General features: G+C 33.2%; 56 protein-coding genes (2 of these 56 running past the window's edge). 25 read left to right on the plus strand and 31 right to left on the minus strand.

All coding sequences use genetic code 11. The annotated features are described in order from the left end of the window. The 3 genes in view from ABD077_RS07320 to ABD077_RS07330 are tightly spaced (at most 25 nt apart) and all read right to left on the minus strand, a layout consistent with a single transcriptional unit that may run on beyond the window. Positions 1–1,992 carry the 5' portion of a xanthine dehydrogenase family protein molybdopterin-binding subunit gene (locus ABD077_RS07320; protein ID WP_343911681.1) on the minus strand. The gene continues 177 nt to the left of window position 1, outside the view, so the window shows 1,992 of its 2,169 coding nt (coding positions 1–1,992); its start codon is at positions 1,990–1,992; the stop codon falls past the left edge of the window. 10 nt (positions 1,993–2,002) lie between these two features. After that, the gene (locus ABD077_RS07325) at positions 2,003–2,476 is read right to left on the minus strand and encodes a (2Fe-2S)-binding protein (protein ID WP_299603350.1); all 474 of its coding nucleotides are present in this window, start codon (positions 2,474–2,476) and stop codon (positions 2,003–2,005) included. Positions 2,477–2,501: 25 nt separating this feature from the next. After that, positions 2,502–3,116, minus strand: a complete 615-nt coding sequence (locus ABD077_RS07330; RefSeq protein ID WP_343911682.1) for a hypothetical protein — start codon at positions 3,114–3,116, stop codon at positions 2,502–2,504. 279 nt (positions 3,117–3,395) lie between these two features. Between ABD077_RS07330 and ABD077_RS07335 the strand changes: the two genes are divergently transcribed. From ABD077_RS07335 to ABD077_RS07345, 3 genes are all read left to right on the plus strand, one after another. Beyond that, positions 3,396–4,886: a xylulokinase gene (locus tag ABD077_RS07335; protein WP_343911683.1), complete on the plus strand. Its 1,491-nt coding sequence runs from the start codon at positions 3,396–3,398 to the stop codon at positions 4,884–4,886. Positions 4,887–5,362: 476 nt separating this feature from the next. Continuing rightward, entirely contained in the window at positions 5,363–5,605 is a 243-nt protein-coding gene (locus ABD077_RS07340) for a hypothetical protein (RefSeq protein ID WP_343911684.1), read from the plus strand. Between the two features lie 137 nt (positions 5,606–5,742). Then, positions 5,743–6,864 (plus strand): pentapeptide repeat-containing protein, encoded by a 1,122-nt coding sequence (locus tag ABD077_RS07345; RefSeq protein WP_343911685.1) that lies wholly within the window; start codon positions 5,743–5,745, stop codon positions 6,862–6,864. Positions 6,865–6,872: 8 nt separating this feature from the next. Here the strand turns inward: ABD077_RS07345 and ABD077_RS07350 are convergent, their stop codons facing one another. Further along, complete coding sequence (locus ABD077_RS07350; protein WP_343911686.1) at positions 6,873–7,301, minus strand: hypothetical protein; 429 nt, start codon at positions 7,299–7,301, stop codon at positions 6,873–6,875. Next, positions 7,301–8,008: a methyltransferase domain-containing protein gene (locus ABD077_RS07355; protein ID WP_343911687.1), complete on the minus strand. Its 708-nt coding sequence runs from the start codon at positions 8,006–8,008 to the stop codon at positions 7,301–7,303. Before ABD077_RS07355 ends, ABD077_RS07350 begins: the two co-directional genes overlap by 1 nt. A gap of 54 nt (positions 8,009–8,062) precedes the next feature. On the opposite strand from ABD077_RS07355, the gene ABD077_RS07360 reads away from it, so the two are divergent. Beyond that, positions 8,063–8,659, plus strand: a complete 597-nt coding sequence (locus ABD077_RS07360) for a nitroreductase family protein (RefSeq protein ID WP_343911688.1) — start codon at positions 8,063–8,065, stop codon at positions 8,657–8,659. Positions 8,660–8,785: 126 nt separating this feature from the next. On the opposite strand, the gene ABD077_RS07365 is transcribed toward ABD077_RS07360, so the two are convergent. Genes ABD077_RS07365 through ABD077_RS07380 form a run of 4 tightly spaced genes read right to left on the minus strand, consistent with a single transcriptional unit; the run spans position 8,786 to position 11,617 of the window. Next, a complete protein-coding gene (locus tag ABD077_RS07365) occupies positions 8,786–9,151 on the minus strand; it encodes a hypothetical protein (protein ID WP_299603331.1) in 366 nt (121 codons plus the stop codon). A gap of 53 nt (positions 9,152–9,204) precedes the next feature. Continuing rightward, positions 9,205–9,978 (minus strand): TIGR03915 family putative DNA repair protein, encoded by a 774-nt coding sequence (locus ABD077_RS07370; protein WP_343911689.1) that lies wholly within the window; start codon positions 9,976–9,978, stop codon positions 9,205–9,207. A 6-nt stretch (positions 9,979–9,984) separates the two neighbouring features. Continuing rightward, on the minus strand, positions 9,985–11,247 hold the full coding sequence (locus ABD077_RS07375; RefSeq protein WP_343911690.1) for a putative DNA modification/repair radical SAM protein: 1,263 nt from the start codon (positions 11,245–11,247) through the stop codon (positions 9,985–9,987). Next, positions 11,237–11,617 carry a DUF559 domain-containing protein gene (locus ABD077_RS07380; protein WP_343911691.1) on the minus strand — a complete coding sequence of 127 codons (381 nt, stop codon included), beginning with the start codon at positions 11,615–11,617 and terminating at the stop codon, positions 11,237–11,239. The genes ABD077_RS07375 and ABD077_RS07380 overlap by 11 nt, the downstream gene beginning before the upstream one ends. A 165-nt stretch (positions 11,618–11,782) precedes the next feature. On the opposite strand from ABD077_RS07380, the gene ABD077_RS07385 reads away from it, so the two are divergent. Further along, positions 11,783–12,550 carry an XRE family transcriptional regulator gene (locus ABD077_RS07385; protein WP_343911692.1) on the plus strand — a complete coding sequence of 256 codons (768 nt, stop codon included), beginning with the start codon at positions 11,783–11,785 and terminating at the stop codon, positions 12,548–12,550. On the opposite strand, the gene ABD077_RS07390 is transcribed toward ABD077_RS07385, so the two are convergent. The 5 genes from ABD077_RS07390 to ABD077_RS07410 all read right to left on the minus strand — a co-directional run bounded on the left by ABD077_RS07390 (position 12,547) and on the right by ABD077_RS07410 (position 20,746). Beyond that, entirely contained in the window at positions 12,547–13,542 is a 996-nt protein-coding gene (locus tag ABD077_RS07390) for an App1 family protein phosphatidate phosphatase (protein ID WP_343911693.1), read from the minus strand. The genes ABD077_RS07385 and ABD077_RS07390 overlap by 4 nt on opposite strands. Positions 13,543–13,615: 73 nt before the next feature. Then, positions 13,616–16,033: a sodium-translocating pyrophosphatase gene (locus tag ABD077_RS07395; RefSeq protein WP_343911694.1), complete on the minus strand. Its 2,418-nt coding sequence runs from the start codon at positions 16,031–16,033 to the stop codon at positions 13,616–13,618. Positions 16,034–16,144: 111 nt separating this feature from the next. Then, positions 16,145–16,675 (minus strand): inorganic diphosphatase, encoded by a 531-nt coding sequence (locus tag ABD077_RS07400; protein WP_343911695.1) that lies wholly within the window; start codon positions 16,673–16,675, stop codon positions 16,145–16,147. 205 nt (positions 16,676–16,880) lie between these two features. Then, on the minus strand, positions 16,881–19,379 hold the full coding sequence (locus ABD077_RS07405; protein ID WP_343911696.1) for a DUF5686 and carboxypeptidase-like regulatory domain-containing protein: 2,499 nt from the start codon (positions 19,377–19,379) through the stop codon (positions 16,881–16,883). A 389-nt stretch (positions 19,380–19,768) separates the two neighbouring features. After that, positions 19,769–20,746, minus strand: a complete 978-nt coding sequence (locus ABD077_RS07410) for a pyruvate dehydrogenase complex E1 component subunit beta (RefSeq protein ID WP_343911697.1) — start codon at positions 20,744–20,746, stop codon at positions 19,769–19,771. Positions 20,747–20,909: 163 nt separating this feature from the next. Here ABD077_RS07410 and ABD077_RS07415 point away from each other — a divergent pair, with 163 nt between their 5' ends. The 9 genes from ABD077_RS07415 to ABD077_RS07455 all read left to right on the plus strand — a co-directional run bounded on the left by ABD077_RS07415 (position 20,910) and on the right by ABD077_RS07455 (position 29,137). Further along, complete coding sequence (locus ABD077_RS07415) at positions 20,910–21,656, plus strand: electron transfer flavoprotein subunit beta/FixA family protein (RefSeq protein ID WP_343911698.1); 747 nt, start codon at positions 20,910–20,912, stop codon at positions 21,654–21,656. A gap of 58 nt (positions 21,657–21,714) precedes the next feature. Next, positions 21,715–22,683, plus strand: a complete 969-nt coding sequence (locus ABD077_RS07420; protein ID WP_343911699.1) for an electron transfer flavoprotein subunit alpha/FixB family protein — start codon at positions 21,715–21,717, stop codon at positions 22,681–22,683. Between the two features lie 88 nt (positions 22,684–22,771). Further along, positions 22,772–23,389: a bifunctional nuclease family protein gene (locus ABD077_RS07425; RefSeq protein ID WP_299603300.1), complete on the plus strand. Its 618-nt coding sequence runs from the start codon at positions 22,772–22,774 to the stop codon at positions 23,387–23,389. A gap of 49 nt (positions 23,390–23,438) precedes the next feature. After that, the gene (locus ABD077_RS07430) at positions 23,439–25,145 is read left to right on the plus strand and encodes a NupC/NupG family nucleoside CNT transporter (RefSeq protein WP_343911700.1); all 1,707 of its coding nucleotides are present in this window, start codon (positions 23,439–23,441) and stop codon (positions 25,143–25,145) included. 157 nt (positions 25,146–25,302) lie between these two features. Continuing rightward, positions 25,303–26,127 (plus strand): thymidylate synthase, encoded by an 825-nt coding sequence (locus ABD077_RS07435; RefSeq protein WP_343911701.1) that lies wholly within the window; start codon positions 25,303–25,305, stop codon positions 26,125–26,127. A gap of 24 nt (positions 26,128–26,151) precedes the next feature. Beyond that, positions 26,152–26,580, plus strand: a complete 429-nt coding sequence (locus ABD077_RS07440) for an energy transducer TonB (protein WP_343911702.1) — start codon at positions 26,152–26,154, stop codon at positions 26,578–26,580. Positions 26,581–26,680: 100 nt separating this feature from the next. Next, the gene (egtB, locus tag ABD077_RS07445) at positions 26,681–27,847 is read left to right on the plus strand and encodes an ergothioneine biosynthesis protein EgtB (protein ID WP_343911703.1); all 1,167 of its coding nucleotides are present in this window, start codon (positions 26,681–26,683) and stop codon (positions 27,845–27,847) included. Between the two features lie 12 nt (positions 27,848–27,859). Beyond that, positions 27,860–28,834, plus strand: a complete 975-nt coding sequence (locus ABD077_RS07450) for an L-histidine N(alpha)-methyltransferase (protein ID WP_343911704.1) — start codon at positions 27,860–27,862, stop codon at positions 28,832–28,834. Between the two features lie 21 nt (positions 28,835–28,855). Further along, positions 28,856–29,137 carry a DUF427 domain-containing protein gene (locus tag ABD077_RS07455; RefSeq protein ID WP_343911705.1) on the plus strand — a complete coding sequence of 94 codons (282 nt, stop codon included), beginning with the start codon at positions 28,856–28,858 and terminating at the stop codon, positions 29,135–29,137. A 27-nt stretch (positions 29,138–29,164) separates the two neighbouring features. On the opposite strand, the gene ABD077_RS07460 is transcribed toward ABD077_RS07455, so the two are convergent. Both ABD077_RS07460 and ABD077_RS07465 read right to left on the minus strand, forming a co-directional pair. Continuing rightward, positions 29,165–29,461, minus strand: coding sequence for an isoamylase early set domain-containing protein (locus tag ABD077_RS07460; RefSeq protein ID WP_343911706.1), 297 nt, complete (start codon positions 29,459–29,461; stop codon positions 29,165–29,167). Positions 29,462–29,585: 124 nt separating this feature from the next. Continuing rightward, a complete protein-coding gene (locus ABD077_RS07465; RefSeq protein WP_343911707.1) occupies positions 29,586–30,668 on the minus strand; it encodes an aminotransferase class V-fold PLP-dependent enzyme in 1,083 nt (360 codons plus the stop codon). Between the two features lie 77 nt (positions 30,669–30,745). Between ABD077_RS07465 and ABD077_RS07470 the strand changes: the two genes are divergently transcribed. The 3 genes from ABD077_RS07470 to fabD all read left to right on the plus strand — a co-directional run bounded on the left by ABD077_RS07470 (position 30,746) and on the right by fabD (position 33,551). Next, positions 30,746–31,693 (plus strand): dihydrofolate reductase, encoded by a 948-nt coding sequence (locus ABD077_RS07470; protein WP_343911708.1) that lies wholly within the window; start codon positions 30,746–30,748, stop codon positions 31,691–31,693. A 7-nt stretch (positions 31,694–31,700) separates the two neighbouring features. Beyond that, entirely contained in the window at positions 31,701–32,552 is an 852-nt protein-coding gene (locus tag ABD077_RS07475) for a fructosamine kinase family protein (protein ID WP_343911709.1), read from the plus strand. A gap of 117 nt (positions 32,553–32,669) precedes the next feature. Next, complete coding sequence (gene fabD, locus ABD077_RS07480; RefSeq protein WP_343911710.1) at positions 32,670–33,551, plus strand: ACP S-malonyltransferase; 882 nt, start codon at positions 32,670–32,672, stop codon at positions 33,549–33,551. Between the two features lie 74 nt (positions 33,552–33,625). On the opposite strand, the gene ABD077_RS07485 is transcribed toward fabD, so the two are convergent. Continuing rightward, the gene (locus tag ABD077_RS07485) at positions 33,626–34,132 is read right to left on the minus strand and encodes a hypothetical protein (RefSeq protein ID WP_343911711.1); all 507 of its coding nucleotides are present in this window, start codon (positions 34,130–34,132) and stop codon (positions 33,626–33,628) included. Positions 34,133–34,432: 300 nt separating this feature from the next. Between ABD077_RS07485 and ABD077_RS07490 the strand changes: the two genes are divergently transcribed. Beyond that, positions 34,433–35,590, plus strand: coding sequence for a T9SS type B sorting domain-containing protein (locus ABD077_RS07490; RefSeq protein ID WP_343911712.1), 1,158 nt, complete (start codon positions 34,433–34,435; stop codon positions 35,588–35,590). Positions 35,591–35,604: 14 nt separating this feature from the next. Here the strand turns inward: ABD077_RS07490 and ABD077_RS07495 are convergent, their stop codons facing one another. The 8 genes from ABD077_RS07495 to ABD077_RS07530 form a co-directional block, all read right to left on the minus strand. Then, positions 35,605–36,105 (minus strand): peroxiredoxin family protein, encoded by a 501-nt coding sequence (locus ABD077_RS07495; RefSeq protein WP_343911713.1) that lies wholly within the window; start codon positions 36,103–36,105, stop codon positions 35,605–35,607. A gap of 158 nt (positions 36,106–36,263) precedes the next feature. Continuing rightward, positions 36,264–36,530: a hypothetical protein gene (locus ABD077_RS07500; protein WP_299603261.1), complete on the minus strand. Its 267-nt coding sequence runs from the start codon at positions 36,528–36,530 to the stop codon at positions 36,264–36,266. 56 nt (positions 36,531–36,586) lie between these two features. Continuing rightward, on the minus strand, positions 36,587–37,861 hold the full coding sequence (locus ABD077_RS07505; RefSeq protein WP_299895194.1) for a metal-dependent hydrolase family protein: 1,275 nt from the start codon (positions 37,859–37,861) through the stop codon (positions 36,587–36,589). Positions 37,862–37,977: 116 nt separating this feature from the next. Continuing rightward, positions 37,978–38,967 (minus strand): alpha/beta hydrolase family protein, encoded by a 990-nt coding sequence (locus ABD077_RS07510; RefSeq protein ID WP_343911714.1) that lies wholly within the window; start codon positions 38,965–38,967, stop codon positions 37,978–37,980. A 102-nt stretch (positions 38,968–39,069) separates the two neighbouring features. Next, positions 39,070–40,674, minus strand: coding sequence for a DEAD/DEAH box helicase (locus ABD077_RS07515; protein WP_343911715.1), 1,605 nt, complete (start codon positions 40,672–40,674; stop codon positions 39,070–39,072). A 116-nt stretch (positions 40,675–40,790) separates the two neighbouring features. Continuing rightward, complete coding sequence (locus ABD077_RS07520; RefSeq protein ID WP_343911716.1) at positions 40,791–41,975, minus strand: SNF2 helicase associated domain-containing protein; 1,185 nt, start codon at positions 41,973–41,975, stop codon at positions 40,791–40,793. Positions 41,976–42,080: 105 nt separating this feature from the next. Further along, positions 42,081–43,250 carry a DegT/DnrJ/EryC1/StrS family aminotransferase gene (locus ABD077_RS07525; RefSeq protein WP_343911717.1) on the minus strand — a complete coding sequence of 390 codons (1,170 nt, stop codon included), beginning with the start codon at positions 43,248–43,250 and terminating at the stop codon, positions 42,081–42,083. A 144-nt stretch (positions 43,251–43,394) separates the two neighbouring features. Further along, entirely contained in the window at positions 43,395–45,203 is a 1,809-nt protein-coding gene (locus ABD077_RS07530; RefSeq protein ID WP_343911718.1) for a T9SS type A sorting domain-containing protein, read from the minus strand. A gap of 204 nt (positions 45,204–45,407) precedes the next feature. Between ABD077_RS07530 and ABD077_RS07535 the strand changes: the two genes are divergently transcribed. Further along, a complete protein-coding gene (locus ABD077_RS07535) occupies positions 45,408–46,649 on the plus strand; it encodes a 3-deoxy-D-manno-octulosonic acid transferase (protein ID WP_343911719.1) in 1,242 nt (413 codons plus the stop codon). A 2-nt stretch (positions 46,650–46,651) separates the two neighbouring features. On the opposite strand, the gene ABD077_RS07540 is transcribed toward ABD077_RS07535, so the two are convergent. After that, positions 46,652–47,308: a DUF2461 domain-containing protein gene (locus ABD077_RS07540; RefSeq protein ID WP_343911720.1), complete on the minus strand. Its 657-nt coding sequence runs from the start codon at positions 47,306–47,308 to the stop codon at positions 46,652–46,654. Positions 47,309–47,415: 107 nt separating this feature from the next. On the opposite strand from ABD077_RS07540, the gene ABD077_RS07545 reads away from it, so the two are divergent. Continuing rightward, a complete protein-coding gene (locus ABD077_RS07545) occupies positions 47,416–47,706 on the plus strand; it encodes a hypothetical protein (RefSeq protein ID WP_343911721.1) in 291 nt (96 codons plus the stop codon). 78 nt (positions 47,707–47,784) lie between these two features. Here the strand turns inward: ABD077_RS07545 and ABD077_RS07550 are convergent, their stop codons facing one another. Genes ABD077_RS07550 through ABD077_RS07570 form a run of 5 tightly spaced genes read right to left on the minus strand, consistent with a single transcriptional unit; the run spans position 47,785 to position 52,323 of the window. Beyond that, positions 47,785–48,399, minus strand: a complete 615-nt coding sequence (locus ABD077_RS07550) for a deoxynucleoside kinase (protein ID WP_219006751.1) — start codon at positions 48,397–48,399, stop codon at positions 47,785–47,787. A 6-nt stretch (positions 48,400–48,405) separates the two neighbouring features. Beyond that, positions 48,406–49,191, minus strand: coding sequence for a hypothetical protein (locus tag ABD077_RS07555; protein WP_343911722.1), 786 nt, complete (start codon positions 49,189–49,191; stop codon positions 48,406–48,408). Positions 49,192–49,235: 44 nt separating this feature from the next. Beyond that, positions 49,236–50,156: a CPBP family intramembrane glutamic endopeptidase gene (locus ABD077_RS07560; RefSeq protein ID WP_343911723.1), complete on the minus strand. Its 921-nt coding sequence runs from the start codon at positions 50,154–50,156 to the stop codon at positions 49,236–49,238. Between the two features lie 42 nt (positions 50,157–50,198). Then, the gene (locus tag ABD077_RS07565) at positions 50,199–50,879 is read right to left on the minus strand and encodes a response regulator transcription factor (protein WP_343911724.1); all 681 of its coding nucleotides are present in this window, start codon (positions 50,877–50,879) and stop codon (positions 50,199–50,201) included. Further along, positions 50,872–52,323, minus strand: coding sequence for a sensor histidine kinase (locus ABD077_RS07570; RefSeq protein ID WP_343911725.1), 1,452 nt, complete (start codon positions 52,321–52,323; stop codon positions 50,872–50,874). The genes ABD077_RS07565 and ABD077_RS07570 overlap by 8 nt, the downstream gene beginning before the upstream one ends. Before the next feature lie 185 nt (positions 52,324–52,508). Here ABD077_RS07570 and ABD077_RS07575 point away from each other — a divergent pair, with 185 nt between their 5' ends. From ABD077_RS07575 to ABD077_RS07595, 5 genes are all read left to right on the plus strand, one after another. Then, positions 52,509–53,231 (plus strand): TlpA family protein disulfide reductase, encoded by a 723-nt coding sequence (locus ABD077_RS07575; RefSeq protein WP_343911726.1) that lies wholly within the window; start codon positions 52,509–52,511, stop codon positions 53,229–53,231. Between the two features lie 6 nt (positions 53,232–53,237). Further along, positions 53,238–54,056, plus strand: a complete 819-nt coding sequence (locus ABD077_RS07580) for a GLPGLI family protein (RefSeq protein WP_343911727.1) — start codon at positions 53,238–53,240, stop codon at positions 54,054–54,056. A gap of 30 nt (positions 54,057–54,086) precedes the next feature. Next, positions 54,087–55,250 (plus strand): aspartyl protease family protein, encoded by a 1,164-nt coding sequence (locus ABD077_RS07585; RefSeq protein WP_343911728.1) that lies wholly within the window; start codon positions 54,087–54,089, stop codon positions 55,248–55,250. Positions 55,251–55,341: 91 nt separating this feature from the next. Further along, a complete protein-coding gene (locus ABD077_RS07590; RefSeq protein WP_343911729.1) occupies positions 55,342–56,223 on the plus strand; it encodes a GLPGLI family protein in 882 nt (293 codons plus the stop codon). A gap of 25 nt (positions 56,224–56,248) precedes the next feature. Further along, positions 56,249–57,671 carry the 5' portion of a carboxypeptidase regulatory-like domain-containing protein gene (locus ABD077_RS07595; protein ID WP_343911730.1) on the plus strand. 1,316 nt of this gene lie beyond the right edge of the window, so the window shows 1,423 of its 2,739 coding nt (coding positions 1–1,423); its start codon is at positions 56,249–56,251; its stop codon lies off the right edge, out of view.

Raw genomic sequence — 57,671 nt, forward strand, 5'->3', positions numbered from 1 at the left:
ATAAGGGCCATAAATTGTGGGAGTCAATTCTCCATCTTCCAAGGTCATTTTTTCAAACATAGCACCACTCATTCCCATAATGATAGAACCTTCGCACTGGGCTTTCACTTGATCTGGGTTTACAACTACTCCACAATCAAAAGCGCAAGTTACTTTATGAACTTTTATGCTGTTGTCTTCTATAGAGACTTCAACCACATGTGCGGCTGGTGAATTAGCATCAGTAGACGCAGCAAAACCCATGGCGCGACCATTAACCGGTTTGTCATTATACTTACCTTTTTCTGCTGCTAATTTTATAACATCGTATAATCGTTTTTTGTTACCTTCATTGGAGATACTTGCTAAGCGGAAATCAACTGGGTTTTTATCCGCACGAATAGCCATTTCATCTACAAAACTTTCAATCGCAAAAGTATTTGCTAATAGACCTAAACTTCTCCACCAACTAGTAGCGAAAGGCAAGGTAGTATGCCATTGTACTGCTCTATGATTAGGTACTTTATCATACATTATTTGTCCTCCTCTCATAGCTCCTACATCAGTACCAAGAACAGATGTTAGAATTCCCGGCATGATTAAGGCATTGACCGCTACATCACCACTTGCATAGTGATGTTCTAAAGCTTCTAAATAACCATCGTTATTTAGTTTTCCCTTCATTATATGATGTGTAGGTGGACGGAATAGATCGTGTTGAAACTCTTCTTTTCGTGTAAAAATATATTTTACTGGTTTGCCAACTTCCTTGGATAACTGAACAGCCTGTATTGCATGATTGGTGTTTAATCTTCTACCAAATCCTCCACCTAAATAGGTAGGAATAATATTTACTTTTTCGGTATCCACATCAAAAGCTTCGGCGACCACTTTTTGAGTAGCACCAGGCACTTGTGTAGAAAGTATAATTGTAATATCTCCATTATTATAATCAGCAACTGCTCCATTGGGTTCTATTTGAGCATGAGCACCGATAGGACTGGTGAATTCCATAGAGATAACATCACTATCATCTGAATTTAGTGCTGTTCCAGCTTTTTGGGTAATACTTTGATTTCCTCTACCTACTTGTAGCATGTTACGCAAATTTTCTTCTGTATAGCGTTTTTCTATAGTCCAATCTACATTGATTTTGTATTTAGCAGCTAATGCTTGGGCATAAGATTTTGCAATAACTCCTACCCAATCATCCATGAGGACAACCTTAACAACACCAGGCATTTTTTCGGCTTTGGTAGTATCAGCACTTTTAAATTTCGCTCCTACAACACTAGGTCTAATAATAGCTGCATGAAGCATGTCTGGCATTTCAGCATCCAAACCAAAAATAGGATCACCAAAAACTTTAGCATTCAAATCAATACGCTTTACCGGTTTTCCAATGAATTTATAATCTTTCATTGGTTTTAATTCTGGTGTGTCTGGAATATCCCATTCAGTAATATCGTTAGCAGCTTCCGCATAGGTCATTGTTTTTCCGCCTCCAGAAATAATACCTTCTTTAGTAGACAAGGAGGAAACGTCTATACCTAATTTCTTTGCAGCTTCTATTTTTAGCATTTCTCTCATAGTAGCGGATAACTCACGGAGTGGTTGCCATAATCCGCCAACCGATAAGCTCCCGCCAGTACTCATGGCGTCTACAACACCTGTTTTTGTAGCAGCACCAATAACCGTGATCTGGTCAATATTTAGATCCATTTCATCGGCTATCATTTGAGCAAAACTGGTAAAAGAACCTTGCCCCATTTCGACTTTGGGAGAATGAAAAATGACTTTGTTTTCTTTGGTTAGTTCAAACCAAAGATTGGGTTCTGTTCCACTTCCCATATAAGTTGGAGCCATTGTTTCTGCCATTTCTAACATCGAACGACGTAATGGATTTCTAAATACATAGGTGCCAATGGCTAATACACCAAGAGTTCCTAAACCTCCTCTGACTAAAAATTTTCGACGAGAGATTCCTTTCGATTTTTTTTCTTTGTTACTCATAATCGTAATTTTAGCTATTGGAATTGTTTTTTATTTCGGCAGCACGATGGATTGCTTTTCGCATTCTGTAATAAGTAGCGCAACGGCAAACATTTATAATATTTTGATCAATATCATCATCCGTTGGATTTGGTACTTTTTCTAATAATGCTGCGGTCGCCATCATAAATCCTGGTTGACAATAACCGCATTGCGGTACTACTTCTTCAATCCAAGCTTGTTGAACAGGATGTGGATTTTCTGGTGTACCCAGACCTTCTATAGTGGTGATTTTTTTCCCTTCTGCAAATTTAACAGCATATGAACACGAACGCACTTCTTCTCCTTCAACCATAATAGTACATGCTCCACAGGCTGCTTTACCACAACCAAATTTAGTACCTTTTAAATCTAAGATATCTCTTATTACCCATAATAAAGGAGTGTTACCATCTTCTATGTCAACGGTTTGTGAACTGCCGTTAATAGTAAATGCTATTTTCATAAGTATTAATTTTAGTTATTAGTAATTATTCGGCAGGGATTACAGCACCATCTTCAAACCATTTTTTTACCGCAGTAATATATTCATCCAAAGGTACTGGTGGTAGCTTCCTTGGTGTACCATCAGCTCTAACACCTGGTTCCCATGCCCAAAGTACAAGTTCATGCTCTGTTAAGTGATGCATTAACTCTTCGTGATTTCTGCCTCCATTACGTTCCGGATCAAGCATGGATTCTGCAATTTCTTTCCTACTTAAACCTTCCCACATCATACTAGCAGGCGCCAGACTCCATTCTGGTGCTCCAGGAACACCCGAATAATCATTATTTTCTGATTGATGACAGGTTGTACATTTAGTAGCTTGATATCCTAGATTGTTTTCACCTCTAGACATTCCAAAATAGTGTGGATGTCCATCGTCTCCTTGTTTTGGAATATTGTCGTTAGGATGGCAGTTGATACAACGTGGACTTACAAGAACGTCCATCATCTTGTTGTAATTTTCATCCGAAGAACCTTTTTTTACAGCATCATTTGAAGAAACAGGAATGTATGCTGTAGGTGGTTTCAAATTAGAAGTTAATAGAATACCCGTTATCAAAAGTATAGGTATAACATAAACAATTGAAGCTTTCTTCATTGTATTATTTGTTTAATGAGTTAAGAGTTTTAAAATGAATGATGTGTTAATTTACTTCTTTTTTATGATTACTAAAAGGATAAAGGTTTGTTGATAAAGCTTTTTTTTAAGAAGGTAACTTAATTATTGAGGCAAGAAATGAAAATGTTGGTGGAGCACGGTATACTTCGTATAGTAAAAATTACGAAAACTATTATACCCAATTTTCGGTGATACTTTAGAAATAAGTTTTGTTTCGCCTAAAGAAATGGAACTTTTGTATCCGAAATAAAATAACACATGTATTATATAGGATTTGACATAGGAAGTTCATCAGTAAAGGCAGCTCTAGTAGATGCTGAAACAGGGAAGTCTGTAGCATCTCTAAGTGAACCCGAAGAAGAAATGAATATCATCGCTATCGAAAAAGATTGGGCAGAACAAGATCCAGAATTATGGTGGCAATATGTATGTAAAGCCTCTAAGAGATTACTAAAAGAAAATTCAATTACTCCTAATAGGATTAAGGGCATTGGAATTGCATACCAGATGCATGGATTAGTGCTAGTAGATCATAATCATAATTTAATTCGAAATTCTATTATTTGGTGTGATAGCCGAGCAGTAAATATTGGAGAAGATGCTTTTGAAAAATTAGGAGAAGATACGTGTCTAAATAATTTGCTGAATTCACCAGCTAATTTTACAGCATCTAAATTGAAATGGGTACGAGATAATGAACCCGAGAATTATGCTAAAATTCATAAGTTTTTGTTACCTGGAGATTATGTTGCTTTTAAGTTTTCAGGGGTTGTAAATACTACCATTCCTGGTCTATCAGAAGGGACATTATGGGATTTTAAAAAGAAGAAATCGGCAAATTGGTTATTAGAACATTTCGAAATAGATACTAACATTGTTCCTGATATTGTTCCTACGTTTTCGGAGCAAAGTGTACTTTCTGAAGATGGTGCCAAAGAAAGTGGTTTAGAAGCTGGAATACCTATTTTGTATAGAGCGGGAGACCAACCAAATAATGCTTTATCACTAAATGTTTTTAATCCAGGAGAAGTGGCTGCTACCGGCGGTACTTCTGGAGTTTTGTATGCTATTACTGATAATTTAGAGGTAAAGGAGGGAGTAAAAGTTAACAATTTTGCACATGTAAACCACACAGAAGAACATACTAGTATTGGTAAATTGTTATGCATTAATGGAGCAGGGATTCAGTATCGTTGGTTGAAAAACAACCTGAATTTAGAAACCAACTCATACCAAACCATGAATTCTCATGCATCCAAGGTTTCGGTAGGTTCTAATGATTTACAGCTCATACCTTTCGGTAATGGAGCAGAAAGAATGTTTGATAATAAAACTTTAGGAACACATATTTGTAATTTAAATCTAAACAAACACACACGTTCACATATTTTTAGAGCAGCGCTAGAAGGCATTGCATTTTCATTTATTTATGGCTTAGAAATTCTTAAAAAAGACAATGCAGATATCAAAGTTATTCGCGCGGGAAATGATAATCTATTTCGATCAGAAATATTTTCCAATACCGTAGCAACGTTGATCAATCAAGAGATTGAGATTTATAATACTACAGGAGCGATTGGAGCTGCAAGAGCTGCTGGGCTAAGTGATGGAACTTTTGAAGATTTTGGTACTATGATTACCAAGAATGATCATGTGATGACTTATCATCCATTACAAAATAGAGACAATTATAAAGAAGCATATTCTCGTTGGAAAACAGAATTAAATAGAATTTTAATAAACAGTTAATAAAAATGGCCTGATCAATAAATAAAGAATATTTTAAAGGAATTAGTTGTATTGATTATGAAGGCTTGGTGTTTTTTAATGTGTTGATTTTGTGGTTTTTATATTTGAGCTAGGTGAGCTAATATTATTACCTATATGAACTTGGTTGATATTTTCTTATCAGAAGACAAAGGTTCTATTGGATGGACTCAGAACAATCAATGATTAGTATTGATGCTGATTTGGGGGACGAATGCCATGATTGAGAAACAATAGAAGTTGGCATAAAATTTGATTTATTTGATAAAACGACAATAATCGCTTTTCACTTCTTTTAACCTTAATATATTTTAAAATTTAAAACTGAATTTTAAAATAGAAGGATACTATTACCCAAATCGATAAAAAGTGTTTTTTATCGGAAATTCCCATTTTTCTGAACGTAGATATTCATTTTTGAAAACTTAGAATACTAAATTTCATTTCAATTTTTGAAAATGGATCAGAATCTTTCAAGTATACAAGAAGAGCTTAGTATATCAGATTTAAGAAAAGTAATTCGTAATCTGATCACCTTTATTGTGGTGGATGGTAAAGAATATGTAAATGATTCTAATAAAATAGACTACGTAAAAAGTTATGTAATGCTTTTAGCAAAAATAATAAATCAAGTAGACCAAGAAGAACATACTTCTCTAATAAAAAATATTTCAGACGATATCGCTAACTATATAAAGTAAGGGTATGGTTTTTGGACTATATTTTATTATGTTAGATTTGGAAAGCCTTTTTTGATTAAAAGGCTTTCTTTTTTATTTGGAGTGAATCTATTAACTTTAATATATTGAAACCGTTATAATCTAAACCCCTCAATATAGTGTCCGAACAAGAACGAATACAACAGTTAGAAAAGGAAAATAGAATTCTTCAGGGTCAGCTAGATCAAATTAAACAAAGAAGAGAGAAGAAAAAAAATGTTGGTTTTTGGTTACTTAAGAAATCTAGTGTTCCTCTACTAGGAATTCGTCTGAAAAAAAGCATTAATAATGCTATTAATGAGTATAAAGAAACAAATACTGTATCTGTGGATACCGTATCTGATGTTTCTTCTAATATTATTTGGAGAGTTACAAGAATTGGTTTGTTTGGTGTTTTAATTACATTGATTCCTTCTCTAATTTTAATGTTCCAAACTTGGTTGGTAATAAACCAAAATGTTTTGGTTGGAAATCAGAATGCATTAATTGAAGCAGAGAGAAGATCTTCTCTAGTGTTTATAATGGATAATTTACTTTCTGATTTAAGTGAAGAATTAAAATACAAAGGATCAAGTGAACGAAATATAAGTCCTGTGTTAGAAGCTAGAATTGCTAGTTTGACTAGGGCAATGAAACCTTATAAGTACGAAGAGGATGGCGAATTGATTGATGAGAAAATTAGTCCAGAGAAGGGGCAATTATTATTTAGTTTAATTAGAAGTAACCTTGCAGACCAATCTTATAGGGAGATTTTAGATGCTTCGGATTTTAGTTATACGTATTTTAAAGATATATTTTTAGGAAGAGGAGTGAACTTAAAATATATTAATCTCAATCATTCGAATTTATCCGAAGTCAATCTTCCTGCGGCAAATTTAGAGCGTGCTGAATTGGTGGAAGCAAATTTGGAACGAATTAATCTTTCAGATGCTATATTAAAAAGGGCAAATTTTACAGAATCAAATTTGAAATATTCAGAATTGCTAAGTGCCGATCTTACAAATGCTAAGCTGTATGCAGCTGATCTCACGGAAGCAGATTTAACCGAAGCCACCTTGTGGGGAACTAAATTGGAAGATGCAAATTTAACAGACGTGATATTGGATAATGTTATTGTGCACCGTCAGGACTGGATTACTTATGTAAAAGATTCTCTGGATCTAAAAGGAGCCAGTGATATTCAGGAAAAATACCGTGTAAAAAAACAAGGGAAACAGCAATTTGTAATTCTTAAAAAGTAGAAAAGTATCTATTTTTTAAACAGGACGCCATTTATTTTGTTTACTAACCAGTTTCCGGCTGGAAAGTATAAGGCAAAAAATAAAGCCATTCCCAAACTAAAATTTTGAGGACTAAATAATTTATCCAAGATGTTATTAGGATAAACGTATGAAGTTTGCAGCCAATATCCTAAAAATTCTAGTATTCCCATGGCTACTAATCCATATGCATATTGATTAAAAAAACTATATTCTTTTAGTAGAATAGAAATAGGAACCATGTATAAAATATAACAGCTAATTACTTGCCACCAATAAGTAAATCTTGCGATTTCCATTTCCGCTCCAAATGCATTCATTCCAAGTCCCCAGGTAAAATAGACTATAATATAAGTTAATAGAAGTGTTTTTGGAGTGTTTTTTAAGTTGTTGAAATGATGTAATAAAATTTCTTTCATTATAGAAGATCAATTTTTGTTAAGGTTCTAAACCAGAATTTTTTATCCACGTGATACTTTTTTACTTCTGATTTTTTTAAAATAGATTGTAATTCGGCAACAGTAAAAGCTCTTTTAATAGCTGTTAATCCATCAGTTTTAGCCATGGATGAAAGAGGCAATACAAAACTAGATAGTTTAAATAAAATATAAGCAACTTTGCTTCTTTTTAGTTCGCTAAAGATAAGATGTTTAATCCCTTGTTGTTTTGTTTTCTTAATGAAATCAATCAACTCCATATCTTGAAAATGATAGATAAAATGACTGCTAATTATAATATCACATTTGGGTATAGTAAACGAATCGTCTAGTATGTTTGCTGTTTCAAAGGTGATAGCATCGTTATGTGCATATTTGGAATTTGCAAAAGCTATGCTCTGAGGATTTCCATCAATTCCTAATACCGAAGCTTTTATTCCTGCCTTAATTAATCGATTGTAAATTTTATGAACAGTATCTCCGCCACCACAACCGAGATCTACAATTTTTAAGATTTTCCCATCATATATTTTAGAACAATAATCGAGGGTTGCTTTGCTCAATTGCCTGTGATTGCCAAATAAACTATTTACTAATTCTAGACTGGATAAAGTATTGTGTAAAATAGTACCTGATAGCGATAGGTTGTCTAATTGTTCTGAGGTATGAAGACGAACTTGGAAATTCAAAATATATAACTTAGGATTTGTTGTTATTCGTCTCGATAATAATAATAACTTTACATGAAAAGTGTAAAATTAATGAATAAAGAGTATTTAAACCAGATAATAAGAGAACGAAGAGCTATTTTTCCAGCACAATATAATGATCAACCTGTTTCTGAAGAATTAATCAAAGTACTATTAGAAAATGCAAACTGGGCACCTACACATAGATTAACAGAACCATGGCGTTTTAAAGTTATTAGAGGAGCGGCAAAGGATCGTTTAGGAACCTTTTTATCGGATACCTACACCGATATTACACCAGAAGATAGTTTTTCTCCTTTTAAACATAAGAAGATTAAAAATAATTGTTCGTTAGCAAGTGCTATCATTGCGATATGTATGAAACGTGATGATAAAGAAAGGGTGCCAGAGTGGGAGGAAATCGCTGCCACGTCAATGGCAGTGCAGAATATGTGGTTAACCTGTGCAGCGCATCATGTAGGATGCTATTGGAGTAGTCCTGGGTTTATAAAATATATGGATGAATTTTTTGATTTTGAAGAAGGTGAAAAATGTTTGGGGTTTTTGTATTTGGGTAATTATGAAGACGATGATTCCATTTCTTCAAAGAGAAGTCCAATGGAAGATAAAGTAATATGGTTGGATCAGTAACGTTTTTCAAACTTAATTAAGAAAATAATACACCTTTCGGAAAGGTGTTAATTCTGAATAATAAAATCTTTTAAATAAAAAACCATCTGCCATAGGCAGATGGTTTTACATATATATTACTATATATTATTGCTTTTTCAAGGCGTCAGCAGCTTTATTAGCTCCGTCTTTCACTGCGTCTTTTGCAGCGTCTACTGCATCACCAGCAGCTTCTTTTGCAGCGTCAACAGCACCGTCAACAGCTTCACCAGCAGCAGCTTTAACAGAATCTACTACTTCGCCAGCAGCTTCTTTAGCTTCTTCTACTGCTTCACTAGCAGCTTCTTTAGCTTCCTCTGCAGCATTTTTCACTTCTTCTTTAGCTTCCTCTGCAGCATTTTTTACTTCTTCTACAGCTTCTTCCGCAGCATCTTCAGCTTTTTTAGTGTCTTTACAAGACGTAACTGATACTGCAAACATTAGAGCGATTGCTCCTAAAAATAATCTTTTCATAATTGATAGATATAGTTAATTGGGTTATTCAACGTCAAATTTAACATTTTATTTTAATATTCGTTTTTTTCTATCAAGTATTTCCAGTACCGCTTTGGAAGATGTTGTACATGTAGTTTTGAATTCTTTCGGGATTTTATATTTACACTATCATAATAAGATTTCCATAGTTTTTGAAAATCCATTTCTTGTGCGGAGTATACATCTTTTTCAATCGTTGTTCGTAGTTTAGAAAAAAAGTCTACTGTAATGAATTCTATATTGATGAGATTGTAGCATATACCGTATCCTCTTTTAATGTCATATATAATCCATTTCTGATCTGCATATCTGTCTTTGAAATGGCGTATTAACAATGGTAAGACATTGAAATCTGGTTCTACTGTGGCAACATAGTAATCATCTTTTGTTTTTTTAAATCGTACAAAGGCTTCCATGCGGTGTTTTTCTCTTTGTACCATTTTGGCAACTTGGCTAATTTTTAAAATGTCTTTGTTACTATAATCTAAACCTATGTTTTGCGAAGTGTCAAAAATATTTTGAATATAAGATAAAAGGGTGTTTTCTACACCTTTGATCTCACTTAAAAAAGCTTTGAAAATTGCTTGTTTTTGTGGTTTCGGAACTTTTTTACGTAAGCCATCCCATACTCTTTTTGCCTTTGTTTTATCTGTATGTACAATTTCGGAAATTGTAAATAGTTGGTTGTTTTCTTCAGATTGCTTCTGTATTAGTGGTAGTTGTATTTTTTGTTCATATACCATAAATACGCACGACAGAAACCCATCAAAACTTCCATCGTATTGTAATATAGTATGAGGTGCCATGATTAATTATGAAAAAAGACTTAGTTGATTACTAAAGTGTTTTTGATGCTTACTATATGAATTACGGAGTATCGCATTTTTAAGTCGAGTAGGAGAAATGTCCTTGTGGTAACTATCTTTAGAATCACAGGTGATAAAGTACTTTGCTCTATTTAGGGAAATGCCTATTGCTTTTAGATGACTCCAATTTAATTTTCTAAATTTTCTAGCTTGTATTATTTTATACACTGATTGCATTCCTATTCCAGGTACTCTAGCTAATAAATTTTTGTCTGCCTTATTGATGTCAACCGGAAAGATCTCTGGGCTTCTTAACGCCCAACTTAGTTTTGGATCTATGTCTAGGTCGAGATTTTTGTGATCGTCGTTTAATAACTCTTGAATGGAAAACCCATAAAATCGCAATAACCAGTCTGTTTGATAGAGTCGGTTTTCTCTCAGAATTGGAACTTCTGTATGTATTGACGGTAACCGATCATCTTTACTAATAGGAATGTATCCAGAATAATATACCCTACGCATATTGAATTTTTTGTAATAGTAGGTAGCTGAGTACATGATATCTCTATCACTTTCTCCTGTTGCTCCAATGATCATTTGTGTACTTTGTCCAGCAGGAGCATATTTGGGTGTATTTTTTAGTAGTTTTCGTTCGGCTTTATACTGTATAATCTCATTCTTCACCTTATTCATTGGTTTAATAAAGTCTTCATGCTTTTTATCTGGAGCGAGAAGTTTTAATCCTGATACAGTAGGTATTTCGATGTTTACGCTAAGACGATCAGCGTATAAACCAGCTTCTCTCATCAACTCATCACTAGTGCCCGGAATAGATTTTAAATGGATATAACCGTTAAAGTTTTCTTCTAATCGTAGTTTTTTGGCAACTGCTATTAACCGCTCCATGGTATAGTCAGAACTTTTAAAAATTCCTGAACTCAGAAATAATCCTTCTATATAGTTTCTTCTGTAAAAATTAACAGTTAAATCTACAACTTCCTGAATTTTAAAAGCAGCTCTTTTAATATCATTACTTTTTCTCGTTACACAGTAAGCACAATCAAAAATACAGTGATTGGTGAGTAAGATTTTTAATAAAGAAACACATCGTCCATCTTCTGTATAACTATGGCATATGCCCATTGCTGTAGTGTTACCAAGACTTTTTTCTTTGTTAGCTCTTTTAACTCCACTACTTGCGCAGGATACATCATATTTTGCAGCATCTGCAAGAATTGATAATTTCTCGCGAATTCTGTCAAACGACATAAGATGAGGTGTTTTGCTGATTTATGAGATGTTTTAATGCTCTAAAAACTTCTTCTATATCTACAAGAATTTGATGATCTGTAAAACGAAGTACCGTAATTCCCAAAGAATGAATATGTAATTTTTTTGGAGCATCTAAGTTGTACACGTCAGAAAACTCATGCGCGTACCCATCAATCTCTATTGCGATTTTAAAAGTAGAACAATAAAAATCAAAGGTGTAATTATTAATTCTATGATCCTGAAGAAAGTAATATCCCTTTTGTGTCAATCTTCTATGTAATTCTTCTTTTACAGGTATAGAATTGTTTAAAGAATATCGTATTGTTTTTTCAGATTCTGGTCGATGTAATAAGATTTGTGGTATCATAGATGATAGTTAACTAGTAATTTTTCCAAATTTATGGAATAATTCCAAAAAAATAAAAATGAAATTATGTTAAAATTGGAATTATTCCAAAAAATAGTATATTTGTTAAGAATTGCTCCAAAACCTAGTGACAGAAATGTATGCTAATAAATAAATCGAAGTTGTATGGATAATATAACCAACCAAACCATTCAACGCTTCAAATCTATTCGCGAGGAAAATCATTTTACACAATCTGATTTTGCCAGAGTTTTAGATATTAAAAATTCTACTGCGGATATAGAAAGAGGGAAAACCAAAATTTCGGGAAAAGTTGTTTCTAAACTACTTCAGGAGTTTGGAGTAAACCCTCTTTGGTTGTTTGGTGAAAGTGATCAAAAAAAAATTCAGTTACATAACGGTGATGTTTCACCAAAGATGGTAACCGTAGATTCAGAGAATAACGAAAACATTGTTCTTGTTAATGTAAAAGCAGCTGCTGGCTATCCTCATAATGTACAGGATGTGGATTGGTATCAGCAATTACCTGCTTTTGATATTCCCCTACCGGAGTATAGAAATGCTACTTACAGAGGTTTTCAAGTAGAAGGTGATAGTATGCTACCGGTACTTGAGCCTAAAGAATGGGTGATAGGAAAAGCTGTAAATAATCTTTCTGAAATAAGAAGCAACGCTTTGTATGTAGTAGTTTTACACGATAGTGTTGTGGTAAAAAAGGTTAGGAAAAATGATGATTCTTCTTCATTAACCTTAATTTCTTTAAATACAGATTATCTTCCTTACTCTATAAAGGCACATCAAATAGTAGAATTATGGGAGGTGAATAGTAAACTAAGTTTTAATATCGATGCAAATTCGGATACAGCAAGTATAAAACAATTGCAAGATGCAATGTTGGCTCTTACATCGGAAGTACGAAGTTTAAAAAATTAGTCTATAAATCCTTGTTCTCTTGCATGTTCTTCTGCTTCTAATGAAGAGTGGGCAAGCAGTATAGGTGCAATATCGAAAGAATCAATAATTTTTTTGATTCTTCTCTCTTTGCGCTTATGATTTACGCTTCTTAGATAAATTGCTAATATTCTATTAGGATATTTTTTTGCAATATTCGTATAGATATCTGCATCTTTCTCTCCGCTATCTCCTATTAAAATAAATTTCATATCAGGATATAATTCCAATAGGTTGATTATTTCTGTGTACTTGTGAGGTGTTTTTAGTTTTGGAGTTTTATCCAAAAATGTTCTAAAATCCCTTAGTAAAATGGGACCTTTAGGAAAAGCGTGTATTTTTAAAAAAGCACTTAGATAGTCATATAAATTCCAGGGACTGTTGCTCACATAAAAAATAGGATTAGTCGTTTTTGAGTTTTTACCTTTTCTTAATTTTTGATAAAACTCAACTGTTCCTTCTAGAGGGAGGCGTCTATCAAAATTTTTGAAAAATGTATTAGCAATAACCCTCCATTTAAACAATGATGCTACACCTGTATGTAAAATCGTATCATCAATATCACTGATAACACCATAGGATGCGTTCGCTGAAGGTACTAACATGCTGCCTTCAAAAATATTTGATTGAATAATTTTTTTGTTCTTGATTTTATAAGAAACGGTATAAGGTATCCATCCTTCTTCATTAATTAGATTATCCGTGTTAATGTAATTTTCATCAAAATGATAATAACCCTCTAAATCTGTTATTGTTGTGAATGTTTGAGTTTCAGAAAGCTTCAATTCAATAGGGACCTTTTTAACCTCGTCACTTTCAAATTGTTTATAAATATTATAAAGAGTTCTAAATGTTTTCGTATTCCCATCAAAACGAATGTTTTCATCTTCTAAAGCTCTCCCGGTAGCTCTAAGCCTAGAGTTAGTTCCATAGCCAAGATAGGTGTTGATTCGTAAGGGTTTTTTCTTAAACATTCATTCGGCGTTGATCCATAAAGATAAAAAACCTCGCTAATGGGCGAGGTTTTTTAATCTATTTCTTTTACAATTATTGTAAACTGGCCTTAATTTCTTCAATTTTAGCTTTTACTTCTTCTTCTGTTCCTTCTAATTTTTTAATTTCGGTTGAAGTTTTACCGTTCATAGTCGTTTTTATAGATACTTCTGCTTTAGCTATATCGCCATCCATTTCCATAGTAACTTCAATTTGTTTTTCAACTTCGTTTGAAGAAGTGTCATTTGATTTTACTATTTCAATTTCTTCATTTGCCACAGCAACGGCGGTTTCAGATGTGTGTCCACCTAGAATAGGAGCAATAACAAGTCCTATAAGACAGGTTAATTTGATTAATATATTCATAGATGGTCCAGAAGTATCTTTAAAAGGATCTCCAACGGTATCTCCTGTTACTGCTGCTTTGTGAGCATCAGATCCCTTGTAAGTCATTTCTCCATTGATTTCTACACCAGCCTCAAAGGATTTTTTAGCATTGTCCCAAGCACCCCCAGCATTATTCTGAAAAATAGCCCATAGCACTCCACTTACGGTAACACCAGCCATATACCCACCTAACATTTCAGCAATTGCTTGATGATTCATTCCAAAAATCATCGGAATAAATGCAATTGCCAACGGGAATCCTATAGTTAATAATCCAGGTAACATCATTTCTTTTAATGATGCTTTTGTAGAAATAGCAACACATTTGTCATATTCTGGTTTTCCAGTTCCTTCCATAATACCGGCAATTTCTTTAAATTGACGACGTACTTCATATACCATTTCCATAGCTGCCTTTCCTACAGCATTCATAGCCAATGCAGAGAATACAACAGGTACCATTCCTCCAATAAATAGCATTGCTAATACAGGTGCTTTAAAAATATTGATTCCGTCAATTTCGGTAAAAGTAACATAAGCAGCAAATAATGCTAGAGATGTTAGTGCGGCAGATGCAATGGCAAAACCTTTACCTGTTGCTGCAGTTGTATTTCCAACGGAATCTAAAATATCTGTGCGTTCTCTTACGATAGGTTCTTGTTCACTCATTTCTGCAATTCCTCCTGCATTATCTGCAATAGGTCCAAAAGCATCTATTGCTAATTGCATTGCTGTCGTAGCCATCATTGCAGAGGCTGCCATTGCAACTCCATAGAAGCCAGCGAATGCGTAGGATGCCCAAATAGCACCAGCAAACAATAACACAGAAGAGAAAGTAGAAATCATACCTGTAGCTAATCCAGCAATAATATTGGTGCCAGCTCCTGTACTTGATTTTTGTACAATTTCTAAAATCGGTTTTTTACCTAATCCTGTGTAGTATTCAGTAACTGCAGAAATAACTCCACCTACAAAAAGACCTACTAAAGTTGCGTAAAATACACGCATCGCAGAAATGTCAACAAGACCTTCTCCAAAGAATTCCATTTTCATGGTTTCAGGTAGCATGTAAGTACATAAAGCAAAACAAGAAATAGCTACCAGAGCGATTGAAGTCCAGTTTCCTATATTAAGAGCTCCCATAACTTGAGCTTCCTTAGCCTCATTGGTTTTTATTTTTACTAGCATTGTTCCAATTACAGAAATAATAATTCCAGCACCAGCAATGGCAACTGGTAATAATACTGGTCCAATTCCATTAAATCCTTCATTAACGATGTTTCCACCCATGTCTTTTATAATATAGTTTCCTAATACCATGGCTGCTAAAACAGTTGCTACATAAGATCCAAATAAATCAGCACCCATTCCAGCAACATCTCCAACATTATCTCCAACGTTATCTGCAATGGTAGCAGGGTTACGAGGATCATCCTCTGGAATACCAGCTTCTACTTTACCTACAAGATCGGCTCCTACATCAGCCGCTTTCGTATAGATTCCACCACCAACACGAGCGAATAATGCTATAGATTCAGCTCCTAGAGAAAATCCAGCTAATGTCTCCAATACAACAGTCATATCCATAGTGTTGGTCCATTCTCCACCCATAAAGAAGTGAAAAAATATGATAAAGAAAGCTGTTAATCCTAGTACTGCTAAACCAGCAACACCAAGTCCCATAACAGTACCACCTCCAAAAGATATTTTAAGTGCATTCGGTAAGCTAGTACGTGCGGCCTGTGTAGTTCTTACATTAGTCTTGGTAGCTATTTTCATACCTATATTACCAGCAAAAGCAGAGAAAACCGCTCCAAAAATAAAAGCGATGACAATTAACCAGTGAGTAGTAGGAACTATAAATGAAACGATAGCAAGTAATACGCTAACTATGATAACAAATATTGAAAGTAATTTATATTCGGCGTTTAGGAATGCTAAGGCACCTTCATAGATGTGATCTGAAATTTCTTTCATTTTACCATCTCCAGCATCTTGTTTCATTACCCAAGATTTTTTAACTAGCATATAAATAAGCCCCAGTGCTGCCAAAACAATTGGCATATAAATCATGTTTGATTCCATTAAAAGTCTTTTTAGTTAATTAGTCGCTAAATGTAATAAAATCATATAAATATAAAAAGCGCAATGTTTTTGATAAAACATTGCGCTTTTTTAGTATTTTATAGCTCTTGATTAGTGTATGCTAAATAATCCTTGAGGTTTGTCTTGTATATCCTCAAAACGTTTAACACAAGCTTTGATGATTTCTTTGGCTTCATCGATGTTACCCCAGCCACCAACATCTACTTTCTTTTCTTCAAGATCCTTGTATACCTGGAAAAAATGTTCTATCTCTTTAATCAAATGCGGATTCATTTCTTTCAGATCAGCTAATTTGCTTGCTATTGGATCTGCAACTGGTACACATATTATTTTTTCATCAGGACCTTTTTCATCAGTCATATGAAAAACTCCGATAGGTTTAACTTCTATAACACATCCTGGAAAAGTAGGTTCCGTTACTAAAACTAATACATCTAAAGGATCTCCATCCAATGCCATAGTTTCTGGAATGAAACCATAATCAGCTGGATACATCATTGATGAAAAAATCATTCGATCATAACGGATTTTTTTTATATCGAAGTCATATTCGTATTTATTACGACTTCCCTTTGGTATTTCGATAAGTACATCGAAACTTTCGCGTGTTGCTGCGCTCATATTCTAGTTCTCATTTTTATGGGCGGCAAATATAAGTATTACAAGGGTTTGGTTAAAATTTATTCCCAAAAATAACACGGTTTTTTACTAAATTTTAATGTTATGGTAACCTAAAAGGTTTTCGTAAAAATCAATTCTATCAATTTTAAGATAAAAAATCAATTCTAAAGACAAATAAAGGATAAAATATATCTAAGAAATATACCTAAAAATAGAATCCAAAAGAACCAGTAACACCAAAATCACGAGCATCCGGATTATCGAAATAATTACCTCGGAAATGGAAATCAATTCTAAATATTTTGAAAATGTTTCCAACTCCAAGACTATATTCCCAGTACGCTTCATCATCTGGTGCTCCAACAGTTTGTAGAAATCCGGATGCATCCAAAGCGATGTTTTCATCTGATAATTCACCCCAAACGGCTCTAACACCAACAAGTTCACGAAGATTTAGCTTTCGCAATAATGGTATTCTAGAAAATAACCTGCCATTAAAATTATGTTCAATATGTACCGCAGCGTATGTATCAGTTACAAATTCGTAAAAATTAAGTAGCGGAAAGGTGTTTTGAATAGACAAATAGGTTTGATTACCAGGAACGACACTTAGTAACCCTAGAGGGACTTCTCCAAATGTTTTTCCTAATTCTATAGAGCTATTAAGCACACCAAATCCTCCAATATTCCAAGGTTGTCTATAGAAAAATTGGATTTTTTGATATTCAAAATCACTTTCTAATATGTGATCCAGACCTACGGAATAGTTGAGAAATAGCTGTGCATAATCACCATCATTGACCGTGATTTTATCGACTCCATATCCTGTTGTTTTTCGTCCGGGATAATAGGCAAGGGATGTCGCTATTTCTGCCTGCGTGATTTCTGATTTTACTTCCCCAGTATCGGGATCAAAGAAATCTAAACTAAATAAATCCCTATCAGCCGGTTTCAGAGTTCTGTAAGATCCTGTGACACCAATAGTAAAGTTTTTTCTAGGTTCTATTTGCATAGAAAATGCAGATAAGTTGATAGAAGTAAGTCTGTTATTATCTCCTGTAGCAACAATAGAAGAAGATGCTAAACTCCTTCCTTCTACATCGTTAGTGTTGGTGAGACTTGCCCCTAGCTGTTCTACATCACGGCGATTACCTGCAGAAACAATTAATCGTGATTTTCTGTCTACCAGGTATTTACCTGAAACTCCATACTTGAATTTATTGTCTCTTAAACCATAAGCTCCATAGCCTTCAATTCTCCATCGATCATTCGCGGTAAAGTAGGTGCGACCTCCAGCTCGTAATCGGAATCCTTCGATAGCATTGAATCCTACTGTGGAGAATAGTGGACCGAAATCCCATCCATTAAATTCTACATATCCTGTAGCTAAAATCGTTCCTACATTGTAGAGCCTTTTAAAAGCTTTAACCGTTCTTAAGGTATCTAGAAGTTTATAGACTTTCTTTTCATCTTTATTTAATTCTTCCATTCTGGCATTTGCCCAAAAGGAGTCATCACGATTATAAATATCCTGATTATATGGATCTACCTGACTCTGATAAAATTTTCTATCTTTCTTTTGATCGAATTTATAGTTGTCGTATAAAGTGGTTCGTTTTCCATAAACACCTCTTGATTTTTCTTTTTTGTTAAATGCAAAATCAGATTGGAAATAATCTTTAGTAATCAAGAATATGGAGTCATTAAGTACATCAAATTCCTGTTCTATATACAAATCTTTTACCCAGTTGATATTGGCGCTTTTAGTTACCTCAAGGTTAATTTCTTTAATCGCCCAAGTAGTGTCATTTACCCAAAAGTCTCCTTTAAAGGTAAGCTCATTTTTACGCCTAGGATAATATACAATATTATAGCACCATTTATTTCCAATATAGGCACTGTCGGTAAGTACATAATTATATACGTTAATACCTGTTCTTGACAAAGGACTGGTAAAACTCTTATCGAAAAATTTTAGGTAGTTGTCATAGATGTTGTAATCAGAATAGAGATCTTTTACAAAAGCGATTAGTGTTTGATTATCACTAAATCCTGCATTTTTATTTCCCTGTAGTACTTCTTTAAATTCATTTATCTCATTATCACCGTAAACTTTAGAAATGGCTTCATTAAGAAATATAGGTAGGTAGGTTTTACCGGTGATTCTTGAAGTGTCAATATCTTCAAAAATAAACTCCATACCATTAAAAATTCGACTATTGACCAATGCACTATCTATGGTATTAAGGTCAAACTCTAACTTTTCATACTTGTCGTAATTATATTGTTTGAACTTTTTGACACCATTTTCTCTGCGATTTTCCCAAATTTTTCGAAGTATATCAATAGCAGGGTTGTTTTTTTTGGAGGTTTTTCCTTTATATATGACAACTTCATCTAATGATGCTGCTTCTTCCTCGAGAATTACTTCCATATTGTAAGTAGTTCGTTTCGTTAGTTTTACTGTTTTGGTTTGAAAACCTAAGAAAGAAACTTTGATGCTACTATGATTCTGATCAGACTCCATATAGAACTTACCATTTTCATCGGTAATAGTACCGATAGTAGAATTAACAAAAACTATGTTGGCAAATGGAACTGCTTGTTTGTTACTGTCGTAAACATATCCGCTTACTTTGGTTTGTGCAAGAATGAAGGAGTTACTACATACTAAAAATAAAAACCCTAAAACCCAATATCTCATCTAATATCCTTAAATAATTATGATGACATAGTAGTTCTTAAATAACAATCAATTTAAAATAATAAAGGTTCGTATTTTATTTCTCTATTATCTTGAAATTTTCAACTTGAATTCAACTACTACATATTCATCAATAAATGTAAATGTTGTTTTTTTTCTAAAACACATCAATATAAAAATACCCTACTATTTTTAAGCACAAATTTAAAAATGCTTTGCAAAATGATTAATGCAAAACATTTTTAATGTGTAAAAAAATCAATTTTGTATTTCAAAGTACCCTTATATCGTTTGTGTAAACTCGTTTTGTTTTATCAAATTTCGAGCCAACATTTATTAAACGAATCAAAATTTGAAAAAACTTGAAACGCAAATTAAAAGGGTTCAGTTTATTTATACATTACTTTTTTGACAGCTTTAACAACATCTGTACTATTTGGTAACCATTCTTCTAACAAAACAGGAGAATATGGAGTAGGGGTGTCAGCCGTATTTATCTTTATAACAGGTGCGTCTAGATAATCAAAAATGTTAGATTGAACCTGATAAGTAATCTCAGATGCAATATTTGCTAAAGGCCAAGCTTCTTCTAGAATAACTAACCTATTTGTTTTCTTTACAGAAGTAAAAATAGCATCAAGATCTAAAGGTCTAACAGTTCTTAAATCAATGATTTCGCAAGAAATATTGTCCTTTGCTAACTCATCGGCAGCTTTATACGCCTCTTTAATAATTTTACCAAAAGAAACGATAGTTACGTCGTTACCTTCTCTTTTGATATCGGCTACACCTAAAGGAATGGTATATTCTCCCTCAGGAACTTCTCCTTTATCACCATACATTTGTTCACTTTCCATAAAGATTACTGGATCATCATCACGAATTGCTGATTTTAATAATCCTTTTGCATCTTTAGGATTAGAAGGGATAACCACTTTTAATCCAGGAGTATTAGCAAACCAATTTTCAAAAGCTTGAGAGTGAGTAGCACCTAATTGTCCTGCAGAAGCCGTAGGTCCTCTAAATACAATTGGAACATTAAATTGACCACCACTCATTTGTCTCATCTTTGCAGCATTGTTAATGATCTGATCAATTCCAACCAATGAGAAGTTAAAGGTCATAAATTCAATAATAGGACGGTTACCATTCATGGCACTCCCTACGCCTATACCAGAAAAACCAAGTTCAGAGATAGGAGTGTCGATTACTCTGTCTGGTCCGAACTCATCAAGCATACCTTTACTAGCTTTATATGCTCCATTATATTCGGCAACTTCTTCACCCATTAGGTAAATGGATTCATCTCGTCGCATTTCTTCGCTCATTGCTTCACAAATAGCTTCTCTGAATTGTATCGTTTTCATTTATAAATATTTAATTTTGTGCTACACGAAAGGCAAAAGTAGCAATTAATAGGCGTTACCAAATACAGAAAATTAAAAAATTTATTATGCACGCATAGTAAATTCGACATTTTATTTGTACCTTCGCTTTTATTATTAAATTCTCAAAAAATACCTATATAAAATGAAAATATTAGTATGTATAAGCCATGTGCCAGACACAACTTCTAAAATTAATTTTACAGAAGGAGATACGAAGTTTGACACAAATGGAGTACAGTTTGTAATTAATCCTAACGATGAATTTGGATTAACGCGCGCTATGTGGTTTAAGGAGAAGCAAGGAGCTTCAGTAGATGTTGTAAATGTAGGAGGACCAGAAACTGAACCAACTTTAAGAAAAGCTTTAGCAATAGGAGCAGATAATGCAATAAGAGTAAATACTGAAGCTACTGATGGATTTTATGTAGCTAAGCAATTAGCTAAAGTGGTTCAAGATGGAGGATATGATCTTGTGATTGCAGGAAGAGAGTCAATCGATTATAACGGAGGAATGGTGCCTGGAATGTTAGCTGGACTTACAGGAGCTAATTTTGTCAATACTTGTATCGGATTAGAAATAGAAGGAGATGCAGTAACTGCTGTTCGTGAAATTGATGGAGGAAAAGAAACTTCTACTACAAAATTACCATTAGTTGTTGGAGGACAAAAAGGATTGGTTGAAGAGAGTGATCTTCGTATTCCAAATATGAGAGGAATTATGATGGCACGTAAAAAACCACTTACGGTTGTTGAGGCTGTTGAAGCAACTCAGGAAACCAAAGCGGTTAAATTTGAAAAACCTGCACCAAAAGGTGATGTAACACTAGTTTCCCCTGATAATGTAGGGCAATTAGTAGAGCTATTGCATAACGAAGCAAAAGCTATTTAATAAAACACAAGTTTAAAGTAAGACCTATTCATATAGGTTCAACATAAAAAAAATAAATATGTCAGTATTAGTATATACAGAAAGTGAAGGAGGAAAATTTAAAAAGGCTGCTTTCGAAGTTGCGTCATATGCAAAAGAAGTAGCTAATATGCTTGGTACTACGGTTACTGCTGTTAGTGTTAACGTTGATGGTAGTAGTGAACTAGGTGCATACGGAGTTGATAAAGTATTAGAAATTAAAAATGATAAGTTAGCGACTTTTAATGCAAAAGCGTATGCAGATGCTTTAAAACAAGCTGCAGAAAAAGAAGGAGCAAAAGTTGTAGTACTTAGTTCTAGTGCAGATAGTAAGTTTTTGGCATCACTTTTAGCGGTTAATCTTAATGCAGGATATGCGTCTAACGTAGTAGCATTACCAGAAAATGCTTCACCTTTTACAGTAAAAAGAACTGCTTTTACGAACAAGGCATTTAATATTACCGAAATCACAACTGATGTGAAAATTATCGGATTATCTAGTAATGCATTTGGATTGAAGGAAGCTTCTGGAGCAGCTACTGCTGAAGGTTTTGATCCTTCACTAGCTGATGAAGATTTTGCAGTGAATGTAACATCTGTGGATAAAGCAACAGATAAAGTGTCTATCGCAGATGCAGAAGTTGTAGTTTCAGGAGGTAGAGGTCTTAAAGGGCCAGAGAACTGGGGTATGATCGAAGAGTTGGCAGATGTACTTGGAGCTGCAACAGCGTGTTCTAAACCTGTGAGTGATATGGGATGGAGACCGCACGGAGAGCACGTAGGACAAACAGGAAAACCAGTAGCTACTAACTTATATATAGCGGTAGGAATTTCTGGAGCGATCCAGCACCTTGCAGGAATAAATTCTAGTAAGATAAAAGTAGTGATCAATAATGATCCAGAAGCGCCATTCTTTAAGGCTGCAGATTATGGTATTGTTGGTGATGCCTTTGAGGTAGTACCGCAGTTAATTGAAAAATTAAAGGAATTTAAGGCGAATAACGCATAATTTTCATAAATTGTGCCCAATCAAGGGCTGTTTGAACTTAGGTAAAAGTCCATTTGTTCAAACAGCCTTTTTTTTATTGAAAATTACTATGAGTTTAGTTCGTCTGAACATAAAAGGAATATCTTACAGTCAAACCCAAAATGGTGCTTATGCATTGATTTTAAGTGAGGTGGATGGAGAAAGGAAGTTGCCAATTGTGATTGGTGCATTTGAAGCACAGTCTATAGCTATTGCTCTAGAAAAAGAAATTAAACCTCCTCGTCCTTTAACGCATGACCTGTTCAAAAATTTTGCAGATCGATTTGATGTAGTCGTGAAACAGGTAATCATTCATAAATTGGTAGATGGCGTTTTTTATTCAAGTATTATCTGCGAAAGAGATAAGATTGAAGAAATAATAGATGCTAGAACCAGTGATGCCATAGCACTAGCCTTGCGATTCCAGGCTCCAATTTTTACGTATAAAAATATTCTTGATCAAGCAGGAATTTACTTAAAAGTAAATCCTAAAAAAGATGGTGAAGATGAATCAGAAAGTTTATTGGTAGATGAATTGGTTTCTGATGATGTAGAAATGGTAGGAAAAGAAACTAGTTATCAGGATTTATCTTTAGAAGAATTAAATCGTATGCTAGAACAAGCAGTAGCTAATGAAGATTATGAATTGGCAGCTCGAATACGAGATGAAATCTCGAAAAGAGGATAATTTTGATTTCTAATTGTTCCGAAATATTATAATATTACCTTATTGATTTATGAAAAAAGGAGTACTCTCTTTCCTCTTATCTTTTTTTGCATTTACAATTATCTCAGCGCAATCCATAGAGAAAAAGTGGATATTAAAAGATGTAAAAGGAGATAATGAAACTATTTTTCAAGTTGGAGATAATGATTATCTGGATTTTCAAAATGGTGTCTTTTCTTATGCATTTAAAGGGAATTCCGAAAAGCTTACAGGAGATTATCTTGCTCAAAAAAATGTGGTATTGCTGTTCCCTGAAAAATCAGAAGATTCTATTATTAAATATAGATTGAAAAGTATTACGGATACTACCTTGGTTCTATCAAAAAATAACCTTTCCTATTCATTTGTTGTAAAACCTAACGATCCGGAAACGCCGGTTGTAGCCGAACAAAGTGACATGCTGATTCCTAATCAAGGTTTTTCTATTTCAAGTTTATGGAGAGGAGTTTTAGGAATGTTAGTATTATTGGTTATTGCATTTTTGTTTAGCAGTAATAGAAAGGCTATAAATTGGAAAACAGTTGGCTTAGGTCTGGGGTTTCAATTAATAATTGCTATTGGAGTTTTAAAGGTGCCATTTGTTCAAACTATATTTGAATGGGTAGGAAGCTTATTTGTGGAAGTTTTGAACTTTACCAGAGCAGGAAGTAAATTTCTATTTGAAGGACTGGTGGTAGATATGGATACTTTTGGTTTTATATTCGCTTTTCAGGTGTTACCAACTATCATTTTCTTCTCAGCGCTAACGTCACTTTTGTTTTACTTAGGTGTTATCCAGAGAGTAGTAAAAGGATTAGCTTGGTTACTCACAAAAACGTTAAAGATATCTGGAGCCGAAAGTTTAAGTGTTGCCGGTAATATCTTTTTAGGGCAAACAGAAGCACCTCTATTAATAAAAGCCTATTTAGAAAAGATGAATAGGTCAGAAATTTTGTTAGTTATGGTAGGTGGAATGGCTACTGTAGCGGGAGCAGTACTGGCTGCGTATATTGGATTCTTAGGAGGTGATGATCCAGTTCTAAGATTACAATTTGCTAAACATTTATTAGCAGCATCTGTGATGGCAGCTCCTGGAGCGATTATTATTTCTAAAATACTATTTCCTCAAACAGAAGAAATAAATACAGATGTGTATGTTTCTTCGGAAAAAATAGGATCTAATATACTTGATGCTATTGCAAATGGGACCACTGAAGGTCTTAGGTTAGCTGTAAATGTTGGGGCTATGCTATTAGTATTTGTAGCATTTATTGCTATGTTAAATGGTATTTTGGGATGGGTAGGAGATATTACTTCTTTAAATGCTTGGGTTGCTTCAAATACTGCATACCAAAGTTTATCTCTTGAGCTTATTTTAGGGTATCTTTTTGCACCATTGATGTGGTTAATTGGGGTTGCTAAAGAAGATGTTGCTTTAATGGGGCAGCTTTTAGGAATAAAATTAGCTGCTAGTGAGTTCGTGGGATATATACAATTAGCAGACTTGAAGAATGTAGCAAATGCAACACATTTAACATATAACAAGTCAGTGATAATGGCTACCTACATGTTGTGTGGTTTTGCTAATTTTGCATCTATCGGCATACAAATAGGTGGTATAGGATCTCTTGCTCCAGGACAACGAAAAACATTGTCAGAGTTTGGGATGAAAGCACTCATCGGAGGTACGATAGCTTCACTTTTATCTGCTACAATCGCAGGAATGATTATTGGTTAATAGAAAGGTTTTTTTTTTGCTGAAACTTCAACGGTGGAATAACTTTTACAAGTATTTCATAATCTAGCTATTAAAAGATTGCTCAATACCTATTTTTCGTATATTTGACGGAATTAGTAGAACTTTAACAAACTCAAAAGAAAGTCAGAAAGGGAATATGAAGCAATATTTGGATCTGGTACGTCACGTACTAGAGAATGGAAATGAAAAAGGAGACAGAACCGGAACAGGAACAAAAAGTGTTTTTGGGTATCAAATGCGATTTGATTTGAGTGAAGGATTTCCAATGGTAACTACCAAAAAACTTCATTTAAAATCTATAATACATGAATTATTATGGTTTTTGAAAGGAGATACAAATGTTAAGTATTTACAGGATAATGGTGTTCGGATTTGGAATGAATGGGCAGATGAAAATGGAGATCTAGGACCAGTATATGGATATCAATGGAGAAACTGGAATGGAGATGAGATTGATCAGATTCAAGAAATTGTAGAAGCTTTAAAAAAGAATCCAGATAGTAGACGGATGTTGGTTTCTGCATGGAATCCAAGTGTTTTGCCAGATACGTCTAAATCATTTTCTGAGAATGTGGCTAATGGCAAAGCTGCACTACCACCTTGTCATGCATTTTTTCAGTTTTATGTAGCTAATGGAAAATTATCTTGTCAGTTGTATCAAAGAAGTGCAGATATATTCTTAGGAGTGCCTTTTAATATAGCTTCGTATGCGCTATTTACAATGATGATGGCGCAGGTATGTGGTTATGAAGCTGGAGAGTTTATACATACGTTTGGAGATGCACATATTTATAATAATCATAAAGAGCAATTAGAATTACAGTTGTCTAGAACACCAAGAAATTTGCCTACCATTAGAATTAATCCGGAGGTAAAAGATATTTTTGGCTTCGTTTTTGATGACTTTACACTGGAAGACTATAATCCGCACCCACATATTAAAGGTGCAGTTGCAGTTTAACCCCCAAATTTAAACTGAATTACTATGAAGAAACTATTACTTATTATTACTATTTTATGTTCCACTTTCTTGTTTGCTCAGGATAATATTATTCTTTCTAAAGAAAATGCAAACGAAAAGGGGATTACACCTATATGGCCAAAATGCGATAAATCCAGACAAACACCGATAAAGTGTTTTGATAATAATTTGCGAAAGCATATCATAACTAATTTTAGATACCCAGAGATTGCTGTAAAAGATGGTTTGGAAGGCACGGTTACTGTGGAATTTATTATTAATAATAAAGGTAAAGCAGAAGTGATTGATGTGAAAGGAGGACATAGACACTTACAGAGAGAAGCAGTTAGGATAATTAGAGCTATTCCCAAAATGAAGCCAGGTAAATGGGGTAAAAAGCCAATTGCAATAGCATATGAAGTGCCTATTACCTTTATAAAACCTAGTAATTAATCTTCCATATTTAACAATGGATTAACTCCTTTGTTAGATAGATACAGCTTAAAAATTATTAAATTTGAGTGTATTCGTAAATCGAATACACTCTTTTTTTATGATAATTACTGATAATTTGCTTTCTTCTTTGTTAGAGACCAGAGCTCATACAGAAGAAATTTGTTCCCCTCTTCAGATCGAAGATTATGTGGTGCAACCAATCGTTGATGTATCTCCACCAAAATGGCATCTAGGTCATACCACTTGGTTTTTTGAAGAATTTATTCTCACAAGATATAACCCTAGCTATAAAAGATTTCACGAAGATTTTGCCTTTGTGTTTAATAGTTATTATGAAAGTATCGGAAAACGAGTAGTAAGAACCAATCGAGGTAATTTATCGCGTCCAACTGTTAATGAAGTATACGAATACAGAGATTATGTGACCAACCACTTGCAGGTACTGCTAGAAAGTAGGGAAGATGAAGAATTGAGATCTCTCGTAGAAATTGGGATACATCATGAGAAACAGCACCAAGAGTTATTGCTAACCGATATTAAATTTATTTTAGGTAATAATCCTTTACTCCCAAAATACAGTAGCACTTTCGATGAAAATCCAAATAACAATTCTTCTGATAGATATCATCTTGTTCCCGAAGGTGTTTATGAAATTGGTTATAAAGGAGAAGACTTTTGTTACGATAATGAGTTAGGAGTGCATAAAGTGTTTTTAGAAGAATATAAAATAGCGCATAATCTAGTAACTAATAAAGAGTACTTGGATTTTATCAATGATAAAGGATATGAGGATAGCCTTTTGTGGCATGCCGAAGCGTGGGACTGGCTTAATACCGAAAAAATAAAAACCCCTTTGTATTGGCATAAGATTAATGGAGAGTATCATCAATATACTTTACAAGGACTACAACAATTAGATTTAAATGCTCCAGTAACACATTTATCCTATTATGAAGCTTTTGCGTATGCGCAATGGAAAGGAGAACGTTTGCCAACAGAATTCGAATGGGAAGTTGCGAATAAATCATTTGATTGGGGATTGCGATGGGAATGGACAGAAAGCGCCTATTTACCATACCCTAATTATGCTAAAGCTCCAGGAGCACTTGGAGAATATAATGGAAAGTTCATGGTAAATCAAAAGGTACTTCGAGGAGGTTCCATAGCAACTCCTAAAAATCACACAAGACCAACATATCGTAATTTTTTTCACCCACAACTAAGATGGCAATTTAACGGATTGCGATTAGTAAAAAGTAAGTAATTCCCCTTTTACATGAGTTCAAAAGATCAAAGCGTTTTAATGTGTACTTTCGGAAAAGAAGTACATGAAGGATTAACTAGTTTTCCAAAATATCTGTCATCCAAATATTTTTATGATGAAGTTGGTGATAAGCTTTTTCAGAAAATTATGGAATTGCCAGAATATTATCTTACCAATGCCGAGTATGATATTTTTAAATTACATAAAACGAATATTTTAAAGAGTTTTGATCCTTCTAAAAAAGGGTTTGATTTAATTGAACTTGGCGCTGGAGATGGAAAAAAAACTAAAGTGTTATTAAAAGAATTATTGAAAGAGAATTATGATGTAACATATCACCCGATTGATATTAGTAAACATGCTGTTGATGGACTTGTGGAAAACCTTTCTTTAGAAATACCGGAACTTCAGGTAAAAGGTCAAATAGGAGAGTATTTTGAAGTATTGGATAGGTTGAAACATATAAGTTCCCGTAAAAAGGTAATTATGGTTTTAGGGTCTAATATTGGAAATCTCTTACACCCAAGAGCAATTCAGTTTTTGAAAAAATTGAATGCTGTTATGAATGCCGATGATGAAGTTTTTATAGGATTTGATCAAAAAAAACATCCTCAGAAAGTTTTAGATGCTTATAACGACCAAACAGGTGTAACAGCTGCTTTTAATAAAAATGTCTTAACAAGAATTAATAAGGAACTTGGAGGTCATTTTGATGTTGATGCTTTTATCCATTGGGAAGTATATGATCCCGAAAGCGGCACCGCAAAAAGTTATTTGGTAAGTAAAAAGAAGCAAACAGTAGATATTGATTGTTTAGAATTACAAGTGCATTTTGAAGCTTGGGAAAGTATACATACAGAGATTTCTCAGAAATATGATGATGATACTGTAAAATGGCTAGCAAAAGAATCAGGCTTTGTTATTACTAATGATTTTACGGATGAAAATGAATATTATAAGAACTATGTGTTCAAAAAGTCAGAATAAAAAATATAAAATAAAAAAGCTATGAAAGCTATATGGAATAATGAAATAATTGCAGAAAGCAATGACACCAAAGTAATAGAGAACAATCACTATTTTCCTCCTGAGGCAATAAAGAAAGAATTTTTTAAGTCTAGTGAAACACATACCAATTGTCCATGGAAGGGTGTAGCATCTTATTATACCGTTTCTGTAAATGGTAAAGAAAATAAAGATGCCGCTTGGTATTATCCAGAGACTAGTGATTTAGCTAAGCAAATCAAAGGATATGTGGCATTTTGGAAAGGTATTGAGGTTGTAGAGTAATACAACCTCAATTTTATATATTTTTGCTTAAAGTACTAATATGCTATTTTCTGCAGCAGCAAAATCATTCCACTGATATCCATCAGCTTCTGTTTCATTTGTCCACTCTCCGTCAACGACGTATTTAAATTCAAATTTTTGATCTTTAGGAAGATTTAAAGTTCCTTTAAATGTACCATTTTTTAATTTTTTCAATACAGTAGCTTCTGTATTCCACTCGTTAAATTCCCCAGCTACAGAAACGGTTGATGCTTCTTTTGCAGGTACAGAAAAAGTAACTTTGCAAATTGGTTTTGACTTTAAGTATTGTTTGGTTATAGCCATAATTCTTGTTTATAATTAATTCTTAGTTAATAAAATTATCTGTTAAATTAATACAAAACATTAAAAAACAAAAGTGTGAAGAGTCAGATTTTCAATAATTTAATGAACAATTAACAATTAAATATTAACGATAACGATGTAGTATTCCGACAAGCTTATCAATGTCTTCTTTATTATTATAAAAATGAAGACTTATTCTAATACCATTTCCTCTTAGTGAGGTAATGATGTTTTTTTCTTTAAGAGTGTTGTGTAGTTTCTGGTCTCCTTTAATGTTGAAAATCGCACTATTATCATTTCGTTGCTTAGCAACTTTGTCTAATACTCCAAGATCGGTAAAATTATGCTTTGCATAAGTAGATAATTCCTTGATTTTTTCTTCAATTTCTGAAAGTCCAATTTTAGAAAGAAACTGAATTGAATGTTGCAAACTCCCGAAGTTGAATGTATCTAAATGACCACATTCGAATCTTGATCTAATATTAGTATATGATGGGTCATATGATGAGTTTAGCGAAGTTTTTAAATAACTATTTGGGGTTAATTGTTTCAGAACTCCTTCTTTAAAAAGTAAAAAACCATTACCATAGCCTCCTAAAAGCCATTTGTAACCACTACAACCTAAAATATCAACTCCAGATTGTTCAAAATTGAAAACTTTTGTTCCACAAAACTGAGTGCCGTCTGCTATGATAAGAAGGTTTGGATGTTTAATTTTTAGATTTTTTAAAAAATCTAGATCTATGGTAATTCCGTTTATATATTGTACTAAGCTAAAAGCAAAAATATCAGGTGAATATTGAGCAATTGCTTCAGAAATATTTTCTTCTAAAGAGGCATTTACCTCCGCATAGCATACTTCGAATTCTTTACTTTTTACAGAAAAATTAATCGAAGGATAATCTTCATCTAATAACAAAATCTTTTTGTTTTTCTCTAATCCGTTTAAGATAGTATTAAAACCGATAGAAAAATTAGGAGTTAGCACAGTATTTTCTGAAGTGCCGCCACAAAAATCTGCAATGGATTTTCTTACTGTATTTAGAAATTGCTCTTGATGGTCACGAAACATACTTCCTCCGATCAAAAAATCTAAATCATGTTCTTGTCTGTAATCCAATAAAGAATCATAGAGTAATCCAGAGGAAGCTGTGTTTAAGTAAGTGTTTTGAGATAGTACGGGAAATTCTTTTTGTAAATTCTTCATAAGTTCGTTTAGGGCTTTTTACCAAAACCTTTATATTTACTTTGATATTAATCAAGTGTCACTAAGGTACCATTAAAATGTTTTCAAAAAGAAAAGATACTCCACAAATTGATCCTGTTCAAAAAGAATTATATGAGCATGCGCGTAAAAGAGTTGTTCAAAAGAAAAGACTGTTTCAACACTTTATTGTGTTCTTGGTTGGTTCATTATTTTTAGTGGTATTGAATCTATTAATTGGATTTGGTAAAGAGTATACCTTTTTTGGAATTAACTGGTCCATCGTAGCAGTTATTTGTTGGGCATTCTTATTTGTACTCCATTTTTGTAATGTTTGGTTGTTTCATAAGTTTATGGGGGCTGATTGGACGAGTAATCAAATGGAGCGCTTGATTGCGAAACAAAAGGCTGAAATTGAATTGATTCAAAAAGATGTGGACAAGATGTATCCTAAAGATGAACTGTTGAAAAAGAAAGATGATTTTATTAAACAAGGACAACAAGCTACTATGACCAAAACTATTAGTGCAGAAAAACTTAGTCAAAATATAACAATGATTGCAGCTGCGGGAGAAAATGATGCGCTGGGTAAGGATAATGACTTGGTTTGGCATTTGCCAAATGATTTTAAACGTTTCAAGCAATTAACAACAGGACACCATATTATCATGGGGCGAAAAACGTTTGAGTCGTTTCCGAAACTGCTACCAAATCGTGTTCATGTAGTGATTACAAGAAATCCAGAATATAAGCCAGAAGGGGTTATCGTTGTGCATTCTATGGATGAAGCTTTAGAGATTTCAAAAGATGATCCACAACCATTTATTATTGGTGGAGGAGAGATTTATAAGATAGGATTAGATTATGCAGACAGTATTGAGCTTACACGAGTTCATGGCAAATTTGATGCTGATGCTTTCTTTCCTGAAATAGATCCTGAAATATGGGTTCTAGAAAATAAGGAGCTTCATGGAGCAGATGATCGTCATGAATATGGGTTTACTTACTTAACGTATAAAAAGAAGTAACTTTAACTTGTTTTCCAATCATTTCATACGGTATATTGAAGATTTGCTAGATGAAGAGGTAAAACAGAAAAAACCACTCACTGGCGGTGATATTAATCAAGTATTTTTCTTAGAAACTGGTACGAGAAAACTGGTGCTCAAGCTTAACAGTCTATCCGATTTTCCAAAGATGTTCGAAGCTGAAGCTATCGGACTGCGAGAATTGAAAAATGTAAACATTTTTAGAACTCCTAATGTAATACAATATGGACATTCTGAGGATACTGCATTTTTGTTACTAGAGTATATTCAAAGTGGAAAACCGGTTAAAAATTTCTGGATAAATTTTGGTGAGCAGTTAGCGTTAGTGCACCAAAAGAGTAGACCGTTTTTTGGTTTTGAAATTGATAATTATATTGGAAATCTACCCCAGTATAATACTAATTGTGATTCTGCGGCAGAATTTTATATTACTCAGCGATTATATCCACAATTTACTTTAGCATCCCAAAAGGGGTTTTCTTTTCGAAATCTAGATGTATTCTATAACAATATTGAAAAAGAGATTCCGAAAGAAGGTTCAAGTCTGATACATGGAGATTTGTGGAATGGGAATTATATAGTAGATTCTGATGGGAATTCATGTTTTATTGATCCTGCAGTTTCGTATGCGCCTAGAGAAATGGATATTGCCATGATGCATCTGTTTGGTGGTTTTGATTCACAATTGTTTCAAACTTATGAAGACATTTTTCCACTTCAGCCTAATTGGAAAGAGAGAATACCTCTTTGGCAAATGTACTATTTGCTAGTGCATCTGAATATTTTTGGAAGTTCTTGTTATGATAGAGTAAAACAAATCTTGAAAGTTTATACTTAATTTACAATATATTTTACAGAAGTGGTTATGGTTGGTTTGTCTAAAATTATAGATGTTTACTAATAACCACTATCAACATTATACTTACTTTTGTCAAAATTTTAAAATATACAATACATGAACGCATATGTTTTTCCAGGTCAAGGGGCTCAGTTTTCAGGAATGGGGCTGGATTTATATGAAAATTCAGAAGTTGCAAAAGAACTTTTTCATAAAGCCAATGATATTTTAGGTTTTGAGATCACAAAAATCATGTTCGAAGGAACAGCAGAAGAGTTAAAAGAAACAAAGGTAACGCAACCGGCTATCTTTTTACATTCTGTAATTCTTAGTAAAGTATTAGGTGATGCATTCAAGCCTGATATGGTTGCGGGACATTCATTAGGCGAGTTTTCCGCTTTGGTAGCTAGTGGAGCTTTGAATTTTGAAGATGCATTGCAGTTAGTTTCTAAAAGAGCATTAGCTATGCAAAAGGCTTGTGAATTGAAACCTTCTACTATGGCAGCAGTTTTAGGATTAGAAGATGAGGTTGTAGAAAAAGTATGTGAAGAAATTGAAGGAATTGTAGTCGCAGCAAATTATAACTGTCCAGGTCAATTAGTTATTTCGGGAGAAGTAGAAGCAATAGAAAAGGCTTGTGAAGTACTCAAAGAAAAAGGTGCTAGAAGAGCGTTGGTGTTACCTGTTGGTGGTGCATTTCACTCACCATTAATGGAACCAGCTAGAGAAGAACTGGCAGCTGCAATTGAAGCTACTAATTTTAATACACCAACATGTCCAATCTATCAAAATGTAACTACCACGGCAGTTACAGATCCAGAAGAGATTAAAAAGAATCTGATTGCACAATTAACAGCTCCAGTAAAGTGGACACAAAGTGTAAAGAATATGATGAAGGATGGTGCTACCTCATTTACAGAAGTAGGGCCAGGAAAAGTATTATCTGGGTTAGTAAAAAAAGTAGATCGATCTATGGAAACCATATCTGCTACGATCTAAAAGAAAAGTTTGAACAAATTCTTAATAAAAACCTCAAAGAGTGACTTTGAGGTTTTTTATTTGATAATAAAATGCTACAGAGAAATCGCTTTGAATTGTGTTTCTAAGTATACTTGTTTCCATACTCCATTTTCGTAGGAGCCAACCTTGAAGTTATAGGTGTTATCATCAACATATTCCCACATATCGGTTACCAAAGAATCTCCATATTGATACTGATATAGAATATTTTTTCCATTGACTACTACGGTTCCTTGAGTAAGTCCTCCAAAAACATCAAATTCCCAAAACTTTATAGTCTTGGAAGTCTTATCGAACTTTCTTATACCATGATTCCGCCATCCATATTCAGTTTGTTCTTGGTTAGTAAATCCTTTAGATTTTGCTATCACTAGAGTATTATGTAAATCATACTTAAAAATTGTTTCCTGTTTAAAAACGCTTCCATTTCCCCATTTTCCTTCTGCTTTCCACTGCTTTTTTACTAGATTTTTAAAGGCATCAAGATTAGATTCTTGAGCTGAAACTAGTTGAGTCAGAAAAATGCTATATATAGTAAATAGAATAATTTGATACTTCATAATTAAAGGGATTTCTAGTACAATATAATTAATTGCTAGGATACTATCTATTAATATGTTTTTAGAGTTTAATCATATGATATATGATTTTAAATTACGGTAGAAAAATATAGGTATTAAAGGTTCATCGCTTCATGAGAACCATTGGTCTATATTTATTTCGATAAACGGTAAAATGGCAGTTAAACGGTAGAATTTTCCCATTCATGGGTAATAATTGTTGTTCTGTCCAGAGTCGATGATAACATGGGTTTTAAGGATTTACTTTTACATCAACAAAAACAATAAAGCCCTAATAAGATGTCAAATTTCAAATCAATATTCACCATTTTTTTAACAGTCGTTAGTTTCTTAGGATTTACACAAGATGCCTTTCATAATTTTGGAAATGCGCAAATTCATAGTGGAGGTAAAGTGGGATTTCATATAGATGTTATCAATGATGGAGAGTTTAATGATAATAAGGGAAAGGTTGGTTTTTATAGCGAAAATAGTTTGACAGTTTCTGGTGATAATAATCCAGTTTTTTATGATGTAGAAATCGATACAAAAGAAGGTCTATTTTTAGATGTCGCAGTAGGGGTGACTAATTTTCAGGAATTTGTGAATGGTAGAGTAATAACGGATAGAGAGCAGAAAAACATCTCATTGAATTATATAGGAGATGCTCCGTATTTAGGAGAAAACGATGACCGATATGTGGATGGATATGCTACTTTAAGTGGATTATTAGATTTTTCATTTCCAGTGGGCGATGATTTTAGATTAAGACCAATAAAAATAGAAAGTGGTGCTGCAACGAATACTTCGAGAGCTGCTTACTTTTTTGAAAATCCAAATACGCCTAATTTTTTTACTGAGAGATTTAATACAGAGCAGTATGAAGAATTATTATACGGAGTTAGTATTTTCGAATTTTGGGATTTAGATGGAAATCAAAGTACTAAGGTTACCTTAACGTGGGATAGTAATAGTAATATTCCTACTCTTGTAGAAGATGTAGAAGATTTAAGAGTGGTAGGTTGGAGTAAATCACTTAAGAAATGGGTAAACTTAGGGAATACTAATGTGATTGGAAATTTGGATAATGGAGAGATTTCTTCAGACTTAATTATTCCAGATGATTATGAAGTATTAACTTTCGGTTCATCTAACAGATTACTAGATGGAGATTTAGAAGTTTTTACTGCGGTGTCGCCTAATGGAGATGGATACAATGATACTTTTAGAATTCAGGGTTTATCTCAATTCCCAAATAATGAAGTGTCTATATACAATAGATGGGGAGTATTAGTGTTCCAAAAGAAAGCATATCACGAAAATCAAAACTTTGCTGGTATTTCTGAGGGTAGAGCAACGGTGTCGAAAGAATCAAAATTACCAGAAGGAACGTATTACTATGTGTTAACTATCGAAGGAGCAAAAGATAGAGCTGGATACTTGTACATTAGTAGATAAGCTAATATTTAATTCTACCTTTTATTGTTAAGTATTTCATCGATTTCTTTGAAAGAGTAATTCCCTAAGAGTGTACCATCTGGAGCAATTAAAAATTTGGAAGGTATATCGGAAACACCGTATTTTCTGGCAATATCTGATAAGAGTACAAAACGATTTTGATTTACAATCTGATGCTTCCAAGTATATCCATATTTATTAGTAACCTTTTCCCAAGTCTTTAGATTTTTCTCAAGAGCTACCGTAACTACAGTAAGATCCTTAGAATGTTTGTTATGTAGCGCCACTAGTTCTGGACTTTCTCTTAAGCATGGCGCACACCACGATCCCCAAAAATCCAATAGTACATATTTACCTTGAAGATTTGATAATTTAAAAGGTGTTCCATCTATTAGTTCAGCTTCAAAATCTGGAGCTAAATTTCCATTAGAAGCAGCTGTTAATTTGGTGTATGTGTAAAATACCCCAAAAAGTAGGATTCCTCCTAAAAGAATATAGTTGAGTGTCTTTTTCATGAGCTAATCATTTTTTCGGAATCGGATAGCATGTACTATAAATCTTTTATTCAATTTATTTAATAGTGTATACTATCTTTTTTTAACTCTTAAAACAGCATTAGAAATTATAATAACTAATGCTGTTTTTTAGGTTATTCTGAAGTATTTAGAATTCCTTAATTCAATTTTCTTTCTTTTAGGATTTCTTCAAGTTCTTTATTGTTTTTAGAATTTTTGATGATTCTATAAATCAAAAAAGCTAAAATAAACATTGGGATCAGTCCCAATGGTTTTTTAGCAAGACTCCATCCCACAATTCCAACTACAAAAATTCCTGCCATAAATCCAATCAATAGGGCATGGAATATTTTAGAATTCTTTAATTTCTTTTTTTCGATTAAAAGTTCTTCATCTGTTAATTTAGAAAGCTCAGTTTTGGTCATTGATAATTTTATGTTTTAATAATCGATATTTCAATTAGGAAATGTGTAAAGCAAAATTATTGCTTATATACTTTTCCGTTTTTCATCACAAAAACTACATTCTCCATTGTTTTGATATCATCTCTAGGATCTTCGTCTACCGCTACAATATCTGCAATAAAATCGGGAGCTATTTGTCCTAATTCTTTGCTCATATTTAATACTTTGGCATTAACAATGGTGGCACATTGAATAGCTGTGATTGCAGGCATACCAGCCTCAACCATATATCCAAATTCTTTTCCATTTTGTCCATGTTTAAAAACTCCTGCATCGGTACCAAATGCAATTTGCACTCCTCGTTTATAAGCTTTTTTAAAGGTATCCTGAATTTTAGGACCTATCTCTAATGCTTTTGGAACAATAATAGCAGGATAATACCCGTCTATTTCTGCTTTTTCGGTTACTTCTTTACCGGCAGTAATTGTAGGGACCAAATAAGCTTTCTTTTTTTTCATAAGATCCATAGTTTTAGTACTCATTAGAGTTCCGTGTTCTATGGTAGTTACTCCGCCATTCAAGGCACGTTGCATACCCTCATCTCCATGTGCGTGTGCCGCGACATGAAATCCATAATCCTTAGCGGTTTGACAAATAGCTTTTATTTCTTCTAGTTTAAATTGTGGATTAGAACCACTTTTTGCCACACTTAACACACCTCCTGTAGCAGTAATTTTAATAAGATCAGCTCCGTTTTTATAACGTTGTCTCACAGCTTTTTTTGCATCTTCTATACCATTTACAACTCCATCTTTAGGTCCTGGATCTCCCATAATAGTTTTTTTGCTTCCATTCGTGGGATCTCCATGACCACCTGTACTGGAGATAATTTTTCCAGCAGTAAAAATTCGTGGTCCTATAATTTTTTCCTGAGCAATTGCTTTTTTTAAGGAAATATTTACGCCGCTTCCTCCAAGATCTCTTACGGTGGTAAATCCTGCTAACAATGTAGCTTCTGCAAATCCTACCGAGTTGTAAGCAACATCTGCATCATTGTTCGTATAACGCTCTAGATAGGCTTTAGGATTCGATTCACTCTCCATGTGTACGTGCATGTCGATAAGTCCAGGCATTACTGTTTTGTCCTTTAGATCTATAACAATGTCATTGCCTTCTCCTTCTGTATATCCTGTTTCTATTTTGCTGATTTTATTTCCAGAAACGACAATAGTTTTTTCGGTAAGTATTTTTCCAGTTTTGGTATCAATTAGTTTTCCACATTGGATATAAGTGTCTTGTGAAAATAGGGTAGTACTTATTATTGCTAAAAGCAAGGTGTAAATGAGTTTCATAAGCTAAATATGTATAAAAGTTGTTCGTGTATTTATAAGGCAAACAATTTAAAATAAATTAATTTAACCAATATCTAGATTATGATTTCTTTTAGAATTATTGCAGCTCTAAACAGTTATCTCCCATGGAATTCCATGTTGGGTAATGGAGTGTCTTCTTTTAGATAGGTGTTGAACCAGTGAATTACATCTTGGTCTCTTTCTTCTCTAAACTGGCTGATACCATGATCTGCTCCTTCATACACTTTTAATCTGTATGGGATTCTGTATTTTTCTAATTCTAGTGCTAATTGTAAGGAGTTTGTGGATTTTACTCTCCAATCAGCATTGCCATGTAATAATAGGATTGGAACTTTAGGAGAAAATTTATCTGCCCATAAAACTGCAGATCTTTTTTCTAGTTCCTCTTTTTTGTTTTGAAGGTAGTTAGGAATTAATTCTTCATACACTCCTTTTTCCATATTAGGACGATCAATAGTTCGTAAATCAGACTTTGCACCCCCTACCACTGCTACTTTAATGACATCTGTTTTAGTCAAAGCAATATATGTCATCATTCCGCCGCGACTCCATCCATACATACCTATTCGATTGGTATCGGCTTTTGGTAATTCTTCGACTACTTTGGTAAGGTTTAAAATATCATTTACATCGCTACCACCAAATTCTTCCATGCCTTCGCTTTTACCAGAGCCTCTGTAGTTGCATCCGATCACAATATAACCTTCGTTTGCTAATTGGGAGAATATGTAACCGGCAGGGAGTTTCATATCACCTCTAAATAACTGTAATGCTCCAAAGTCTCTATTGCCACCACGATTGTAGATAATCACAGGATATTTCCCTTCTTTTTTAGGAATCGCAGCAAAAGCCTGAATTTTTAATCCATCACTGAGATAAGTGATTTCATGCATATCTATATTTTTAAGAAAGTGAACCCCATCTTTGAATGTAGACTTGGTGTTGTCAGAATATAAATGAGGATAATCCTGCCAACTGATTTTTTGTTGTTCTATTATTATTGATTCCTGAGAAGAACAGGAGCCAAAATTGAAAACAATTATAAGTAAGGTTAAAAAGTATTTTATATTCAAATTATATATCATGTTTTTCTTTAATGACAGATCAAGTTAAATAATATTACAACAAATCTTCACTATAGCGAAAAAGAAAAGAAACACAATGGTTACATTTTTCAAAGTCCGGACCTATTTCAATAATTCTTCCAGATCATTTTCTATATAGTCTGGGATAGTATTAATATCGATGATTTCTTCAGAAAGATTTTGCTTTCTTTCTTGTAGTTGTAATATCTTTTCTTCGATAGTGTTTTTGGTAATAAAGCGAGTAACCATTACATTGTTTTTTTGTCCAATACGATGTGCTCGTGCAACTGCTTGTTTTTCGATAAAAGGATTCCACCAAGGATCTAATAGTAACACGTAGGATGCTTTGGTGAGGTTTAACCCAACACCTCCTGCTTTTAAAGAAATAAAGAATAGAGAGATCGAATCATTTTTCTGAAAATCGCTAACTATTTTTTCTCTATCCGAACTTTTGGTCTGACCGGTAAGGCTAACAAAAGAAATGTTTTGAGCCTTACTCCATTCTTTATAAATATCTAAATGGGAAACAAAAGAGCTAAAAATTAATACTTTTTTATGTGATTTAACTAAAGTTTCTAGATAAGATATTACATCTTTAAACTTTCCAGAAGGATTTTCGGTTTGAGAATCCACAAGTTTTGGGTGATTAGCTAATTGCCTCAGATTGGTAAGTGTATTCAGTATATGTATTTTGTTTGTTCCCTCGGTATCTATGCCTAATAATAAATTTCTGGCGGCAGATTTCTGAGCTTCATACGCTTTCTCTTGAGCAGGTAACATTTCTGTATAAATAACTTGTTCTGATAGTTTTGGTAAATCTTTAGCAACCTGTTCTTTGGTTCTTCTTAAAATAAATGGTTCTATTAGTAATTTAAGTTCTTCAATTCGTTCCTGGTTTTGATGTTTTTCTATAGGTGTTTTAAAATGATCTTTAAAAAACGGAAAACTCCCTAGCATACCAGGATTAATAAATTCCATTTGTGACCAAAGATCAGATAGTGAGTTTTCTATAGGTGTACCACTTAATGAGATTTTATGTGTTGCTTGTATTTCGTTTATAGCTTTAAAGATTTTAGACTCTTTGTTCTTTATTTGCTGACTTTCATCCGTAATGATATAGTTGAACTGTGTTTTTTGAAGTGCGTTAATATCTTTGGATAAAGTTGTATAGGTGGTTAAAATAACGTCATAGGTTTCTAAATACGGTGCAACCTTTTTTCGATCACTTCCTGTATATTTTGTAATGGTTAAATGAGGTGCGAACTTCAATATTTCCTGCGCCCAATTAAAAACCAGCGATGAGGGTAAAACGATTAAAGCTTTTAGATATGTTTTTATTTCCAAAGGATCACTAAATAAGTCTAAACGAACGGTTTGTGCCTCATTCGGTTCTGGAGTTAGAAGCTCCTTAGTGAATACTAAGGTCGCTATTGTCTGCAGGGTTTTCCCAAGTCCCATATCATCAGCAAGACAAGCGCCTAATTGGTTTTGTTGGTGTTTTACTAACCATTTTACACCTTCTTCTTGGTACGGTCTTAAGGTAGCTTTTAGTTTGGATGATGGTTGATATGTTTCGTCCGGAATTGTATCGATTTCTAATTCTGTAGGAGGAATAATCTCTGTTAATAAGGTGTAATTACCCTTGTTTACGAGAATAGTTTCATCTTTTATGGTACTAAAATTCGCTATCTTTTTATATCTAGTCATCCATTCTAAAGGAATGATAAATACAGAAGAATTACTTTCTAATGGGAAAAAGCGATTATTAGCTTTGATGTAAGGAATAAATCTTGAAAAAGGAATCTCTTGATTCCCAATCTGAACTATTCCTTTGATATCGAACCAGTCATTTTTTTTTTATGTTGCAATTCTAATTGATACGAATCTAGAGTAACCTTTTTGTCGTCGAAATCGGGAAGAGCAATATCGAACCCTTCTAGCTCTAACTCCTTATGATTTTTTTGTATCCAATTAAAAATAGCTAAAGGATCATCAGAATTGTCTGTTTCTAATAAGAGATTAGAATTTAGGGTTAATCCTTTTGCTGTCAATCGCGCAATAACTTCTTTCTCTGCTTCTGCATCTCTTTTGGTCTGAGTAATCTGAATCTCTTCATTTGCTCCGAAATGCACATCAGAAGAGGTTTTTTTATTACTATGATAGTCAAAAGCTGCTTCTCCATAATCGAAAACAACTTTCGCAACAAAATTTTCAGTAATAAAATCTTGGATCACTTCTATTTTGTAGGATGCTATGTTTTTGTGTATCAGTATCTCAAAACCATTTGCGATTACATCTACATTTTTAATCACAGGAAGAATAACTTTATCTAAATACGTTTTAATGTGTTTTTTAGCAATGGTTATTTTTTCTTTACTGAAAAACGGTTTTAATTTATTAGCATTTAGGTTGTTGATGTGATAAACTGTTTTGTCAATAGAAATCCAAGAAGGTTCATTTAACAATATTTGAATGCTATGATTTTGAGGAATTATAACGCGTTTTTCTTCCTTAAGTGTAAATGCATAATCAATGCCATCCTCTGTTTTCGTGAATTCTAGGATAGGATGTAATGTATTAGCTCCTATCGATAGTCGATGTACTTCAAATGGATCTTTTCTTTGGGCATTATGTATGATTGGATACTTATTTTCAATAACTAAAGCATAAAAAGAGGAAAGCTTATCATGGATATGATTAATCACCACATCTTTGATCTTAGGTTCTTTTAGGATATCTGCCAGTCCAAAAGTTTTTCTTTTTTTGGCAGGTCTAAATTTCTGTTCTAATACAGCAATTTTTAAACTTGCACAAATGCGTAAAAGTTCTTCGTGGGCAGTATCTAAATAAGGAATTTCAAAACTATCTAAAATTGCTGGAGTTGCTTGTTTCTCTACATATCCAAGACCGTTAGGTTTGATAGGTACGATATATGCTTCTGGTAATGGGGGAATTCCTGGTAGATTGGTATGATCAACCAGATTATAACAGATACAAAGTGAATCCATTTTGGGTGGTTTATATGGTTGTATTTAGTTGTTTAAACTAAAGGTGTTGTTATAGTTGGTAGCATAGAGTGAAATTTACGCTCCATTCTATCCTACAAGTTAAGTTTATTTTGAGACAAAATCAATTACTGTTTTAGTAATAAAGTCAATTTGTTCGTCATCCAATTCTGTATGCATTGGCAACGAAATTACTTCTTGTACTAACTGATTCGTTACAGGGAAATCATCTTCATTATAGCGATCGTCTAGATAAGCTTTTTGCTTATGTAATGGTATTGGATAATATACACCACAAGGAATTCCAGCTTCGTTTAAATGTTTTACTAAAGCATCACGATCTGCATGAAGCACACGAAGGGTATATTGATGAAATACGTGGCAATTACAAGTATCGCAAATAGTATCAACTCCAGTTCCACAGCTATTTCCTTTTACTTTTGGGGTTACGATGTTTTCGATACCTTCAAAAGCTTTACTATATTTTCTAGCAGCTGCTCTTCTTGCATTATTATAAGAGTCTAGATTAGGTAGTTTAGCTCTTAATACTGTTGCTTGTATAGAATCTAATCGAGAATTTACACCCACAACATCATGATGGTATCGCTTGTACATACCATGATTTACAATACCTCTTATGGTATGAGCTAATTCATCATCATTGGTAAAGATAGCACCTCCATCTCCGTAACATCCTAAATTTTTAGAAGGGAAAAAAGAAGTAGAAGAAACATGTCCAATAGTTCCTGTTTTGGCAACTTTTCCATCAGCAAACTTATAACTAGAACCTATCCCTTGGGCATTATCTTCGATCACATAAAGATTATGCTCATTGGCAATAGCCATAATTTCATCCATATTAGCAGCTTGCCCAAATAAATGAACGGGTACAATCGCTTTTGTATTAGGTGTTATTGCCTTACGTATAGCTTCTGGATTTATATTAAAAGAATCTTCTTCTACATCAACTAAAACAGGTGTAAGCTGCAATAAAGCAATTACTTCTACTGTGGCTGCAAAAGTAAAATCAGCAGTGATTACTTCATCTCCAGGTTTTAAACCTAGTCCCATCATTGCTATTTGCAATGCATCCGTGCCATTGGCACAAGGAATTACGTGTTTTACAGCTAAATATTCTTCTAATTCCTTCTGAAAACTATGGACTTCGGGACCATTTATAAAGGCTGCAGATGAGATTACTTCCTGAATCGATGCATCTACACGTTCTTTTATTTGTTCGTATTGACCCTTTAGGTCAACCATTTGAATCTTCTTCATGAGATGTGTTTTGTAACTGGACGAAAGTACAAAATAATGAAGCCACTGCCAATGTGATCATGCATTTTGATCCGTTTTTTATTAACGAATAAGCTCAAAATTGAATCCCACTGGCAATAGTCTTTGTATGAATGGCTTACATTTTTACTCCTTTACAAATTTTACTACTTTTTCCTTGTTGACTTGTAATAGATAGATACCTCTGGATAGTGATTGAAGATTATTAGAGATATCATATTTCGAATTTTGATTGGTAGGAATTACAAAATCCTTAATTCTTTTTCCACTTATATCATAAATTGCTAATGTAATTTGATCACTATTGTTGGGATATACTGTTAGTGTTAAAATAGCTTTGTCTTTAACAGAGTTTGGAGTAATTGTTAAAGATTTTTCTGTTGTTATTGGTGTATTTATTTCTTCAGTATTCATAGATTTATAGACATCTCCAACTACAAATCCAGAAATAATACTTCTTTTAAAATTACCTTCGCTTTCAGAATTTAAAAATAAACTGTAAACCCCATCTTCTAGTCCTTCGGTATTAAAGTAAAAGCTTCCATTCTTTTTGCTAAAGCTAATTAATCGTGGATCATTTTCTTGCGCTACGCCATTTATTTCTGAAGTTTTTATAATCACACCACGAACTTCGGTATTTCTTGGTACTTGTTTGTCTTTTTGCTTTGCGATAATGTCAACTTTTAATATCGGAAATATATCTTTAGGTTGATGTTCTAACTTCATGGTAATTCCATTATTTTGTTTTATGAATGCGGCAAAGCGAGAATCACTTTTTAATTGTTGTTTGTTATTAGCTACAGTGATGATGGTCTTGTGCTCTTCCTGTTGTTGAGGCTTAAATAGTTCAGTCTTTTTTTGATTTTCTGAAGTACTGGTAAATTGAGCCTCAGCGTTTTCATGAATGATCTCTGCCACTGCAAATGTTGAATTTTTATCAAGTACAATTTGATCATACTCATTTTCGGAATGGATAATATAGTAATTACTGGTAGTAATATAATTATTCGAGATAGTTGAGCTATGTGTAATTGAACTTCTTTGGGATCTATTTTGTAAATAGGATTTTACATAAGGCCAACTAAACTGTCCAAAGCTAACATCTAGATGGTCAAAAAATGCACGATAATCATTTTTACGGAATACATACTCTCCACCAGGCCTTAAGGTGCTCGAATAAGGCGCTACGCCATCATTAGCACCTTGTACAGGTAATAAAACACCTCCAGTTAAAGTAAAAGCTGCTCTAGCCAATAGATTAGATCCAGTGAAATATCCAGAAGCACCTAAGATGACAAATTTATCTGGTTCATTATTTTCATTATTGTCTAAATATGGTCGAACCACATCTCTACAATAATAAGTGGTAGAGGTTCTTGCTCCTTCATTAAGCCCTGTTAATCGCCAAGCCCAGTTTAGCCATGGCATTTGAGAAATATCTGCTAAATATGTTCCCCAATAGGGCGTTCCTAAAGCAAAGACCTGAGATACTTGATTTTTCTTACCATATGCTATCATAGCTGCTTCTGCAGCTTTTCCTCCATTACTATGTGCAATGATGGTTACATCAGAAACATTGTACTTTGCAGTAACGATATCTATGGATTCTGCAAGTAATTCTCCATTAACCCATATACCACCTCCTCTTGTTGTAGCTACAAAAACGGCTTGATAACCTTCTTTATAGGTTTCTTTATAAAAAGAATTATCAAATAAAAATTGATTTTGATTCAGATCAATATAGCCATGATTAAATAGGAGAACTTTTCCATTATAATTTGGTGGAGTAGCACCATAATGAATAGTGGATTTAAAAAGAGGTCCTATAAAAAAAGGATTTAGTTGATCTGGTTTTGGTAATTGTACTTCGGTAAAGCTTTGAGCAAATAACAAGGTACTGGTCAATAAGGTAATGAGCGTAATTTTTAATTTCATGGAGTTTGAGTTTGTGTGAATGTTAAATTAATAAAATTAGATTAATAATATTAACAAAAACTTAATTAAATTATTAAAAAATTAAACTAAATGTATTTTGTAATGATTTATGAAGAATTTCTATTACACTTTTTTGAAAATAGGATTTGACTATTTTTTTATAGGAAAGAGCTGTATTTTAGCAGCAGATAAAAACCTAGACTCTTGAATTTTTTATACAATGTTTTCATAGCTGTATTTAACAGTTTGCTTCCGATCATTGGATTGTTAAGCCCCAAACTCAAATTATTTGTTCAAGGCAGAAAAACAGTTTTTGAGGTTTTAGAAAAACGTATAGAATCTGAAGATCAAATTATTTGGTTTCATTGCGCTTCTTTAGGAGAATATGAACAGGGAGTTCCTGTTATGGAGGAACTAAAAGAGAGGTATCCAAACTATAAACTTTTGGTTACTTTTTTTTCTCCTTCTGGATATGAGATCAAAAAGAATAGTAAATTGGTAGATATTATCACGTATCTTCCGATTGATACAAAAAAGAATGCTCAAAGATTCGTTGAACTGGTAAATCCTAAACTTTCTGTTTTTGTGAAGTACGAGTTTTGGCCGAACTATTTAAACGCGTTAAAAGCTAATGATACTCCTATTAGTATTATTTCTGCAGCGTTTAGAGAAGATCAGTCATTTTTTAAATGGTATGGCGGTTTTATGAGAAATGCTTTGCAAAAAGTAGAGCACTTTTTTGTACAAGATGCAACATCTAAAAATTTACTTGAAACAGCTGGATTTACCAATGTTACTATAAGCGGAGATACTCGTTTTGATAGAGTTTCTCATCAGATCGAAATGGATAATAAAGTAGATTTCATTTCCAATTTTACTGATAATAGACTTTGTGTTGTGATCGGTAGCTCTTGGCCAGAAGATGAAGAAGTGTTTGTTGACTTTATAAATCAAGCTCCAAAGGATGTTTGTTTTATTGTTGCTCCACACGAAATCAAGGACAGTGGTGTACAGAAACTGAAACAAAAGCTTACATCAAAGACTGTTCTTTTTTCCGAAAAAGAGGGGAAGAGCCTAAAGGAGTATTCGATATTTATAATGAATACTATTGGGTATTTATCACGTGTGTATAGTTATGGTGATATCGCTTATGTAGGTGGAGCCATGGGTACTTCAGGATTACATAATATTTTGGAACCTGCTACATTTGGAATCCCTATTGTTATCGGACAAAATTTTGATAAGTTTAGAGAAGCAAAACAACTTCAGAAATTAGCTGGGTTATTCTCAGTTACTAATGCTACAGAGTTTACCAGAATTATGAATAAGCTGATCGAGAATAAAAAATTCAGACAGCAAACAGGAATGATCGCTGGTCATTTTATTAATAGTAATACAGGTGCCACTAATACCATAATAGAATACTTAAGTAAGAAACTCGAATAGGCTTAAACAGTTACAGCTTGGCGTAAGTATCTTCTAAACGGAAGCATTTCTTTATACACTTCGATTACTTTTTCTGTAAAACCTGGATGTAGCACTTCATCTTGTTCCAGTTCGTAGGCTACCGCAAATGTTTTCTTCTGTAAGAGATTGATATATTCATGATCCATCGCATAACCTTTGGGTGCTTTGGAAAGGTTATTACCGTCATCATATAAATCACCAAAAGTGTTTTTAAAGCTTTTTTTATTGATAATTTTAATCAATTCTTCTCCATTGTAATCAATCGCTTCTCTAATACTATTTAAAACTTTAGTATCAGGACGCCAAAATCCTCCTGCCAGGACACATTGTGAAAGACCAATCTCTATATAAAAATCTCCTTGTTTAGAAAGCTGATCCAATCCAGCGCCAAAATGATCCTTATAAACAGGCTTGTTAGGATGAAAAAGAAGATTATTATTAATACGGTTAATACCTTTTTTACCAGAAGTCGGAAAATAATCAGGATCAATTTTTATAAGTTCTACTTCTACATCATCCAGCCAATTGATGAAAAAATTTCGTACTTCTTGATACCATTTTCGGTTAGCATCCATCCATTCTTTGTGATTATTTTTTTGTAATTCTGAAAGGAAATGAAATAAGTCGCTGAAATTCATTATGTTAAAAAAATTAAGAATTTTTGTGAAAACATTACCAAGGTAATAGAAATAGTGGGATTAGAATACCGTTATAAGCATATAATAACAACTAAAATTTTTTTATTATGAAAAAAGTAATGTTAGCCTTAGCGTTTTTATTTACTTTAAATGTAATGTTTGTTTCTTGTAGAGATACAAATAAAGAAACAGAAACTACAACTGAAGAAACCAGCGAAGTACAAAAAGAGGTAGAAACTTCTATAGAAAAAGCTAAAAAAGACGCTGCCGAAGTAGAAAAAGAAGTAGAGCAAGCAGTAAAAGAAGCTGGTGAAGAAGTAGAAAAGTCTTTGGAAAAAGCTGAGATTAAAGAAGACGATTCAAAAACAGAAAATGAAGGTGTTGAACAAACCTCTTAAAATCTGTTAGAATAAAAAAACTTACTGAAGTAAGCTGAAAAAAAAGACCTTTCATTAGAAAGGTCTTTTTTTATGTTTTTAGAATAAACCGTTTAATTCTGCATCAATACGGTTAATAATATTTCCGAGATCTTCAGGATTATCTACAAAGTTTAGGTGATCAACATCTACAATTAGTAAATTTCCTTTGTCATAACCATGTGCCCAAGCTTCGTAACGTTCGTTAAGACGACTCAAATAATCAATACTGATAGTATTTTCATATTCGCGTCCCCGTTTATGAATTTGAGCCACTAGATTTGGTATGCTACTACGTAGATAAATTAATAAATCTGGACCTTCTACCACGCTTTCCATGAGGTCAAATAGCGATCTGTAATTTTCAAAATCACGATTGGTCATTAATCCCATGGCATGAAGGTTAGGAGCAAAAATATATGCATCTTCATAGATCGTTCTGTCTTGTATAATATCTTTTCCGCTTTCTCGTATTTCCAAAATTTGTCTGAAACGACTATTTAAGAAATAGATCTGTAGGTTAAAAGACCAACGCTCCATTTTATTATAAAAATCTTCTAAATAAGGATTTTCTAAAACATCTTCGAATTGAGGTTCCCATCGATAATGTTTGGCCAATAATTTAGTTAGTGTTGTCTTTCCGGCACCAATATTTCCTGCAATGGCTACATGCATAGTTGATTAATTTTTTCGGGGTGTTAGGTCAAAACTGTAAATAGTACTTTGTTGGTAAATATAAAGGATTTCATTAGTAACATGAAACTGTTTTATAGGAATTTCCGGAAGATTTATTTTTTCAATTTCTTCAATCTTCGTGCGATAATAATATAAACCATCTTCTTTTTGAAGAATTAAATCGTTATTAAAAATCTTTATATTTTGATATCCTTCGTTTTGTATTTGACGTAATAGGCTTCCATAAATATTATACTGAGTTAAGGTTTGATCCGTAAGAACCCAGCAGTAATTAAAGGTGCTTTGTAACGCTTTTGGAAGTTCATTTAGAGGTTGTGTCGTAACCAATGTTTTTTCAGAAACAGTATTGAAAATATCCAGTTGTTGTGTGTTATTATCAAAAATCCAAACACTATTATCATTGGCTGGGGTCATTAAAGAAACATTTTTAAACTCTGCTATGACATTAAAGTTTACCCGATCAATTTCAGATAAATACTTGTCTACAGTAACTAATGTATTTGAGGTTTCATAGAATAATACAATTTTTAAAGGGTTTAAAATAGATACTTGGGTAAGTTCGCCTAAAATAAAATCACCAAATTGCCATTCTTGATTGTTCCATTTTTTGTAAAAGATATTTTCTTTTTGATAATAGATAGCACCGAAAGAATCTACACCTAAAAATATATCCGCATTTAAAGAAATAGAATCATTGAGGGTGACATTTCTTTGTGCGAAACTGATGTGTATCGATGCAATAAGAATAAAAAACAGAAGGATTTTTTTCATGAATTAGCAAAGTACAAAAATAAGACCAGTTTTCTAAAGATAAGCTATTGTGTAAATTGCTCCTTTATTGAGAAGTGCTTTCTCAGTTCTGTGGTAATTACTTTTTTATGAAGCTTATCATCATTCTTTTCTAAAAGAATATTTAATCGAGTATTTAAATTTTTGTAATGTTGTGGATTTTCATTTAGTTGCTTCAGTATATTTCTCAGAGAATTATTTCTTACTTCAAAATAATGTAGACTATCATTTTTTATTTTTGAATTGGAATATATTTCTTTTTTTAAACCATATGTTATTTGCTCTATTTTTAAACTGTAAGACTCATTATTATCGTTTGTTATAGTAGTTGTGTTAAAGAATAATATACCTCCTATGGTTAAAATGCCATTATATAATGAATGTAATGATATAGCCCATAATAATCCTGATTTCATTCTTATAAAACTTAGAACAATTCCAGCTAATAATTGAGGTAATATAATTATAGGGGCTAATGCTAAAAACCAATAAGATTCTAAATCGTAGTTTGTTAAATGTACTAAACCAAATGCTACAATTGATGTGTAATAGAAGAAATGATAGTTTTTAGTCCAAAAGATATAGACTTTTTTAGTTTTAAAAATATAATCGATACCTCGAAAAATATAATTACGGCTATATTTCAAAGGAAGCCTAAAAATAACTTCTTCCAGAACTGGTGCAAGTACACTTACTAAGAAAAGTATACTTACTAACGTTTTATTCGCAAATGCATCATCAAATTTTCCGTAAGATTTAAAATCAAATGTATAGGTGTTTATATAATGAAACAGAATTAAAATTAGACTTACTATTATAAATAGTATAATTAAAAGACGAATCAGTAAATTTAAGTTTTGAATGAAAGAAGCAGGAGCTTTATTTTTATCGGAAGGGTGTTTTGTAAAATGAATTACTTCTTTTAGGGTCTTTAAAATTTGATCCATTAACTGTATTTACTTTATGCGAATATAAAGTATCGCTTGTTTTTAACAAACTAACTTATACCCAAAACCTCGTACATTAATAATCTGTATTGAATCGTCTTGTTTTAATTTCTTTCTAAGCTTCGTGATAAATACATCCATGCTTCGTCCATTAAAGAAATCATCATCTCCCCATAGTTTTTTCAAAATCATAGAACGATCTAATACCTGATTTTTATTTTTAATCAAATGAAAAAGTAAATGTGCTTCTCTATGGGTTAACTGATGAGATTCATTTTCGAAGGTGAGTATTTGTTTTGGGAAATCAAAAGTGTACCTACCTACAGTTAGCGCTTCCGAATTTTGTTGTGTTCTTGTTCTATGCAAAAGATTGTTAATTCTAACAATCAATTCTTCCATGCTAAAAGGTTTTTTAAGATAATCATTACCTCCAATAGTAAATCCTTCTACCACATCTTGAGTTTGTGATTTAGCAGTAAGAAATATAATTGGAATCGTATCATCTTCTAACCTGATTTCTTTAGCGAGTGTAAATCCATCTTTTTTGGGCATCATTACATCTAGCACCAATAATTTGGGAGAAATAGAAGAATATAAAGCATAGGCTTCTTCACCATTTTTAGCAAGATGTACTTTAAAGTTTCTAGTTTCCAAACTTTCCTTTATAATCTGACCCAAAGAAGGTTCATCTTCTGCCAGTACGATTTCAACAATATTATCCATTGGGTAGTGTTATTTTAAAATTAGTATGACCTTGATCTAGCAGTAGAGCAATGGTTCCTTCGTGCTTTTCAATAATGGTTTTCGTATAAAATAAACCAATACCAAATCCTTTTACATCGTGAGTATTCCCCTTAGGGACTCGATAAAATTTTTCAAAGATTCTATCTTTCTGAGATTTCGTAAGAGACGTACCATTATCTTTTATCTCTAGAATAATATTAGGGTTGGTGTTTTGTAAAGCAACTTCAATATGATCGCCGCCATATTTAATCGCATTGTCAATTATATTATTGAGGGCATTTTCAAAATGAAATGGGTCTACCTTTTTCCAAATGTTGTTATGCGAACTGTCAAAATGTATTTCCTTTTCGCTCGTATTAGCTTGATATCGACTAACAATGCTTTGTGTTAGATCCACTAAGTTAATTTCTTCAAGGTTTAATTCCAGCTCCTCACTATTAAGAGTTGCAGTTTCTAATATTTTTTCTACCATAGTGTTCAGTTTTCCTAACTGAACAGAAGACATTTCTACATATTTTTTTGTCTTTTGCGGATCATTTTCTGTATTAAAATTTTGAATCCCTTCTAATGCTGCGCTGATAGTAGCGATTGGTGTTTTAAACTCATGAGTAATATTACTTATCAGATCATTTTTTAGTTCTGCCAATTGCTTTTGATGATTAATAATTCTGAGTAGATATAATAAACATCCAATAACAGCGGCTACTAGAAGAAAAGATAATACGATACCAATCAGATTTTTCTTTAGGATAGGAAGTGTCGTATTTGTAAAAGACATTTCTAAAGAACTTCCTCTAGGTAGGTAAGAGGATTTGGTTTTAGTTTTAAGATCAGATTGGTTAATAATATCAGAATTGAACTCGTATGAAACTCCCTGTTTATCCTGAAATGTGACTCCATAGCTGATGTCTATTTTTTTACGTTTTAATTGACCTGCTATCATAGTGTCTAAAACCTTAAGCTTCAGAGAATCTTCGTTGATGGAGATGATGATTTTTGATGTTAGTTGTTCAAAAGCTTTTTTTTGAGATGTAAGGTTTTTAGGAATAGCTAAGGTATCAAACTCTAAAATATTGATGGTATCATTAGAATGGTGATGATTGTTATATTCCAAACGATCCATGCTATCTACAGAAAAGCCTCTGTAAATTTTAATATCGCTATGATCTAACCCTTCAGAAAAGGTATAGCTTTTAAAATCGACACTATCGGAATCAATTTTTTTAAGAAGGTTATTAAAACCACTTTGTTTAAAGAAAGAGCTTATATCAGAAGAGTCAGAAGAAAAACCGATCGTATTTCTCTCTGCTAAATCGGTATAATATTGATCAACAGCATTGTCCAAGCTTATTTGCACTTCGTTGATCAATTGTTGTTTGCCGGCAACATAGTTTTTAAAGTTCCAATATATCTGAATACTCAATGTAACTAGGATTACAAAGACAATAAAGTACAAGATATTTTTATAACGATTCTTTTGCATACCCCAAAAATAGGATTCTTATATGATATAAAATGAATCGGTTAACACTCGTTAACACTGGTTAACGGTTTTGTTTGCATTAGGTTTTAATCTTTGTGATGTAATAATCACATAATATCATAAAAATGAAAAAAATAATAATACTACTAACTTTCATATCTTTTGGATATCAGATCAACGCTCAAACTGTCTATTACAGAAGTGTAGGTGGGACAATTTTTTCAGAAGAAAAAGTAAAAGAACAACAGCAAGAATTCTATGAAAAGTTTGTGGAACGCAATAAAGATGTTGTCGTAGAAATAGATGTAAAGGACACTGAAATTAAGAAAGACTCTATTATCCATGATTTTGGTTTTCATATAGACTTAAATGGGCGGACACGAGTAAAAACCAAACTTCAATTATTAAAAGGGAGTCAAATTCCTGAAGCTATTTTAACCGCTTTAGATGGAAGTCAAATTAGCATAAGTGATCTTAATGGGAAACCTACATTATTGAATTTCTGGTTTACGAAATGCAAACCCTGTATAGATGAAATGCCTGAATTAAACAAATTGAAAAAAGAATATGGAGACCGTATTAATTTTGTAGCCATTACATTTGAAACTAAGGAAAAAGTTGAGAAGTTTTTACAAAAACATGACTTTGATTTTGTGCAGGTAGTTGATGCCCAAACGTATCTTGATGTACTGGAAATTAAGGATTATCCTAAGAACGTACTTCTCAATAAAAATGGAACCTTACGCTATGTTAAAGGTGGAATTCCATATATCCAAGATGAAAAAGGAGAAATGAAAATGGGAGAAGCCACAGAATTAGAAAATAAATTAGAAACCCTTTTAAAATAGACAATTATGATCAGACTTATCATTATAGTTACTTTATCTGTAATAGGAAGTATTGCCGCTCAAGATTTTCAGGGGATTGCTACCTACAGTACCGACAGAAAATTAGAAATACAATTAGACAGTACACAAGTAAATTCTGAAATGCAGAAGCAAATTCATGAAATGATGCGTAAACAGTTTCAGAAGGAGTATACTTTACGATTTAATAAATCGGCGTCTGTTTATAAAGAAGAAGAAAGTTTAGGAGCACCACAACCAGCATCGGGAATGCAAATAATGATTGCAGGGTCAGGAGCTTCAGATATCTTATATAAGAATACAAAAGATGAAAAGTTTGTTGCACAAAGAGATATGCTCGGTAAGATGTTTTTGGTAAAAGATACTTTAACACATTATAACTGGAAACTTTCAAATGAAACTAAAAAGATAGGTAATTATAATTGTTATAAGGCTACAATGACCAGAACTCAGGAAATTATAAGAGAGGTAAGAGTAAATAATGATGAAGAAAAGTCCGAACCAGAAACAAAAGAGATTGAAGTAGTAGTTTGGTATACTCCAGAGATTCCAGTGAATAACGGTCCTTCTAATTATTGGGGATTACCAGGATTGATTATGGAAGTTAATGATGGTGATCTGCGAATTTTATGTAATAAAATAGTACTTAATCCCAATAAAAAGATAGAAATTGAAGCACCAACTAAAGGTAAGGAAGTTACTGAAACCAGATTTGAAGAAATCATGCGTAAAAAAATGAAAGAAATGCAAGACAGATTGCCAAGGCGAGATGACGGTAATAGTATAGAAATTAGAATAGGAGGATAATCATATAACATCAATCAAAACAATCAAAAAATGAACAGGATTTCTTTTATAATAGGTTTATTATACACGTTTTGCATTCAAGCTCAGATAACAACCATACCATTTGAAGAAGACGGGCTTGTTTTTATCAAGGTAAAAGTAAATGAGCACGAAGAATATTTGGATTTTGTGTTTGATACGGGAGCATCCATTGGAGTTTTGGACAGCACTGTGGCAAAGTCCCTGAACATAAAGTCCAACTATTCTCAAAGCGCTCAAGGAGCCAATGGTTCACAAACTTACCATATTGCTACTAATCAAAGTTTAAAGGTAGGGTCTGTAGCATTTTCAAATTCCAATCTGGTTCTGGTAGATTTACAAAAGCTTTCTCAGCGGTCAGGTAGAAAAATTCAAGGAATTATAGGATATGATATTCTGAAAGAGTATCAAACCCATTTTGATTTCCAGGCAAAAACAATTTCATTGTACAGGCCAGAAGATCAAATTTCTGAATTGGATACATTTACCAAAATCCCAATGAAATTTGATGGTACTCCAATACCGCAAATGGAGCTTACTTTTACACTGAGGGATGGAAGTATAAAAACAGGTAACTTTTTATTCGACAGTGGTGCTAATATGAGTTTATTGTTCAATACACCGTATGCATTACAGCATGATCTTAAAAATCGAACCGGTAAAACGATAAAAGGTAAAGCAAGAGGACTAAATAAATCTACTACTTATACCAAAGGGACTATTGAAAAATTGTCTTTAGAGGATTTCGAGTTTACCGATATTCCTATTGATATTTCAGAAGGAAAGGAGGGTGTTTCTGCTTCCTCCAACTATACCGGAATTTTAGGAGCTAAAATTATTAACCGATTCGATATGGTCTTAGACTATAAAAATCAACTATTCTATCTAAAACCCAATTCAAAATATAACAAACCCTTTGAGTTCCCTACCAGTGGGATTGGCGTTGAAAAAGTGTCGAATAAAATCCTAGTAAGTTATGTGGCAAAAGAAAGTGAAGCATATGAAAAAGGGATTAGAGAAGGCGATGAATTGATCAATATTGATGGATATGATGGTAAAGAACTAAATGAATGGAAAAAGCATTTAAGACAAGATCAGAAAGAAACAACTATCCAAGTAAAAGATGCAAAAGGCAAAGTGCATCAGGTTGTGATTTTACTAAAGCGAATGATCTAAAAGTGAGCTGTTGTTTTTTAGGATTTAATTAACTTTTATGGATTAAACCGTGTAGATATATTATAGTCTTATCATTTTAAAACTGCCTATTATGAAGACAATATGTACACTGGTTGCCATCTTAGTAACCTCATTAACAATCGCACAAGACTTTCAGGGAAAAGCGTATTATTTTAGTAAAACAGGAATGGATATGGATTTTGGTAGACGCCAACTTTCTGAAGATCAGAAAAAAGCAATCGCTGACCGAATGAAGTCCGCTTTTGAAAAAACATTTATACTCACCTTCGATAAAAGCACCGCTACCTATAAAGAAGAAGCACAATTAGAGACCACAGGTGGAGGTGGAAGATGGAGAGCAATGCTATCTGGGTTTACTTCTAATAATTATTACAAGGATGTAAAAAAAGGAGAGTATTACGATCAAAGAGAATTTTATGGTAAAAATTTTCTAATCAAGGATTCTTTGCAAACCTACCAATGGACCATGGTAAATGAAACCAAAAAAATTGGGAATTATACATGTTTTAAAGCCGTTACAACTAAGAAGGTTAGTGAAGCTATGGATTGGAGAGCGATGAGACGAAAAGCTAGAGAACTTAGAGATCAAAGAGAAAAGAAATCTGGTGATCAGGCAAATGCAGGAGATACTCCAGAACGACCAGAAATACCTGATGAAATCGAAGTAGTAGCTTGGTATACTCCCGAGATTCCTATAAGTCAAGGTCCAGGATCTTACTGGGGATTGCCAGGTTTAATTTTGGAAATTCAGGAAGGTAGAACCACGTTGTTATGTAATAAAATAGTACTGAACGCAGAGGAAAAAGAAGAAATAAAAGCACCAACAAAAGGGAAAGAAGTTTCGCAGGCAGAGTTTGATGAAATCACGAAAAAGAAAGTCGATGAAATGATTGAACAATTTAGTACACAACGACGCGGAAGAGGAGGATTTGGCGGAGGAAGAAGAAACTAAATTTTTTAAAAATTAATCAAAAAACATGAAACAAAAGATACTATTTACCATCTTTTTGGTAGGGATGACTATGTCTGCTCAAAAAGTACAAATCACAGGATTTGTAAAAGATTCTGTTGGGAATCCACTAGAAATGGCTAATGTAATTGCCTACAAAAAATCAGACAATACCATGACTGCTTATGGTATTACCAATAGCAAAGGAAAATATAGTTTATCCGTGCCAGTCAATCAAACCTATTTATTAAAAGTTAGTTTTATTGGGCTTTCTGCAAAAGACAGAACAATTACGATTACTACAGAAGATAAGCAGATAGATTTTCAGATGACTTCCGACGAAAATAGCTTGGATGAGGTAGAAATTGTATATGAAATTCCGGTTGTAGTTAAGGGTGATACGCTGGTGTATAATACGGATTCATTTACCAATGGAAACGAAAAAAAATTAGGAGATGTATTAGATAAGCTTCCTGGAATAGAAGTCAACGATGATGGAGAAATTGAAGTAGAGGGTAAGACAGTGTCTAAAGTAATGGTAGAAGGAAAAGATTTTTTTGATGGAGATTCTAAGCTAGCTACTAAGAATATACCAGCAGATGCATTGGATAAAGTAGAAGTATTGCGTAACTATGAAGATGTAGGTCAATTGCGTGGATTGCGAAATAACCAAGATCAGGTGGCAATTAACATAAAGCTAAAAGAAGGAAAGAAGAACTTTTGGTTCGGAGATATAACTGCTGGAGCTGGAGTAGGTGAAACCGAACGTTATCTAATTAAACCAAAGCTGTTTTATTACAGTCCGAATTACAGTATCAATATCCTTACAGATTTTAACGATATTGGAGAAGTTCCTTTTACGCGAAGAGATTACTTTAATTTTACAGGAGGATTTAGGAATTTAGGAAGAGGAGGAACATCCTTTAATATTACTAGTGATGATCTGGCCTTTGCTGTTTTGCAAAATAATCGGGCAAATGAAATTAATACCAAGTTCGGAGCTGCTAATTTTAGTATGTCCGCTAGTAAAAAATTAGATATTAGTGGATACGGAATTGTGAGTAATACCAAAACAGATCTAATTACCAATACTCGTAGAACCTATATCGACGATACACCAGATCCCACAGATAATACGATTGAAGAAACTTCTGATGTGACACAACAACAAAGTACACTAGGATTATTAAAGCTTAGCGCTAGTTATAAGCCTAACGAGAATTTTAGACTGGATTATGATATATTCGGAAAATTATCAGATCAACAAGAAGATGATACCTTTATTTCTGAAAGGGATAATATTTCTGAAGATATCAATGAGCGTTTAGAAAACACTCCTTTTTCGGTACAACAAAATATGAACGCATATTATACATTGGATTCCAAAAATATTTTTTCCTTTGAAGCGCAACATTTGTTCCAAGAAGAAGATCCTTTTTATAATGCCATAC

Source organism: Aquimarina litoralis, assembly GCF_039523995.1.
GTDB lineage: Bacteria > Bacteroidota > Bacteroidia > Flavobacteriales > Flavobacteriaceae > Aquimarina > Aquimarina litoralis.

Bases quoted from the DNA above. Each gene is read 5' to 3' on its own strand.
- ABD077_RS07530 (WP_343911718.1), bottom strand. From the start codon at position 45,203: ATGAAATTAAAAATTACGCTCATTACCTTATTGACCAGTACCTTGTTA.
- ABD077_RS07370 (WP_343911689.1), bottom strand. From the start codon at position 9,978: ATGGCACCTCATACTATATTACAATACGATGGAAGTTTTGATGGGTTT.
- ABD077_RS07440 (WP_343911702.1), top strand. From the start codon at position 26,152: ATGAAGAAACTATTACTTATTATTACTATTTTATGTTCCACTTTCTTG.
- ABD077_RS07450 (WP_343911704.1), top strand. From the start codon at position 27,860: ATGAGTTCAAAAGATCAAAGCGTTTTAATGTGTACTTTCGGAAAAGAA.
- ABD077_RS07425 (WP_299603300.1), top strand. From the start codon at position 22,772: ATGAGTTTAGTTCGTCTGAACATAAAAGGAATATCTTACAGTCAAACC.
- ABD077_RS07550 (WP_219006751.1), bottom strand. From the start codon at position 48,399: ATGCATGTAGCCATTGCAGGAAATATTGGTGCCGGAAAGACAACACTA.
- ABD077_RS07555 (WP_343911722.1), bottom strand. From the start codon at position 49,191: ATGAAAAAAATCCTTCTGTTTTTTATTCTTATTGCATCGATACACATC.
- ABD077_RS07365 (WP_299603331.1), bottom strand. From the start codon at position 9,151: ATGAAAAGATTATTTTTAGGAGCAATCGCTCTAATGTTTGCAGTATCA.
- ABD077_RS07465 (WP_343911707.1), bottom strand. From the start codon at position 30,668: ATGAAGAATTTACAAAAAGAATTTCCCGTACTATCTCAAAACACTTAC.
- ABD077_RS07400 (WP_343911695.1), bottom strand. From the start codon at position 16,675: ATGAGCGCAGCAACACGCGAAAGTTTCGATGTACTTATCGAAATACCA.
- ABD077_RS07390 (WP_343911693.1), bottom strand. From the start codon at position 13,542: ATGTTTAAGAAAAAACCCTTACGAATCAACACCTATCTTGGCTATGGA.
- ABD077_RS07455 (WP_343911705.1), top strand. From the start codon at position 28,856: ATGAAAGCTATATGGAATAATGAAATAATTGCAGAAAGCAATGACACC.
- ABD077_RS07585 (WP_343911728.1), top strand. From the start codon at position 54,087: ATGAACAGGATTTCTTTTATAATAGGTTTATTATACACGTTTTGCATT.
- ABD077_RS07335 (WP_343911683.1), top strand. From the start codon at position 3,396: ATGTATTATATAGGATTTGACATAGGAAGTTCATCAGTAAAGGCAGCT.
- ABD077_RS07495 (WP_343911713.1), bottom strand. From the start codon at position 36,105: ATGAAAAAGACACTCAACTATATTCTTTTAGGAGGAATCCTACTTTTT.
- ABD077_RS07410 (WP_343911697.1), bottom strand. From the start codon at position 20,746: ATGAAAACGATACAATTCAGAGAAGCTATTTGTGAAGCAATGAGCGAA.
- ABD077_RS07350 (WP_343911686.1), bottom strand. From the start codon at position 7,301: ATGAAAGAAATTTTATTACATCATTTCAACAACTTAAAAAACACTCCA.
- ABD077_RS07490 (WP_343911712.1), top strand. From the start codon at position 34,433: ATGTCAAATTTCAAATCAATATTCACCATTTTTTTAACAGTCGTTAGT.
- ABD077_RS07525 (WP_343911717.1), bottom strand. From the start codon at position 43,250: ATGAAGAAGATTCAAATGGTTGACCTAAAGGGTCAATACGAACAAATA.
- ABD077_RS07565 (WP_343911724.1), bottom strand. From the start codon at position 50,879: ATGGATAATATTGTTGAAATCGTACTGGCAGAAGATGAACCTTCTTTG.
- ABD077_RS07395 (WP_343911694.1), bottom strand. From the start codon at position 16,033: ATGGAATCAAACATGATTTATATGCCAATTGTTTTGGCAGCACTGGGG.
- ABD077_RS07340 (WP_343911684.1), top strand. From the start codon at position 5,363: ATGGATCAGAATCTTTCAAGTATACAAGAAGAGCTTAGTATATCAGAT.
- ABD077_RS07505 (WP_299895194.1), bottom strand. From the start codon at position 37,861: ATGAAACTCATTTACACCTTGCTTTTAGCAATAATAAGTACTACCCTA.
- ABD077_RS07415 (WP_343911698.1), top strand. From the start codon at position 20,910: ATGAAAATATTAGTATGTATAAGCCATGTGCCAGACACAACTTCTAAA.
- ABD077_RS07360 (WP_343911688.1), top strand. From the start codon at position 8,063: ATGAAAAGTGTAAAATTAATGAATAAAGAGTATTTAAACCAGATAATA.
- ABD077_RS07580 (WP_343911727.1), top strand. From the start codon at position 53,238: ATGATCAGACTTATCATTATAGTTACTTTATCTGTAATAGGAAGTATT.
- ABD077_RS07460 (WP_343911706.1), bottom strand. From the start codon at position 29,461: ATGGCTATAACCAAACAATACTTAAAGTCAAAACCAATTTGCAAAGTT.
- ABD077_RS07515 (WP_343911715.1), bottom strand. From the start codon at position 40,674: ATGACTAGATATAAAAAGATAGCGAATTTTAGTACCATAAAAGATGAA.
- ABD077_RS07325 (WP_299603350.1), bottom strand. From the start codon at position 2,476: ATGAAAATAGCATTTACTATTAACGGCAGTTCACAAACCGTTGACATA.
- ABD077_RS07510 (WP_343911714.1), bottom strand. From the start codon at position 38,967: ATGATATATAATTTGAATATAAAATACTTTTTAACCTTACTTATAATT.
- ABD077_RS07500 (WP_299603261.1), bottom strand. From the start codon at position 36,530: ATGACCAAAACTGAGCTTTCTAAATTAACAGATGAAGAACTTTTAATC.
- egtB (WP_343911703.1), top strand. From the start codon at position 26,681: ATGATAATTACTGATAATTTGCTTTCTTCTTTGTTAGAGACCAGAGCT.
- ABD077_RS07485 (WP_343911711.1), bottom strand. From the start codon at position 34,132: ATGAAGTATCAAATTATTCTATTTACTATATATAGCATTTTTCTGACT.
- ABD077_RS07575 (WP_343911726.1), top strand. From the start codon at position 52,509: ATGAAAAAAATAATAATACTACTAACTTTCATATCTTTTGGATATCAG.
- ABD077_RS07380 (WP_343911691.1), bottom strand. From the start codon at position 11,617: ATGATACCACAAATCTTATTACATCGACCAGAATCTGAAAAAACAATA.
- ABD077_RS07375 (WP_343911690.1), bottom strand. From the start codon at position 11,247: ATGTCGTTTGACAGAATTCGCGAGAAATTATCAATTCTTGCAGATGCT.
- ABD077_RS07560 (WP_343911723.1), bottom strand. From the start codon at position 50,156: ATGGATCAAATTTTAAAGACCCTAAAAGAAGTAATTCATTTTACAAAA.
- ABD077_RS07385 (WP_343911692.1), top strand. From the start codon at position 11,783: ATGGATAATATAACCAACCAAACCATTCAACGCTTCAAATCTATTCGC.
- ABD077_RS07470 (WP_343911708.1), top strand. From the start codon at position 30,746: ATGTTTTCAAAAAGAAAAGATACTCCACAAATTGATCCTGTTCAAAAA.
- ABD077_RS07520 (WP_343911716.1), bottom strand. From the start codon at position 41,975: ATGGATTCACTTTGTATCTGTTATAATCTGGTTGATCATACCAATCTA.
- ABD077_RS07545 (WP_343911721.1), top strand. From the start codon at position 47,416: ATGAAAAAAGTAATGTTAGCCTTAGCGTTTTTATTTACTTTAAATGTA.
- ABD077_RS07590 (WP_343911729.1), top strand. From the start codon at position 55,342: ATGAAGACAATATGTACACTGGTTGCCATCTTAGTAACCTCATTAACA.
- ABD077_RS07405 (WP_343911696.1), bottom strand. From the start codon at position 19,379: ATGAGATATTGGGTTTTAGGGTTTTTATTTTTAGTATGTAGTAACTCC.
- ABD077_RS07435 (WP_343911701.1), top strand. From the start codon at position 25,303: ATGAAGCAATATTTGGATCTGGTACGTCACGTACTAGAGAATGGAAAT.
- ABD077_RS07540 (WP_343911720.1), bottom strand. From the start codon at position 47,308: ATGAATTTCAGCGACTTATTTCATTTCCTTTCAGAATTACAAAAAAAT.
- ABD077_RS07330 (WP_343911682.1), bottom strand. From the start codon at position 3,116: ATGAAGAAAGCTTCAATTGTTTATGTTATACCTATACTTTTGATAACG.
- ABD077_RS07420 (WP_343911699.1), top strand. From the start codon at position 21,715: ATGTCAGTATTAGTATATACAGAAAGTGAAGGAGGAAAATTTAAAAAG.
- fabD (WP_343911710.1), top strand. From the start codon at position 32,670: ATGAACGCATATGTTTTTCCAGGTCAAGGGGCTCAGTTTTCAGGAATG.
- ABD077_RS07430 (WP_343911700.1), top strand. From the start codon at position 23,439: ATGAAAAAAGGAGTACTCTCTTTCCTCTTATCTTTTTTTGCATTTACA.